The organism is Pseudonocardia hydrocarbonoxydans, from assembly GCF_006539565.1.
Lineage (GTDB): Bacteria > Actinomycetota > Actinomycetes > Mycobacteriales > Pseudonocardiaceae > Pseudonocardia > Pseudonocardia hydrocarbonoxydans.
Window position 1 is genome coordinate 54909 of sequence record NZ_BJNG01000036.1, and the last position, 55931, is coordinate 110839.

The window sequence follows — 55931 nt, forward strand, 5'->3', positions numbered from 1 at the left end:
CCGCGGTGTAGACCGAGTGGTGCTCCAGCAGCATCAGGACGTCGGGGCCGGTGCCGTCGCGCCGGGCCGCGGCGTGGGCGCGCTGGGCGTCCCACGCCACGAGGTAGTCGACGGTGCCGGTCCGGTCGACGCGGACGGGGTCGGTGCTGCGCCGGCAGCTCGCACGGGACGCCATGCCTGGCAGGTTACGCCGCAGCGGGCCCCGTCGAGCACCGGTCAGGCCCGCAGGAGCGGGGCCAGCGCGTCGATCAGGATCGGCACCGTCGGCGGCGTGACGGGGAACCCGGCGGAGTTCTGCCGGGCGTCCAGCACGACGTAGCGGCCCTGGGCGATCACCGGGATCGCGGAGAACACCGGGTCGGCCAGCAGCGCGGCCTGCAGCTCGTCACCGGCGTGGCCGATCACCACGAAGTCGACGTCGAGCCGCGCGGAGGCCAGCTCCAGCGAGACGTCCTCGTAGCCGTCCTGCGCGGTCGGCGAGTCGGCGACCACCACGTTGAGCTCGGCGAGGAAGTTGGGCAGCTCCGCGCCGGGCACCCGGAAGTTGACGGTGCCGTCCCCGGCGTAGTCCAGCAGCACCGCCGCGGTGACCGGGGTGGCGCGCCGGGCCGCGGCGATCTGCGCGTCGACCTCGGCGAGCACCCGCCGGGCGACGTCGGGGGCCCCGAAGATCTCCCCGAGCAACGTCACCGTGGCCCGCAGATCGGTCTCCGGCAGCTGCACGAGCGGGCCGACCGCGCGGGCGGGCTCCCAGTAGTCGCCCAGGTTGCCGTTGGCCAGGATGAGGTCCGGGGCCAGCGCGGCCACCGCCTCGACCGGCACCCCGTCGGCGACGGTGAACGCGGGCCCGGGGGCGAGCTGGTCGGCGATCCAGGGGTACTCCTCGGGCGTGGCCGTGCCGCCGAAGCCGACGAGCCGGTACTCCGGGGTCAGGAACGGCACCAGGAACGGCAGGACGCGGTTGCCGTTCATCGCGACGATCCGGCGCGGGGCGCGGTCCAGCCGCACCGGCCCGTCGTCGGGGGTGGTGACGGTGCGCGGGAAGCCGGGGTCGGCCGGTGCCGTCCCGGGGTCGGCGGCGCAGGCGGTGAGCAGGCCGGCCGCGGCGATCATTCCGAGGAACCGGCGGCGGGTGGCGTCGTCGACGACCGGGGGAGCGAGCAGGGTGGGCGCCACGGGGACTCCTCGGACGATCCGGACAGGTCGCCGAAGTAAAGCAAGCCTCAACTAGGCAAGACAACCCTCATATCGGGCGTCGGACCCCGAGGTGCTCCAGCACCGCCTGCGCCGCGCGCCGCCCGCTGACCAGCGCGCCCTGCGTCGACGGGGTGTCACGGTGGTCGCCCGCCACGAACAGCCCGTCGCCGAGCGCGACGTCGCGGCGCACCGGGTGGCCGGGCCGGAACGCGGGCAGTGCGGCCCGGACCGGTGCGGTGTGCAGCAGTTCCCACCCCTCGACCGGGCGGCCGTAGACCCTGGCCAGCTCGCGGCGCACCTGCGGCTCCGGCAGCGGGTCGCCCAGCACCGTGGAGGACACCAGCGCGCGGTCGTCGGGGGAGTAGCCGGGCGCCGCGCGGGTGAGGACCACGGTGTTGGCGACCGGCCCGCCGGTGCCGTCGAGGTGCAGCAGCGGCAGCTCGGCCGGCGGGGTGTCGGTCACGTGGTAGTAGGTGGTCAGCGCGTGCATCGGCGCCACGTCGAGCCCGGGGAGCAGGGTGCCCGCGGCGACCGGGTCGGTCGCCACCAGCACCGCGCGCGCGGTGTGCTCGCCGTCGGCGGTGTGCACCACGCCGGGGCGCACGGTGGTGACCCGTCGCCCCAGGCGCAGCACGCCGTCGGGCAGGCCCGCGGCGAGCCGGGCGGGCAACGCGCCCATGCCGTCGGCCGGCACCGCGACCGTCCCGAGCGCGAAGCTGCGCCACACCAGCCGCACGAACGCCGCCGACGTCGCCAGCGCCGACTCGCCGAGCACCCCGGACAGGAAGGGGCGCAGGAACCGCTCCACGACCGGCCCGTCCAGGCCCGCCGCGGCGAGGTCCTGCGCGGCCGACCGGTCGACGATCCCGGCCGTGCGCGACGGCGGCGTGGCCAGCACCCGCGCGGTCCAGGCCACCAGCCGGGCCTTGTCCGCGACGCCGAACAGCCCGTCGACGGCCGTCGCGAACGCCTGGGACGGGCGCCGCACCGGGTTCGCGAAGCGGTGCAGGGCGCCGTCGCCGCCGCGGATGGCGGCCCCGGGCTCGAACGCGCGCAGGTCGAGCGCGGCGAGATCGGTGGCGGTGCGCAGCGCGGGGTAGGAGGTGTTGAGCACCTGGAAGCCGCGGTCGCAGCGGAAGCCGTCGACGACGTCGGTGGCCATCCGGCCACCGGGGCGGTCGGCGGCGTCCAGCACCGTGACCTCGAGCCCCCGGCGGGTGAGCAGCTGCGCCGCGCGCAGCCCGGCGAGCCCGGCGCCGACGACCAGGACGTCGGTCACGACCCGACGGCCGCGGCCAGCGCCTCGCCGACCGCGTGGTGGCGGAACTGGTACCCGGTGGCCTGCAGCTGCGCGGGCAGCACGCGCTGGCCGAACAGCGCCATCTCCTCGCCCATCGTGCCCATCACCGTGCGGATGACGAACGCGGGCACCGGGATCGAGGTGGGGCGGCCGACGGCGGCGGCGAGGGCCTTCGTCAGCTCGGCGTTGGTGACGGGGGTGGGACCGACGATGTTGAGCGGCCCGGTGACCGCCGGGTTCTCCAGGGCGAACCGGATGGCGCCCACCTCGTCGTCGAGCGACACCCACGGCATGTACTGCTGGCCCGAGCCCAGCCGCCCGCCCAGGAACGCCTTGAACAGCGGGCGCAGGACCCCGAGCAGCCCACCGGCGGGGGAGAGCACCAGGCCGGTGCGCAGCAGCACCACCCGCGCCCCCGCGTCCTGCGCCTTCGCGGTGGCGGCCTCCCAGTCGACGCACAGGTCGGCGAGGAACCCGGCGCCGCGTGGCGCGGACTCGTCGACGGGCCGGCCCGCGGTGTCACCGTAGAAGCCGACGGCCGACCCGGACAGGAACGCGGGCACCCCGTGCTCGGCGACGGCGGCGGCCAGCACCTCGGTGGGCACCGTCCGGCTGTCGCGCAGCTCCTGCTTGCGCGCGCCGGTCCACGGCCGGTCGGCCAGCCCCGCGCCCCCCAGGTTGACCACGGCGTCGACGCCGTCGAACGTGCCGGGGTCGATGCGTCCGGACGGGGGGTCCCAGCCCCGCTCGTCGGGGGCGGCGGGTGCCCGGCGGACCAGCCGCAGGACGTCGTGCCCCGCCTCGCGCAGGTGGGAGACGAGGGCTGTTCCGATCAGACCGGACGACCCGGCGATGACGACGCGCACGCGGTGAATCCTCGCCGAACGGCCCGGGGCGCGCGACCCGGGGTGTCCCCCGGTCGCGCGCCCGTGCGGCTACAGGCCGAGGTCGGCCTCGAACGCGCCCTCCTCGAGCCGTGCCTTGACCGCCGAGACGAACCGCCCGGCGTCGGCGCCGTCGACCAGGCGGTGGTCGTAGGTCAGCGGCAGGTAGCACACCGAGCGGACGGCGATCACGTCGTCGCCGTCGGCGCCGGTGACGACCATCGGCTGCTTGGTGATCACGCCGGTGCCCAGGATGGCGACCTGGGGCTGGTTGATGATCGGCGTGTCGAACAGCGCACCGGCGCTGCCGATGTTGGTGATGGTGAAGGTGCCGCCGGAGAGCTCGTCGGGGCCGATCTTGTTGTCGCGGGTGCGCGCCGCGACGTCGGCGATCCGGCGGGCCAGGCCCGCGATGTTGAGGTCCTCGGCGTTCTTGATGACCGGGACGAGCAGGCCACGCGGGGTGTCGACGGCGATCGCGAGGTGCACGTTGCCGTGGTAGGTCACCTCGTTGGTCTCGTCATTGATCGACGCGTTGACCTGCGGGAACGCCTTCAGGGCCTCGACGACGGCCTTCGCGAAGAACGGCAGGTAGGTGAGCTTGACGCCCTCGCGGCGCTCGAACTCCGCCTTCGCCCGCGCCCGCAGCTTCGCGATGCGCGTGACGTCGACCTCCTGCACCGTGGTGAGCTGCGCGGAGACCCGCAGCGACTCGGTCATCCGCTGGGCGATGACCTGGCGCAGCCGGGGCAGCTTCACCGTGGTGCCCGGCTCCGGGGCGCCCTTCGCCGGCCGGGGGATCGACCGGGGTGCGGCGGCCTGCGGCGCCGCGGGGGCGGACGCGGCGGCGGGGGCCGCGGCGGGCTCCGGGGTGGGCTCCGGCGCGGCGGCCTCGGCCGCGGCCAGCACGTCCTGCTTGCGGATGCGCCCGCCGACTCCGGAGCCGGTGATCGTCGACAGGTCGACGCCGTGCTCGGCGGCCAGCTTGCGGACCAGCGGGGTGACGTACGGGGCGCCCGTCGGGGCGTCGGCGGCCCCGTCGGACTCCGGCCGGGACGGCTGCTCGGCGGCGACGTCGGCGCGCTCGGCCTTCTCCTGAGCCTTCGGGGCGGGCTCGGGCGCCTTCTCCTGCGCCTTCGGGGCCGGCTCCGGCTCCGGCTCCTTCTCCTTCTCCGGCTCCGGCTCCTTCTCCGGGGCCGGCTCCTCCTCGGCCTGCGCCGCCGACCCGTCACCGATGACGGCGAGCTGCCCGCCGACCTCGACGGTCTCGTCCTCGCCCGCGGTGATCTCCAGCAGCGTGCCGGCGACGGGGGAGGGGATCTCGGTGTCGACCTTGTCGGTGGAGACCTCGAGCAACGGCTCGTCGACCTCGACGGAGTCGCCGACCTCCTTGAGCCAGCGCGTGACGGTGCCCTCGGTGACGCTCTCGCCCAGCTCGGGCATGGTGATCGCGGTGCCGGAACCGGTGCTCTTCGTGGCGGCCTGCGGCGCCGGCTCCTCCTGCGCGGGGGCGGGCTCCTCGGCGGGGGCCTCCTCCCGCGGTGCCTCCTCCTGCGCGGGCTCCTCCTCGGCGGCGGGCTCCGCGGGCTCGTCGCCCCCGGAGGCGCCGGAGTCGCCGGACTCCTCGCCGTCGCCGATCACGGCCAGCTCGCCGCCGACCTCGACCGTCTCGTCCTCCCCCGCGACGATGCGCTGCAGCACCCCGGCGGCGGGCGAGGGGATCTCGGTGTCGACCTTGTCGGTGGAGACCTCGAGCAACGGCTCGTCGACCTCGACCCGGTCACCCTCCTGCTTGAGCCAACGGGTGACGGTGCCCTCGGTGACGCTCTCACCGAGCGCGGGCATCTGGACGGAGAACGCCATGGCTCTCGGGGCTCCTTACTTCTACGCGGATCGGGGGAGCGGTCAGGAGTGGCTGTGCAGCGGCTTGCCGGCCAGCGCCAGGAACGCTTCGCCGAACGCCTCGTTCTGGGTGGGGTGGGCGTGGATCAGCGCGGCGACGTCCTCGGCCTGGGCGTCCCAGTTGTAGACCAGCTGGGCCTCGCCGATCAGCTCGCCGACCCGCGCGCCGACCATGTGGATGCCGACGACCGGGCCCTCGGTGCCCTTCGCGCCGGTCTTGACCAGCTTGATCGCGCCCTGGGTCTGCAGGATCTGGGACTTGCCGTTGCCGGCGAGGTCGTAGGTGAGCGTCTCGATCTCGCCGTAGCGCTCCTTGGCCTCGGCCTCGGTGAGACCGACCGACGCCACCTCGGGCTCGCAGTAGGTGACGCGCGGGATGCCCTTCTCGTCGATGACCGGCGGGTTGAGCCCGGCCAGGTCCTCGGCGAGGAAGACGCCCTGGGCGAAGCCGCGGTGCGCGAGCTGCAGGCCCGGGACGATGTCGCCGAGCGCGTAGACGTTCTCCAGGTTGGTGCGCAGCCGCTCGTCGACGAGGACGAACCCGCGCTCCATGTTGACGCCCGCCTCCTCGTAACCGGCGTTGGCGGTGTTGGGGCCGCGGCCGATGGCGACCAGCAGCAGGTCGGCCTCGATCTCCTCGCCCGACTCGAGCGACACGGTGACGGCGTCGTCGGTCTGCGTGGCGCCGGTGAACTTGACCCCGGTCTTGAAGGTGATCTTGCGCTTGCGGAACGCGCGCTCCAGGCCCTTGGACGCGAACTCGTCCTCGTTGGGCACCAGGTGCGGCAGCGCCTCGACGATCGTGACGTCGGCACCGAAGCTCTTGAACACGCTGGCGAACTCGACGCCGATCACGCCGCCGCCCAGGACGACGACCCGCTTCGGGGCCTCGTCGAGGTGGATCGCCTCGTAGGAGGTGACGATGCGGCCGCCGATGTCGAGCCCGGGCAGCGAGCGCGCGTAGCTGCCGGTGGCGAGCACCACCTTCTCGCCGACGTACCGGTCGTCGCCGACGACGACGGCGTTCGGTCCCTCGAAGCGGCCGGTGCCGTCGACCAGGGTGATCTTGCGGGACTTCACGAGCCCCTGCAGCCCCTTGTACAGCTTGGCGATCACGCCGTCCTTGTAGGAGTTCACGCCGGCCATGTCGATGCCGTCGAACGTGCTCCGCACACCGATCTTCTCGCCCTCGCGGGCGGCGTCGGCGACCTCGGCCGCGTGCAGCAGGGCCTTGGTCGGGATGCAGCCGTAGTGCAGGCAGGTGCCGCCGAGCTTGTCCTTCTCGATCAGCACGACCGACATCCCCAGCTCCGCAGCGCGCAGCGCGCAGGCGTATCCACCCGATCCGCCGCCGAGGATCACCAGGTCCGCGTTGTGCTCGGGCACGTGAGAACTCCCTATCGAGGTCGATCCGCAGGATCGTGAACAGTGGCATGTGCCGCCTGCGGCCATCCTGTCATCCGGCGGGCCATCGTGTGAGGCCTGGTCCGTTCGGGAGAAAATCACCACCCCGGCGCGTTGGCACGGGGACAGGGGGTGGGCCGGATGGGTCTGTTGGACAGGTGGCGGGGCCGGCGTCGGGGCACGACGCGCACGGGTGGTCGCGAGGACGAGGCGCACCTGCGGGAGTGGTTCGCCGCGCACGACGGGGTCGAGGCGTTCGTGGAGCCGCGCACCGCCGTCACCGAGACCACGATGCTCATGGTCGACAAGGACGGGCGCTGGACGCGCCGCCGCGTCACCGGCCCGGACGCGGCGCGCAAGCTCGCCCGCTCGCTGAAGATGCCGGTGTACGACGTGCAGCTCGTCGGCTACCCGCAGCGCATGCGCGACCACGACGCCCGCCAGAAGATCCTGCGCGAACGCGCCCGCCGCGACGGGCTCTGAGCGCCCGGAGCGGTCAGCCGTTCTCGGCGATGTCGGTGAGCAGCGCCCACAGGGTGCGGACGGGGACGCCGGTGCCGCCCTTGGCGGTGTAGCCGTAGGGACCGCCGGTGTGGAAGCTCGGGCCGGCGATGTCGATGTGCGCCCAGGGCAGGCCCTCGGGCACGAACTCCGCGAGGAACACCCCGGCGGCGAGCATGCCGCCCCAGCGGGCGGCGGTGACGTTCGCGATGTCGGCGACGCGGGAGTCGAGATCGGCGCGCAGGTGCGCGGGCAGCGGCATGGCCCAGCCGCCCTCGCCGGTGGCCTGCGCGTGCCCGGCGATGCGGTCGCGCAGCTCCTCGGTGCCCATGACGCCCGCGGTGCGGGTGCCCAGCGCCACCATCTGCGCGCCGGTCAGCGTCGAGGTCTCCACCAGGTAGTCCGGCTCGTCCTGCGCCGCGCGGACGATCGCGTCGGCCAGGATCAGCCGGCCCTCGGCGTCGGTGTTGAGCACCTCGACGGTCTTGCCGCCGTACATCCGCAGCACGTCGCCGGGGCGGTAGGCGGTGTCGCTGGGCATGTTCTCCGCCATCGGGACGGTCGCGGTGACCGCGACGGGCAGCTCCAGCTGCGCGGCCAGCACCGTGGTGGCGACGACGGCGGCCGCACCGCCCATGTCGGAGGTCATCTGGTCCATGTTCGCGGCCGGCTTGATCGAGATGCCGCCGGTGTCGAACGTGATGCCCTTGCCGACCAGCGCGACCCGCTTGCGCGGGGCGGAGCCGCCCGACCAGCTCAGCCGCACCAGCCGCGGCTTGCGCGACGAACCCTGGCCCACCCCGGTGACGCCGCCGTACCCGCCCTCCGCGAGCGCGACGTCGTCGAGCACCTCGACCTCGACGCCCGCGGCGCTCGCCAGGTCGGCGGCGCGCTGTGCGAACGACTCGGGGTAGAGGTCGTTGGGCGGGGTGTTCACCAGGTCGCGGGCCACGGTGACGGCGGTGGCGACGGCGGTGGCGACGCGCAGCGCCTCGGCCGCGCCGGTATCGGTGTCGGCGGGAAGCACGTCGACCCGGCCGACCGGGGCCGACGCGCCGTCACCGGAGCGGTAGGCGGTGAAGGCGTAGGCACCCAGCAGGGTGCCCTCGGCGGCCGCGGCGAGGTCGATGCGGCCCAGCGTCGACAGGGCGTGCCCGGTGCCGGACAGGGCGCGGGCCGCCGCACCCGAGGCGTTGCGCACGGCGGCCGCGTCGGCCTCGCCCGACCCGAGCCCGACGGCCAGCAGCAGCGGCGCCGTGATCGCGCCGCGGGTCGGGATCCGGACGACCTCCTCGGCCTTCCCGGTGGCGCCCGCGACGGCGAGCAGCCCGGCCAGGTCCCCGTCGAAGGCGGTGTCGATCTCGGCGGCGCCCGGGGCGAGGACGGGTGCCCCGTCGAGAGCCGACACGCCGATCACGACGGCGTCGACGGTGGCGGCGGCGGGGTCGCCGCTGCCGAGCTGCAGTTCGGTGGGCACGGTGTTCCTCTCGACGGACGGCCGGGGTGAGACCGCTTCGAGATGCTAATGACACCGCCGCGCCCGACCGATGGGCAGGGGCGGATGACAGGGTGTCGCGGTGTCAGAGAGCGTGCAGAGACGACTGGGGACCGCCGACGCGGTGGTCCTCGGGCTCGCGGCGATGCTGGGCACGGGCGTCTTCGCGGTGTGGGGCCCGGCCGCGGCCGCGGCGGGCCCGTGGCTGCTGGTCGCCGTCGTCCTCGCCGGGACGGTGGCGGCCTGCAACGCGGCGTCCACCGCCGACCTCGCCGTCGCGCACCCCGAGAGCGGCGGCGGGTACGTCTACGGGCGCGAGCGCATCGCACCCGGCGCCGGGCGGCTCGCCGGGGTCGCGTTCCTGGCCGGGAAGACGTCCTCGGCGGCCGCGGCGGCCGGGGTGTTCGGCAGCTACGTGCTGCCCTCGCAGCCGGTGGCGGCGGCGGTCGTCGTCATCGTGGCGGTCACCGCGCTGAACCTCGCCGGCGTGCGCTGGACGGCGCGCGGGGCGTACGCGCTGGTCGGGGGCACCCTCGCGGTGCTGCTGCTGGTGGTCGTGAGCGGGCTGCTCGGGGCGGGGGAGAGCGTCACGCCCGCGGCGGTGCCGACCACGGAGGCGCCCGGGCCGGTGGCGGGCGGACCGCTCGGGGTCTTCACCGCGGCCGGGCTGCTGTTCTTCGCCTTCGCCGGCTACGCCCGGATCGCCACGCTGGGCGAGGAGGTCCGCGACCCCTCCCGCACGCTGCGCCGGGCGATCGAGGTGGCGCTGGCCATCGCCATGGCCACCTACCTGCTGGTCGGCGTCGCGCTGATCGTCGGGCTGGGGATCGACCGGCTGGCCACCGAGACCGCCCCGCTGGTCACCCTCGTCGACACCGGGCCCTCCCCGTCGCTGGGGGTGCTCGTGCGCGTCGGGGCCGCCGTCGCGGCCGGGTCGGCGCTGCTGTCGGTGCTGGTCGGGGTGAGCCGCACGGGCCTGGCGATGGCCCGGCGCGGCGAGCTGCCGGGCGCGCTCGCCGTCGTCGGCCGGCGCGGCACGCCGTGGCGCGCCGACCTCGCGGGCGGGGCGGTCGCGGTCGTCATCGCCCTGCTCGCCGGGCCGGCCGCGGCCATCGCGCTGTCGGCGTGCTCGGTGCTCGTCTACTACGCGGTGATCAACCTCGCGGCCCTGCGGCTGCCGCCGGAGCAGCGGCGCTGGCCGATGTGGACCTCGTGGGCCGGGTTCGTGCTCTGCCTGGCCCTCGCGGTGCTGCTCCCGGTGGTGCAGGTGGCGATCACGGCGCTCGTGCTGGTGGCCGGGTGGACGCTGGTCACCCTGCTCCGGGACCCCGGTCCACCGGGGTAGCGTCCCGGCCGTGGACGATCTCCTCACCAGCCCGCTGCACGACCGCCACCTCGCACTCGGGGCCACCCTCGGGGCGTTCGGCGGGTGGTCGATGCCGCTGTCCTACCCCGGCGGCACGGTCGCCGAGCACACCGCGGTGCGCGAGGCGGTCGGCGTGTTCGACGTCAGCCACCTCGGCAAGCTGGCGATCACCGGCCCGGGCGCGGCCGACCTCGTCAACCGGGTCTTCACCGCCGACCTCGGGCGGATCGCGCCGGGGCAGGCGCAGTACACGCTGTGCTGCACCCCCGGCGGCGGGGTCGTCGACGACGTGATCGTCTACCTGGTCGGGCCGGACGAGGTGCTCGCCGTGCCGAACGCCGCCAACGCCGCGGCGGTGGCGGAGATCCTGCGGGCGGAGGCCCCGGACGGCGTCACCGTCACCGACCGCCACCGCGACCTGGCCGTGCTCGCCGTCCAGGGCCCGCGCGTCGCCGACGTCCTGCCCGACGTGCCGGAGCTGGACTACATGGCCTTCGCCGACGTCGACGGCATCCGGGTGTGCCGCACCGGCTACACCGGGGAGCGGGGCTACGAGCTGCTGGTCCCGGCCGGCGACGCCGGTCCGGTGTGGGACCGCCTCGTCGCCGCGGGCGCCCACCCGGCCGGCCTCGCCGCCCGGGACACCCTGCGCACCGAGATGGGCTACCCGCTGCACGGCCAGGACCTCTCGGTGGACATCACCCCCGTGCAGGCGGGCAGCGGCTGGGCCGTCGGCTGGGACAAGGCGGCCTTCCGGGGCAAGGACGCGCTGGTCGCGGAGAAGGCGGCCGGCCCGGTCCGCAGGCTGCGCGGGCTGCGCGCCACCGGGCGGGGCGTGCCGCGGGCCGGGATGGACGTGCTGGTCGACGGCACGCGCGTCGGCGTCACCACCTCCGGCACGTTCTCGCCCACGCTGAGGTGCGGGATCGCGCTCGCGCTGATCGACACCGCGGCCGGTGTGGGGCTCGAGGACACCGTCGCCGTCGACGTCCGCGGGCGGGCCCTGGAATGCACCGTCGTGAAGCCCCCGTTCGTCGCGTCACACGTGCGCTGACTCTTGCTACCGTCTCGGCCATGACCGAGTTCTCCCGCACCCCCCACCCCTCCCCGGTGCCGGAGGACCGGCGCGCCGCGATCGTCGCCGACCCCGGTTTCGGGCGGTACTTCACCGACCACATGGTGACGATCCCGTGGAACGCGGAGCAGGGCTGGCACACCCCGTCGGTCGTGCCCTACGGCCCGCTGCTGCTCGACCCGGCGTCGATGGTGCTGCACTACGGGCAGGAGATCTTCGAGGGGCTCAAGGCCTACCAGCAGCCCGACGGCTCGGTCGCCTCCTTCCGCCCCGACGCCAACGCCGCGCGCTTCCGCTCGTCGGCGGCGCGGCTGGCGATGGCGGAGCTGCCCGACGAGCTGTTCCTCGCCTCGCTCACCGAGCTGCTCACCGTCGACCGGGCCTGGGTGCCGCCCGCGGGCGGCGAGGAGTCGGTGTACCTGCGGCCGTTCATGCTGGCCACCGAGGTCGGGCTGGGTGTCCGCCCGTCCGCGGAGTACCTCTACGTCCTCATCGCCTCGCCCGCGGGCGCCTACTTCCCCGGCGGCGTCCAGCCCGTCGACGTGTGGCTGTGCACCGACTACACCCGTGCCGCGCTCGGCGGCACCGGCACCGCGAAGTGCGGCGGCAACTACGCCGCCTCGCTGCTCCCGCAGGCCCAGGCCTCCGCGCACGGGTGCGCGCAGGTCGCCTACCTCGACGCCGCCGAGCACCGGTGGGTCGAGGAGATGGGCGGCATGAACCTGTTCTACGTCTTCGGGTCGGGGGAGTCGGTCGAGGTCGTCACCCCGGAGCTGAGCGGCTCGATCCTGCCCGGCATCACCCGCGACTCGCTGCTGGTGCTGGCCAAGGAGCTGGGCTGCCAGGTCACCGAGCGCCGGATCTCCGCCGACGAGTGGCTCGCCGGCTGTGCCTCCGGGGCGATCAGCGAGGTGTTCGCGTGCGGCACGGCGGCGGTGATCACGCCGGTCGGGACGGTCAAGCACAACGACGGCGAGGTCGTCGTCGGCGGCGGGGAGCCCGGCCCGATCACGATGCGCCTGCGCGACCTGCTCACCCGGATCCAGCGCGGCACCGCCCCCGACACCCACAGCTGGATGCACACGCTGGTCCGGTAGCCCGCTCAGGGCACCGTCGAGAGCACCACCAGGGCCGCGGTCGCGGCCAGCTCGCCCGCCGCGCCCAGGACGTCGCCGGTCATGCCGCCGAAGCGGCGGGCGGTGTGCCACGACAGCAGGGCCACCAGCGCCGCGCCCAGCGCGACGGCCACCACCCCGCGGGCGCCGGCCACCGCGAAGCCGGCCCCGGCCAGGGCCGTCCACCACAGCCCCGGCACCCACGGGGGCTGCGAGCCGGCGACCGTCGCGCCCAGGCCGCCGGGGCGCGCGGCCGGCACGCCACGGCGGCACACCCAGCCGAACCCGGCCCGGCCCGCCGCGCAGGCCAGCGCCACCGACCCGATCACGGCGGGCGCGCTCCACGGGCCCGCCGCGAGCGCGGCCAGCGCCGCCGCCTGCACCCCGACCACGACGAGCAGCGCCACCACCCCGAACGGGCCCGCCCCGCCGTCGCGCATCACGGCCAGCGCCCGCTCCGGCGGGCCGTAGCAGCCCAGGCCGTCGGCGGTGTCGGCCAGGCCGTCGAGGTGCATGCCGCGGGTCGCCAGCGCGAGGAGGCCGACGGCCAGCAGCCCCGCCACCGCCGGGGGGACACCGAGCGCCGCCAGCCCGACCAGCGCGCCACCCGCCGCGGCCCCGAGCAGGCCGCCGACCACCGGCGCCCAGCGGATCGCGCCCGCCGCGGTGCGGGCGTCGGGCGCCCCGGTGCGGACCGGCAGGACCGTCAGCCAGCTCAGGGCGAGGGCGAGCGAGCTCACCCGGTGGCGGCGAGCTCGGTCTCGGCCAGGACCCGCGCCGACATCTGCAGCAGCGGCAGGACGGCGACCGCGCCGGTGCCGTCGCCGGTGCGCAGGCCGAGGTCGACCAGCGGCGGCAGGCTCAGGTGCGTGGACACCAGCTCCATCCCGGGCTCGGTCGACCGCTGCGCGATCCGCCACCAGGCCCGGGCGCCGCGGGACAGGTCGTCGGCGATCATCGCGGCGGTGCCGGCCACCAGGCCGTCGACGAGCACCGGGGTGCGGCGCACGGCACCCTGCACGAGCATCCCGGCGAGCGCGGCCAGGTCGGCGCCCCCGGCGACGCGCAGCAGCGCCATGGGGTCGCGGACGTGCGGGCGGGCGCGGCGCAGGGCGTCGCGGACGGCGGCGGTCTTGCGCATCCAGCCCTGGTCGTCGATGCCGCTGCCCCGGCCGACGACGGCCACCGGCTCGGCCCCGGACAGCGCGCTGACCAGCGTGGACGCCGCCGTGGTCGCCCCCACGCCCAGCGACGCCGGGATCAGCAGGTCGGCCCCGCCGTCCACCTCCTCGTCGACGACGGCCCGCCCGGCCGCGAACGCGCGCTCGGTCTCCTCGGCGGTGAGCGCGTCCTCCCGGTCGATGCGACCGGATCCGCGGCGGACGTGGTGCGGGTCGGTGGACTCGTGGTCGAGCCCGACGTCGACGATCCGGATCGACGCCCCGCTCACCGGCGCCAGCACCGACACCGGGGCGGTGTGCTCGCGCACCGCGCGGACCTGCTCGAGCGTGGCGGAGCCGGGGTGGCGGGAGACCCCGCCCGCGGCGATCCCGTGGTCGGCGGCGACGACGACGACCCGGGCCCGCCCGGGCGGCAGCGGCGGGCAGGTGCCCTGCACCGCGGCCAGCCAGCAGCCCAGCTCGGCGAGGCGGCCCAGGCCGTCGAGCGGCACGGCGAGCTCGGCGATCCGGGCCGCCGCCGCGCGCTGGGCCTGGGCGTCGGGCGGGGTGATCGCGGGGATGTCCACGGGAACTTCCTATCGGTCGGGGTCGGCGGGGCGCGGGGCGGGGTGGCTACTTCAGCCGCAGCGTCAACCCCGCCACGAGCAGCACGACCTCGTCGGCGACCGCGGCCAGCGCGGCGTTCAGGGCGCCCAGCTCGTCGCGGAACACCCGGCCCGAGCGGGTGGCCGGCACGACCCCCAGCCCGACCTCCGCCGACACCAGCACCACCCGCCCCGGGGCCGCGGCGACGGCGTCGACCAGCTCGGCCACCCGGGCGCCGACCCCCGCCGGGACCGTGGGGGCGTCCCAGGCCCCGGTGTCGTCGAGCACGCCGGTGACCCAGGTGCCCAGGTCGTCGACGAGCAGCGGCCCGCCCCCGGCCCGGACGAGCGCGGCGACGTCGGGGGACTCGACGGTCTCCCAGGCGGCCGGGCGGCGGGCGCGGTGGGCGTCGAGCCGGGCGTCCCACTCGGCGTCGCCGGGGCGGCGCGCGGCGGTGGCCAGGTAGCGGACCGCGGCGTCGGCAGGCAGCAGCGACTCCGCGTACCCGGACTTGCCCGACCGCGTGCCACCGAGCACCAGCGTGATCACCGGTGCACGATAGGCCCGTGGCATTCCGGTGGAGGTACCTGGACGCGCAGGCGTCGCCCGTCGACGGTCCCGACGAGGTGTTCGACGACCAGGCGGAGGCCGAGTCGTGGTTCTCCGACGTCTGGCCCGAGCTGCGCTCCGCGGGCGTCGACGCCGTGGTGCTGCTCGACGGCGACGACGAGGTCTACGGCCCGATGAGCCTGCAGGACGGCACCTGAGGTCAGGGGTTCGCGCCCCGCTGCACCCGCGGCTTCGGGATGCGCAGGCGGCGCAGCTGGGAGGCGCGGGTGAAGGCGTACCAGCCGGTGCCCAGCCCGCCGATCTTCGCGTCCGGGAACTTCTTGCGCGCCTTCGCGGTGATCGACGCCCCGAGGAAGATGCCCTCGATGATCATCGTGGTGAGCGCGATGAGGCTGAACAGGCTCAGGTAGGACTGCACCTGCGGCATCGGGATCAGCAGCGAGAGCACCACCACGATCGCCAGCGGCATGAACAGGCCCATGAGGTGCGGCCGCGAGTCGACGACGTCGCGGACGTAGGCCTTGACCGGCCCGCGGTCGCGCGGCATCAGGAACTTCTCGTCGCCCGCGGCCATCCGCTCGCGGCGCTCCATCGCCTCGGCGCGGCGGACTGACCGGTCCGGCCGGTTGGCCCTGGCGAGCTTGGAGGCCTCGCGCTGGGTGCGCGGCGGGGGCGGCGCGGGGCCGCGGCGCTTCGTCTCGGCCTCGCGCCGCTTGGGCGTGGGCCGGCCCTTGCCCCCGACCCGCACCGTCTCCGGGCCGTCGGCGGACGCGTCGGTGGCGGCCTCGGTGGGGGGCTCGGTGGCGGGCTTGGAGCGCAGGAACCTCACGGGAAACAGAGTACGGCCCGCTAGGGTTCCCGTCGTGCGGGTGGTCGTGGCTCCGGATTCCTTCGGCGGGACGTTGAGTGCCACGGCGGCCGCGGAGGCGGTCGCGGAGGGCTGGCGCCGCTCCGCCCCCGGTGACGTGCTCACGCTCCTCCCGCTCGCCGACGGCGGCACCGGCTTCGTCGACGTCCTGCACACCGCCCGCGGCGGCACCTGGCACGAGCGCACCGTCACCGGCCCCCTCGGCGCGCCCGTCGCGGCCCGCTGGCTCGAGCTCGGCGGGGTGGCGTACGTGGAGTCGGCCGCGGCCTGCGGGCTGCACCTGGTGGCCGGGCGCACCCCCCACACCGCCCGGCGCGCGAGCACGCGCGGGGTCGGCGAGCTGATCGCCGACGCCCGCGACGCCGGCGTCACCGAGGTCGTCGTGGGGCTGGGCGGGTCGGCCACCACCGACGGGGGAGCGGGGATGCTGGCCGCGCTGGGCGCCGTCGCCGTGGACGCGGCGGGGCGGCCGCTGCCCGACGGCGCCCCGTCCGGCGCCGCAGGGCTCGCCGCGGCGCCCGACCTGGGCGGGGTCCGGCTGGTCGCGGCGGCCGACGTCGACAACCCGCTGCTCGGGCCGCACGGGGCCGCCGCGGTGTTCGGGCCGCAGAAGGGCGCGGACGAGGCCGCGGTCGCCGAGCTCGACGCGGCGCTGGCCGCGTTCGCCGACCTGCTGCCCCGCGAGGTGCGCGACGACCCGGGCGCGGGCGCCGCGGGCGGGCTCGGGGCCGCGTTGCTGGCGCTGGGCGCGCGACGGGTCTCGGGCGCGGGCCTGGTGCGCGAGCTGGTCGGCCTCGACGCCGCCCTCGACGCCGCCGACCTGGCGGTCACCGGGGAGGGCAGCTTCGACTGGCAGTCGCTGCGCGGCAAGCTCGTCACCACCGTGGCGCGCGGTGCGGCGGACCGGGGGATCCCGTGCCTGGTGCTGGCCGGTCAGGTGTCGGTGGGCCGCCGCGAGGCGGGCGCGGCCGGCGTCGACTCCGCGTACTCGGTGGCCGACGACGCGGGCGGCGTCGCGGCGTCGCTCGCCGATCCGGCCGGCACGCTGGCCGCCCTGGCCGCGCGCGTGGCGGCGCGCTGGAGCCGGTGATCGCCGTCACCGGGCCCGATCCGTCACCCGGTGGGCCTACACTGGAATGCGCACCGCATCGTTCGTTGTTGGGAGAGCCATGACCGTCGAGAACACCGTCACGACCGACACGGCCGCCGAGAGCGAGACGCACGGCGTCGAGCTCAGCGACGCCGCCGCGTTGAAGGCCCGTCTCCTGCTCGAGCAGGAGGGTCGCGACGACATGCACCTGCGCATCGCCGTCCAGCCCGGGGGCTGCGCAGGCCTGCGCTACCAGCTCTTCTTCGACGACCGCTCGCTCGACGGCGACCTGTTCCGGGACTACGACGGCCTCAAGGTCGGCGTCGACCGGATGAGCGCGCCGTACCTGCAGGGCGCCGTCATCGACTTCGTCGACACCATCGAGAAGCAGGGGTTCACGATCGACAACCCCAACGCGGGCGGCTCGTGCGCCTGCGGCGACTCGTTCAACTGAGTCCTGCGCCACCCGGACCCCGGTCGCCGTGCGCGACCGGGGTTCGCGCGTTCCGGGGAGGGTAGGGTCCCCTCCCGTGCCCATCGCCGTGACCGGATCCATCGCCACCGACCACCTCATGCACTTCCCGGGGCGGTTCGCCGACCAGATGGTCGTCGACCAGCTCGACCGGATGTCGCTGAGCTTCCTGGTCGACGAGCTCGTCATCAAGAAGGGCGGCTCGGCGGGCAACATCGCGTTCGGGCTGGGCGTGCTGGGCCAGTCCCCGCTGCTCGTCGGGGCCGTCGGGGGCGACTTCGCCGAGTACCGCGAGTGGCTGGAGCGCCACGGCGTCGACTGCTCGGCGATCCGGGTCTTCGACGACGTGCACACCGCGCGGTTCGTCTGCACCACCGATGACGACATGCGCCAGATCGGCTCGTTCTACACCGGCGCGATGGCCCGGTCCGGGGAGATCCACCTCACCGAGTTCGCCGACCGCGCCGAACTGGTGCTGATCGGCGCCAGCGACCCCGGCGCGATGGTGCAGCTCACCGGCGAGTGCCGCGAGGCGGGCATGCCGTTCGCCGCCGACGTCTCCCAGCAGGTCGCCCGGATGGACGGCGACGGCATCCGCCGGCTCGTCGAGGGCGCCCGCTACCTGATGACCAACGACTACGAGTGGGAGCTGCTCCAGCAGAAGACCGGCTGGACCGAGGAGCAGGTCGCCGAGCGCGTCGACATCCGGATCACCACCCTGGGCGAGCACGGCGTGCAGATCTCGGGCCGCGAGGTCGGCGAGCTCAAGGTCGGCGTCGTGCCCGAGACCGGCAAGGTCGACCCCACCGGCGTCGGCGACGCCTTCCGCGCCGGCTTCCTCGCGGCCACCGCGGGCGGGCTGTCGCTGGAGCGCGCGGCGCAGCTCGGCTCGCTGATCGCGGTGCTGGTGCTCGAGCACGACGGCGGCCAGGAGTGGCCGTGGGACCGCGCGCAGGGCCTGGAGCGCCTGCGCGACGCCTACGGCCCCGACGCCGCGGCCGACATCGAAACGGTCCTTCCGGCGTAACCGAGCGGGTGGTCCCGGCTGGCAGGATGCCCCGCATGCCGGATCACCGTCCCCAGACGATCGCCTATCCCGCCACCGGCGCCCGGCCCTACGGGCCCGGGTCCGAGCTCATCGCCCCCCACGTCGTCGTGCTCTTCGGGGCGACGGGCGACCTCGCCCGCCGCAAGCTGCTGCCGGGCCTCACCCACCTCGCTGCCTCCGCGCTGGCCCCGTCGATCCGGGTGGTCGGGTCGTCGCTGGAGGATCTGGACGACGAGGCGTTCCGTGCGTTCGCCCGCGAGGCCGTATTCGGGTTCGGCATCCACAAACCCACGGCCGAGCAGTGGGACGCCTTCGCGGCGAACCTGCGCTACGTGCCGGTGACGGCGGGCCCCGAGGCGCTGGCCGAGGCCGTCGCCGCCGCCGAGTCCGAGCTGGACGAGGGGTCGCTGCGGCTGCACTACCTCAGCGTGCCCCCGAAGGCGGCGCTCGACGTCATCACGATGCTCGACCAGGCCAAGCTGGTGGAGCGCTCGCGGGTGGTGATGGAGAAGCCGTTCGGCACCGACCTGGCCAGCGCCGTCGCGCTCAACGACGAGGTGCACGAGACCTTCGCCGAGTCCCAGATCTTCCGGATCGACCACTTCCTGGGCAAGGAGGCGGCGCAGAACATCCTCGCGCTGCGCTTCGCCAACGGGCTCTTCGAGCCGATCTGGAACCGCAACTTCATCGACCACGTCCAGATCGACGTCCCCGAGACCCTCGGCCTCGACGAGCGCGCGAACTTCTACGAGTCGACCGGCGCGTACAAGGACATGGTGGTCACGCACCTGTTCCAGGTGATGGCGTTCGTCGCGATGGAGCCGCCCACCGCGTTGGAGCCGCGGCCGATCAGCGAGGAGAAGAACAAGGTCTTCCGCTCGCTGCTGCCGGTCCTGCCCGCGCACGTGGTGCGGGGGCAGTTCACCGGCTACCGGGAGCTGCCCGGCGTCGCCCGCGACTCCGACACCGAGACCTTCATCGCCCTGCGCGCCCAGCTGGACAACTGGCGTTGGGCGGGCGTGCCGTTCTACCTGCGCACCGGCAAGAAGATGGCGCAGGGCCAGCGGATCATCTCGATCGCGTTCAAGGAGGCGCCGCGCACGATGTTCCCGGCCAACTCCGGCGTGGGCGCCTCCGGGCCCGACCACCTGACGTTCGACCTGGCCGACGAGTCGAAGGTCTCGCTGTCCTACTACGGCAAGCGGCCCGGCCCGGGGATGAAGCTCGACAAGCTCTCCATGCAGTTCTCCTCGCAGGAGGGCGAGCACTCCGGCGACACGCTGGAGGCTTACGAACGGCTCATCCTCGATGCCATGCGCGGGGACCACACCCTGTTCACCACCGCCGACGGCATCGAGAGCCTTTGGGAGCGCTCCCAGCCGATGCTCGACGACCCGCCCCCGGTGCGGCCCTACGGCGAGGGGAGCTGGGGGCCGAACGCGATCCACCAGCTCATCACCCCGCACGCCTGGCGGCTGCCGTTCGAGCGGGTGTGGCGGGAGAAGCTCAAGGCCTAGCCACCTAGATCCGGACGGGGTGCACCGGCTCGACGATGTCGGGCCGGATCCGGCCCTCCACGAAGATCCCGTGCCAGATCAGGAACACGAGCAGCGTCCACACCCGGCGGCTGTGGTCGACCGGGCCGTCGCGGTGGGCGTCGACGAGGCGCTGGACGGCGCGCAGGTCGAGGAGGTGGTCGGCCTGCGAGTCGCGGACGACCTCGCACGCCCACGGGTACATCTCGTCGCGCAGCCAATGCCGGATGGGCACCGGGAAGCCCAGCTTCCTACGGTGGAGCACGTGCGGGGGCACGATCCCCGACAGCGCGCGGCGCAGCGCGTACTTCGTGGTGCCGCCCGCGAGCTTGGCCGAGCGCGGCAGCTCGCGGGCCACCTCGAACACCTCGGGGTCCAGGAACGGCACCCGCAGCTCCAGCGAGTTGGCCATCGTCATCTTGTCGGCCTTGACCAGGATGTCGCCGCGCAGCCAGGTGAACAGGTCGACGTGCTGCATCCGCGAGACGGGGTCCCAGTGCCGGGACGCCAGGTAGTGCGCCTCGGTGATGTCGGTGTGCGAGCGTCGGGGGTCGTAGCGGCGCAGCACCCCGGCGAGCTGGTCGTCGCGGAAGATGCGGGCGTTGCCGTAGTAGCGCTGCTCCAGCGGGATCGCGCCGCGCCGCATGAGGTCCTTGCCGCGCAGGCCCTCCGGCAACCGCACCGAGGTGCGCCCCAGCAGCCGGCGCACCGAGCCGGGCACGCGCTCGAAGGCGGCCAGCGAGGCGGGCTCGCGGTAGATCGTGTAGCCGCCGAACAGCTCGTCGGCGCCCTCCCCGGACAGCACGACCTTCACGTGCTCGCGCGCTTCCCGCGCGACGAACCACAGCGGCACCAGCGCGGGGTCGGCCACGGGGTCGTCGAGGTACCAGACGATCGAGGGCAGCGCGGCCGCCATCTCGTCCGGCTTGACGGTGCGCACGACGTGCCGCACGCCGATCGTCTCCGCCGTCTCGGCCGCGACGTCGACCTCGGAGTAGCCCGACCGCTCGAACCCCGCCGTGAACGTGATCAGGTCCGGGTTGTGCTCCTTGGCGAGCACCGCGATCGCGGTGGAGTCGATGCCCCCGGACAGGAACGCGCCCACCGTCACGTCGGCGCGCATGTGCGTGGCCACCGACCCGCGCAGGACCTCGACGATGCGGGCGTGCAGGGCGGGCCCGGTGGGGCCGCGGCCGGTGAACACGGGGGTGAAGTAGCGCTCGTGCTCCACCTCGCCGCCCGGGCGGACCGTGACGTGGGTCCCCGACTCCACCCGCCGCACCCCGCGGTGCATCGTGGCGGGCTCGGGCACGTACTGCATCGTCAGGTAGTGCTGCAGCGCGACCGTGTCGACGTCGGCGGCGATCCCGTCCGTCTGCGGCAGCCCGAGCGCCGGGGCCAGCTCCAGCAGGCTCTTCTTCTCGCTGGAGAACGCGATGCCGGCCGGACCGGAGGCGAGGTAGAGCGGCTTGATGCCGAACGGGTCGCGCGCCCCGAACAGCACGCGCTCGCGGGCGTCCCAGATGAGGAAGGCGAACATGCCGCGCAGGCGGCGCACGACGTCGGGGCCCCAGTGGTGGTAGGCCGCGACCACCGCCTCGGTGTCACCCTCGGTGGCGAACACCGCGCCGTGCTCGGCGGCGAGCTCCGCGCGCAGCTCCGGGTAGTTGTAGACCTCGCCGTTGAAGACGATCGTGTACCGGCCGTCGGCGAAGTGCAGGGGCTGGCGGGAGTGCTCGATGTCGATGATGGACAGACGGTTGAAGCCGAACGCGACGTCGGCGTCGTGCCAGGTGCCGCTCTCGTCGGGCCCGCGGTGCCGGGCGCAGGCCATCGCGGCGCCCACCGCGCCGACCCGGTCCGGGGCCGCGGAGTCGGCGGTCAGGAGCCCCAGCAGTCCGCACACAGCGAGTCAGTATGCCGACGCCGACGCCGCGCACCCGGGCGACGCACCCGACAGGCGCGCGGGGACTTCGCTCGGCTAGTCTCTACGCGCGGTCGAAGGACGTCCTGCACTGAGCAAAAAGGGGAGGCGGCGCGCAGTGGGCCGAGCACACCACGGAGCGCACCCGGGCCGGGCGCGGGCGGTCAAGCTCGCCCTACTGGCTGCGCTGATCGTGCCGCTGACCGCCGGATGTTCGGTACAGGACGTCATCCGTTTCGGATGGCCCGCCGGTGTCACGCCACAGGCCGACGCGATGCGCGAGCTGTGGACCTGGTCGGCGATCGCCGCACTGGTCGTCGGCGCCGTCACATGGGGCGCGATGTTCTGGGCGGTGGCGTTCCACCGCAAGAAGAAGGGCGACGACGACACGCCGCCGCGGCAGACGCAGTACAACCTGCCCGTCGAGATCGCGTTCACCGTGATCCCGACGATCATCGTGGCCGTGCTGTTCGGGTTCACCGTCAGCGTGCAGAACTACGTCGACGTCGACAACCCGGACCCCGACCTCGCCATCGACATCCGCGGGTTCCAGTGGAACTGGGAGTTCACCTACCCCGACTCGCAGGGCCCCGACGGCGAGCCGGTGAGCACGCTGGGCGACAGCGCGACGATCCCGCTGCTGGTGCTGCCGACCGAGGCGAGCATCGAGTTCACGCAGGCGTCGAGCGACGTCATCCACAGCTTCTACGTGCCGGAATTCCTGTTCAAGCGCGACGTGTTCCCGATGCCGGAGAAGAACAACCAGGACAACGTCTGGCAGATCGACCGCATCGACCAGCAGGGCACGTTCGTCGGCCGCTGCGCCGAGCTGTGCGGCGCGTACCACTCGCAGATGAACTTCGAGGTCCGTGCCCTGCCCCAAGAGCTGTTCGACCGGTGGTTGACGCTGCGGGGCCAGGTCAACCCGGCCACCGGCGAGGGCTACACCGCGGGCGAGGCGCTGGGCGAGCTCGGCTGCGGCGTCGACTGCGAACCGGCTGCCACCACCACCTTCCCCTTCAACACCGATCGGGCCGCGCGCGAGGCGTCCGGCGCGGTCGCGGCCGGGAACTGAGACAGGGAAGAGGGGGAACCGGACATGAAGGTCGAGTCGCGACTCTTCGAGATCGTCACCGTCACCGTCTTCATCCTCGGCATCATCTACGCGGTGCTGGCGCAGGAGCCGGTCGGCGTCGCCGGGCTGTTCCTCACCGGCGGTCTGACGCTGATCATCGGCACCTACTTCCGGTTCGTCTCGCGCCGGCTGGAGGAGCGCCCCGAGGACAACCCGTTCGCCGAGGTCTCCGACGGAGCCGGTGACGTCGGATTCTTCTCACCCGGCAGCTACTGGCCGATCACGGTGGCCGCGTGCGCCGCGCTCGTCGGCATCTCGCTGGCGTTCTTCTACGTCTGGGCGCTGGTCATCGCCGGGATCATGCTGCTGATGGCCGTCGGCGGCCTGGTGTTCGAGTACCACATCCGCCCGGCCGACCACTAGGTCCCGTCCGCCAGGCGGTCGTACCAGGCTCCGTCGGTGTACGTGCCGTCGCCGAGCAGCGCGTTCGCTCGGTGCCGGCCGACCAGGGTGAACCCGGCCCGCTCGGCGACCTGCCGGCTGGCGTCGTTGCTCCACGCCGCCCCGAGTCGCAGCCTCCGCCGGCCCAGCCCGCCGTCGGCCACCGGGCGGAAGGCGTGGTCGACGGCCAGCCGCACCGCTTCGGTGACCACGCCGCGGCCCCGGGCGTCGGGGTGGGCCCAGTAGCCGACCTCCCCGCCCGCCGGGTCGGTCCCACCGGTCATGGCGAAGACCGCCACGTTGGCCAGCAGCCGGTCGTCGGTACGGTCGGCGACGGCCCAGGTGACGGCCCGCCCGAGCGACTCGGCGAGCCGCCGCCCGCGGACGAACTCCCGCACCGAGGCCGCCGTGTACGGGTGGGGCAGGCCGGTGAGGTACCTCCGGGTGCGCGGGTCGGAGCAGGCCTCGACGATGCGGGCCACGTCGGCGTCGGTGTGGGCCCGCAGCCGGACGCCGTCCCCGTCGAGAACCGGGACCGGCCACCACGTCGTGCGCGGGCGCGGGTCGTCGCCGGGGCGCAGGGAGGCGAACCATCCGTCGCGCAGGCCGTCGCGGTAGGGGATCGACAGCGGCCGCTCCCCGTGGAAGGTGAAGCCGCACGCGTGGGCGACCCGCCACGAGGCGAGGTGGCCCGCGTGGGCCCACCAGTGGACGACGGGCAGGCCCCGGTCGAACGCCCAGCGCGTCGCCAGCCGGACCGCACGGGTCATCGTGCCCTGGCCGCGGGCCCAGGGGGCCAGGACGTAGCCGATCTCGGGCACCGGCCCGAGGTGGACGTCCAGGCTGCCGGCGAAGCGGCCGCCGCACTCGACCGCCCACCGGTAGGCGGTGCCGTCGCGCCACGACGCGGCGACGGAGACGACCCGCTCCTCGGCGTCGGCGCGGCCGTAGGACGGCGGGATGGTCGTCCAGCGCGTCGACTCCGGGTCGGCCGCTGCCGCGACCATGTCGTCGACGTCGGCGGCCCGGGGTGCCCGCAGCGTGACGACGCCGTCGGAGAGCTCGTGCGCGGTCATCGGCCCAGGGTGCCGGGCCGCCCGCCGGGTCCGCGAGCGGGTTGCGCGGGTGCCGGCACCGGTCTCGCGCACCCTCCGGCCGTCCGCGCACGCCCGGCCGTGCGCGAACGGCCACGGGGTGCGCGAACGGCTTCCGGATGTGCGAACGGCGGCGGGCGGGTCAGGTGCGGGCGGCCCGGCCCAGCGCCTGCCGCGCGATGATCACCTGCTGGATCTGGCTGGTGCCCTCGTAGATCCGGAACAGCCGGGCGTCGCGGTAGAAGCGCTCGGCCGCGACGCCGCGGATGTACCCGGCGCCACCGTGCACCTGCACCGCACGGTCGGCCACCCGGCCCACCATCTCCGAGCAGAAGTACTTCGCGGCCGACGGGCCCTGCACGGTGTCGGTGCCCGCGTCGTAGGCGCGCGCGACGTCGAGGATCAGGGCGCGGCCGGCGTAGTGGTCGGTCACCGAGTCGGCGATCAGCCCCTGGACCAGCTGGAACGACGCGATCGGCTTCCCGCCCTGCTCGCGCGTCCGGGCGAACTCGACGGACTCGTGCACCAGCCGCGCCGCCATGCCGACGCACAGCGCCGCGATGTGCGCCCGCCCGTGCGCGAGGCACCGGGCCGCGGTCCGGAAGCCGACGTCGAGCCCGTCCTCGCCGCCGACGAGCGCCTCGGCCGGGACGCGGACGTCGTCGAGGAACACATCCGAGGTCCAGGTGCCCATCTGGCCCATCTTGTGGTCGCGCGGGCCGCAGGACAGGCCCGGGGTGCCGGCCGGCACGAGGAACGTGGAGATCCCGCGGTTGCCGGCCGCGTCGGGGTTGGTCCGCGCGAACACCATGACGACGTCGGCGACGATCGCGTTGGTGATGTAGCGCTTGGAGCCGTTCAGCACCCAGCCCGTGCCGTCGCGGCGGGCGGTGGTGGTCAGCGTCGAGGGGTCGGATCCGGCGTCGGCCTCGGTGAGCCCGAACGCCGCCGTCACCTCGCCCGAGGCCAGCCGGGGCAGCCACGACCGCTTCTGCTCCTCGGTGCCGCCCTGGATCAGCACCTGGCCGGCGATGCCGTTGTTGGTGCCGAACAGCGAGCGCAGCGCCGGGGTCGTCCAGCCCAGCTCGAACGCCAGCTGCGCCTCCTCGTGCATGGTCAGGCCCAGGCCGCCGTAGGCCTCCGGGATGGCGAAGCCGTAGAGCCCCATGTCCTTGCAGGCGGCGATCACGGACGCGGGGATCTCGTCGTCGCGGTCGATCTGCTCCTCGATCGGCACCACCTCGTTGCGCACGAAGGTGCGCACGGCGGCGAGCACGTCGGCCAGGTCAGCAGCGTCCATCCGCGCAACCTACCGGCCGGTACCGCCCGCCGTCAGATGACGCCGTCGGGGCGCAGGGCGGCCAGCTCGGCGTCGGGGACCCCGAGCTCCCGCAGCACCGCGTCGGTGTGCTCGCCCAGTGCGGGGACCGGGTCGAGGCGCTCGCCCAGGGGCGGGAGCAGGGCCGGGACCGGCCCGCCCGGGGTGTCGACCTCGCCCCAGCGCCCTCGGGCGGCCAGGTGCGGGTGCGCCAGCACGTCGGTGGTGGTGTTGTGGCGGGAGTTGCCGATGCCGGCGGCGTCGGCAGCGGCCTGGATCGTGGCCAGGTCGGTGCGGGCGCACCAGTCGGCCACCAGCGCGTCGAGCTCCGCGCGGTGCGCGACGCGGCCCGCGCCGGTGGCGTAGCGGGGGTCGTCGGCGAGGTCGGGGCGGTCGAGCAGGTCGCGGGCCAGGCGTCGCCACTCGGCGTCGTTGGTGGTGCCGAGCACGACGGTGTGCCCGTCGGCGGTGGGAAACGCGCCGTACGGGACGACGGCGGGCGAGCCCATCCCGCGCGGCTGCTGCTCCACGCCGGTGTGCCGGGTGTAGGTGAGCGGGTAGGTCATCAGCTCGGTCATCACGTCGAACATGGCGACGTGCGTGGACCCGCCCGCCCCGCCGCCCGCCCGGCGTCCGAACAGCCCGGCCAGCACGGCGATCGCGGCGTAGAGGCCGCTGGAGGTGTCGGCGACGGGTGGCCCGGCCTTCGCGGGCGCGCCCGGCGTGCCGGTGACCGAGCACGCCCCCGCCTCGGCCTGCACCAGCAGGTCGTAGGCGCGCTTGCCCGACAGCGGCCCGCCCGGCCCGTACCCGGAGATCTCCACGCCGACGACGTACGGGTGCCGCCGCGCCAGCTCGTCGGGCCCGATGCCCAGCCGCCCGGTCGCCCCGGGCGCGAGGTTGGTGACCAGGGCGTCGGCGCGGTCGAGCAGGCGGTGCAGCAGGTCGACCCCGCGCGGGTCCTTGAGGTCGAGGGTGACCGACTCCTTGCCCCGGTTGACCCACACGAAGTGCGCGGCCGAGCCGCGCACCACGTCGTCGTAGTGCCGGGCGAAGTCGCCCCCGCGCGGGTTCTCGACCTTGATCACGCGCGCGCCGAGGTCGCCGAGGGTGCGGCTGGCCAGCGGGGCGGACACGGCCTGCTCCAGCGCGACGACGGTGATCCCGGCCAGCGGTCCAGTCACCCGACCGACGGTAGCGGCTACGCCGGTGCGGCCTTCCCGCCGGTCGGCGTGACCGCGAACCAGGTGCCCTCCGCGCCGTGCTGCCCGGTGTCGGAGAGGCCGCCGGTGTCGTCGCGGTGGCGGTAGAGCGGCCATCCGGCGAGGGTGAGCTGGTCGCCCTCCGCGCGGGGCAGCCGCCCGACCAGCGCCTCGTCGACGCCCAGCAGCTCCGGCTCCGCGTCGCCGGTCACGACCAGCGGGATCCAGGTGTCGGTGCACCCGCCGGTGCAGGCCGAGGCGGGCGGGTCGGCGCTGTCGGCGTCGGAGCGGTAGAGCAGGTGGCCCTGCGCGTCGGTGGCGACGACGCCCAGCGGGCCGCTCTGCACGGCGTAGAGCCCGACGCCCTCGGCGTGCCCGGAGTGGGCCGCGGGCGGCGGGGGAGCGGGGGCGGGGGCGGCACCGCACGCCGTCAGCGCGAGCAGCCCGGCGACCGCCAGGGAACGGGACAGGTGTGTGGGGAGCACGCTTCGCATCCTCCCCGCGGCCCGGCCCCGTCGGCCCCGGGGTGCCGCGGTTGCTCCGACCGGCCTATTCCCGTGATCGGTACCGTGGCGGGGTGGCCGCACCGCAGGAGCCGGACGACATCCGGGCGTCGGACCAGGACCGTCACCGCGTCGCCGAGCAGCTGCACGCGGCGGCGGCCGACGGCCGGATCACCCTCGACGAGCTGGGCGAGCGGCTGGGCACCCTGTACTCCGCCCGCACCTACGGCGAGCTCGCCCCGCTCACCCGCGACCTGCCGGTGGAGGTCGTCGGACGGCCGGTGCCGGAGGTCGCGCCCGGCGACGCCGAGGGTCCGTCGGTGTCGGTCGCGGTCCTGAGCGGGTGCGACCGCACCGGGCAGTGGGTCGTCCCCCCGCGGCACACCGCGGTGGCGGTCCTGGGCGGCGTGCGGCTCGACCTGCGGCACGCCCGGTTCTCCGGCCGGGACACCACGATCACCGCCGTCGCGATCCTCGGCGGCATCGAGATCACGGTGCCCGACCACCTCGACGTCGTCGTCGACGGGTTCGGCCTGCTGGGCGGGTTCGCCGGGCACAGCACCGGCTCCGGGTCCGGCGGGCCACGGGTGCGGATCACCGGCCTCGCGCTGCTGGGGGGCGTCGACGTCAAGCGGGCGACGCCGGAGATCGGGCCGGGGGGCAAGGAGCTCCCATCATGATCACCACGTGCGGTGCAGGACGGTCACGGACGGTCGGTGTGCACCGCACGTGGTGATCATGATGGTGGGGGGCTGCCCGAACTCACCTGTTCGGGTGTCCGGGTCGTCACCGTCCGTGTGATGTGGCGGGCCGGGGTGCCGGGGGAGGCTCTGCGGTGTGCCGCACCCGCCCGCCCCGCCCCGCCGGCGCGGGGGACGCCACCGCCGCCGGTCCGCACCGCTGCCGCTCGTGCGGGCGGCGTTCGGGGCGCTCGTGCTGGCCGTGGTCGTCGGCGGGGTGCCGGCGGCCGGACCGGCCGGGATCGTCCCGGGTTCGGTCCCGGTGGTCGCGCAGCCGCCCGACCGTCCCGACCGGGTGGCGGAGGTCGCCGGCGTCGCGGTGCAGGCGGCACTGGCGCAGCTCGGCCTGCCCTACGAGTGGGGCGGTGACGGGCCGGCCGCGGGCGACGCCGGTTTCGACTGCTCCGGGCTCACCCGCCATGCCTACGCCGTGGCCGGTGTCGCGCTGCCGCGCACGGCCCACACCCAGTTCTACGCCGGGCCCGGGGTGCCCGACGGGATGCCGCTGCAGCCCGGTGACCTGGTGTTCTACGGGACCCCCGCCCGCGTGTACCACGTCGGGCTCTACCTGGGCGACGGCGCGATGGTCAACGCGCCGTCGCGGGGGCGACCGGTGCAGGTGGCCCGCCACCGCTATCCCGGCGACGCGTACCTGGGCGCCACCCGGCCCGCCGCGCTCGGTGACCCCGCGCTCGTCCCGCCGCGCCCGGCGCCCGCCCCCGCACCCGTCCCGCTGCCCGAGGTGTTCGACGCCCCGCCCGCCCCGCTGCCGGACGGGCTGCGCGACGGGCCGGGCGACGGGCCGGGCGACGGGCCGGGCGACGAGGTGCGCGCCGCCGGTCCGCCGTCGCCCGACGCCCTCGCCGCCGGGCCCGCGGACGTGGGGGACATCGTCGCGGCCCGGCGCAGCGTCCTCCCCGGCCCGTCGCCGTCGGGAGACCGCCGGCCCGCCGGGGTGCAGGCACCGCCCGTCGCGGAGGTCCCCGCGGCCGCCCCGCCCGCTGTCGACCCGCCCGCTGTCGCCCCGCCCGCAGCCGCCCCGCCCGCGGCCGCCCCGCCCGCCGTCGCCCCGCCCGGTGGGGGCCCCGTCGGTGTCCGGCTCGCGCCACCGTCCGTTCCCCGCCCACCGTCCGTCCCCGGCCCGTCGTCCGATCCCGGGGACGGGGACGGGGCCGGGTCGCCGCTCCCGGCCGGCCCGGCCACCCTCGTCGCCACGCGCGACCGGCACGTCGTCGTCCCCGCCGCCGACCCCGGACCGGGGGGCCCGTCCCCGGTGACCGGCCGGGTGCTGCAGGTGCCGCCCGACCTGCTCGACGGGCTGCGCCCCGGCGACCCGGTCGAGCTGACCACCGCCGACGTCACCGACGACCTGACCGTGGTCTCCCGGACCGAGGTCCCGGCCGGGGAGGTGGCGGCCGTGACGGCGACCGCCCTCGCCGCGCCGGGCCCGGACGGCCGGTGGACTCTGGTGGTCCTGGGTTAGGCGCTGCGCAGCGGCAGGGCCAGCTCGGCCGGGGCGCCCGGCGTCAGGCGCACCGGGATGCCCCAGTCCTGCTGGTAGCGGTGGCAGGCGGCGAAGACGCCGTCGCCGTCGTCGCAGGCCGCCGCGGCCACGCTGACCTGCAGCACGCCCTCGCCGCCGTCGGCCAGCACCAGCTCGCGCGCGAGCCCGGGGGAGGTGCCCGCCCCGGACACCAGCAGCTCGGGGGGCGACGCGGCGACCGTCAGCGAGGTGGGGTCGCCGAAGCGGGTGTCGAGGTGCTGCCCGGTGGGCGGGACGAACTCGATCCGCAGCGCCAGCGGGCCGGGGGAGAGGTCGGTGCGGGTCCGCCGGACGCGGTGCGCCGCCCCGTCGACCCGGGTCGAGGCCGGGATCGGCACCCGCACCAGCCGGTGCGCCGCGGACTCCACGACCACGAGCGTCTCCCCGTCGACGAGGACGTCCGAGGGCTCCCGCAGGCCGGTGGCCAGCGTGGACACCGTGCGGGTGGCGGGGTCGTAGCGGCGCAGCGCCCCGTTGTAGGTGTCGGCGACGACGACCGACCCGTCGGGCAGCACGGCCACCCCGAGCGGGTGCTGGAGCAGGGCCTGCGCGGCGTCCCCGTCGCGGTGGCCGAAGTCGAACAGCCCCAGGCCGACGGCCGTGCTCACCTGCGCCCCGACGCCGGGGGCCGGGGTCATCGACCGCAGCGCGGAGGTCTCGGAGTCGGCGATCCACAGCGTGCCGTCGGGGGCGACGGCCAGGCCGGAGGGCTGGGCGAAGAACGCCTCGGACGGCGGCCCGTCGCGTAGGCCCTCGTTGGTGGTGCCGGCCAGCACGGTCGCCTCCCCGGTCGCCGGGTCGACCGACCACAGCTGGTGCGTGCCCGCCATCGCGACGACGACGCGCCCGTCCCACAGGGCGAGGTCCCACGGCGTCGACAGCTCGGTCGCCGCCTGCCCGACCTCCACCCTCGTGCGCAGCTGCGCACCCGTGCCGGCCAGGGTCGAGACGGCCCCGTCGGACAGGCGCACGCGGCGGATCACGTGGTTCACCGAGTCGGCGACCAGCACGTCGTCACCGAGCAGGAGCAGGCCCTGCGGCTCGGAGAACGGGCCGCCGCGCTCCCCGGACCCGATCCGCCGCCGCTCGGTGACGAGGTCGGGTTCGAGCTCCACGAGCTGGTGGTGCGTGGTGTCGGACACCAGGAAGGTGCCGTCGTGCCCGTCCCCGGGTGGCAGGGCGATCACCTTGCCCGGGAAGCGCAGCGCCGTCTCCGGCTCCGGCGGCGCGACGTAGGGCCCCTCGCCCCGGCGCAGGGCACCGGCGTGGGTCCGCACCAGCTCCTCGAGGAGGACCCCGAGCCCGTGCGCGTGCCCCTCCCCGGCCATCTGCGCGACGACGTACCCGGCCGGGTCGACGACGACGAGCGTCGGCCACGCGCGGGCGGCGTAGGCGTCCCACGTGCGCAGCTCGGGGTCGTCGAGCACCGGGTGGGTCACGCCGTAGCGCTCCACCGCGTCCTCGACGGCGACCGGGTCGGCCTCGTGCACGAACTTCGGCGAGTGCACCCCGACGACCACGAGCTCGTCGGCGAACCGTTCCTCCAGCGCACGCAGCTCGTCGAGGACGTGCAGGCAGTTGACGCAGCAGAACGTCCAGAAGTCCAGCAGGACGATCCTGCCGCGCAGGTCGGCGAGGCGGAGGTCCTTCCCGCCGGTGTTGAGCCAGCGTCGCCCGAGCAGTTCCGGGGCCCGTACCCGCATGCGATCCACACGCCGCCCAACCCCGCCCGCCGCGCGCGTGTTCCGCCGCCCGGCGAGGATGGGGTCATGCCGGAACTGCCCGAGGTGGAGCTCGCCCGCACCGTGCTGTGCGACGCGCTGCACCGGGAGATCGCCTCGGTCGACGACAACGACGACTGGGTGTGCCGCCCGCACCCGCCCGGCCAGATCGCCGCGGCGCTGGTCGGCGGTGAGCTGACCGCGGCGCACCGGCGGGGGAAGACGATGTGGTGCGAGACGTCCACCGGCCCGCACCTGGGCATCCACCTCGGGATGGGCGGGCAGATCATCGTGGACGGGCGGGTCGGCCCGACCGGCCCCGAGCACCGCGCCCCCGGCCCCCGCAAGCCCGAGTGGGACCGCTTCACCGTCCGCTTCGCCGACGGCGGCCGGCTGACGCTGTTCGACAAGCGGCGCCTGGGCCGCGTCCGCCTGGACCCCGACATCGACGCGCTCGGCCCGGACGCCGCGACGATCACCCGCGAGGAATTCCGCACCCGCGTCCGGCGCGGGCACGCCGCGGTGAAGGCGCGGCTGCTGGACCAGACCGTGCTCGCCGGCGTCGGCAACCTGCTCGCCGACGAGACGCTGTGGCAGGCCTCGATCAGCCCGTCGCGCCCCGCCGACGAGCTGCGGCCGGCCGAGGTCGACCGCCTGCACGACTGCCTGGAGGCGTCGCTGAAGGCGGCCGTCGCGCACGGGGGCGTGCACACCGGCGAGGTGATCCCGTACCGGCACGCCGACGCCGCGTGCCCCCGCTGCGGGTCGCCGATGCGTCACGGGACGGTCGGTGGCCGCTCGACCTGGTGGTGCTCGACCGAGCAGCGCTGACCCGGTCAGAACGTGACGCCGTGGCGGGCCATGACCGGGCCGGTGGCCTCGAAGTCGAGGTCGCAGCCGTAGCGGGCGGCCATCGCGGCGAGCTCCTCGGGCGTCGGCCCGGCGGTGAGGTCGGCGAAGGACCGGAACAGGTCCTCCAGGCCGGACGGGGAGATCAGCTCCAGGCAGGAGGCCGGCTCGTCGCCGGCGTTCCAGAACGTGTGCCACTGGTCGCGCGGCTTGAACAGCAGGTCGCCGGGCCCGGCGACGAGCTCCTCGTCACCGAGCACCGCGCCGATCCGGCCGGTGAGCACGTAGGTGTACTCGTCCTCGTCGCGGTGGCGGTGCATCGGCGCGGCCAGCGCGCGCGGCTCGAACAGGTGCTGGACCAGCGCGAACCTCCCGCCGGTCTCCTTGCCGTCGATCATGAAACGGTCCCGCACGCCGCCCAGTGCGGAGAAGTCGCCGTCGTGCGGTCCGAGGACTCGGGCTGTGGTCATGGCGGGAACGCTAGGTCGGCGCGGCGGCCCGGCCCATTCCAGGAAAGTGGTATCCCGCCCGGTCCGCGGCGGGCGTAGCGTCGGCCGCCGTGACCGACCTGCAGCGCGCCGCCGACCGGATCGCCCGCGTCGCGGCCGCGCCGCTCGACCTGGTGACGCTGTGGCAGGAGGCCACCGACGTCCTCTCCGGCGCCGTCCCCTTCTACTGGACGCCCTGCTGGTACACCCTGGACCCGGCGTCGCTGTTGATGACCAGCCACTTCCACGACGGCATGCCGGAGTTCCCGCAGGAGTGGCTCCAGGCCGAGTACCTCTCCGACGACGTGCACAAGCTGGTCGACGTCACCCGCTCCGGCGCCGGCATCTCGACCCTGCACGAGGTGACCGGCGGCGACCCGAGCGGAAGCCCGCGCTGGCGGGCGAACATGGAGATGGGCGGCGACCAGGAGCTGATCCTGGGCCTGCGCACGCGCACCGGCGAGGTCTGGGGCGCGCTGGGCCTCTACCGCGAGCCCGGCGAGCCGATGTTCGACCGGGCCGAGAAGGAGTTCCTCACGGCGGTGGCGCCGCGCCTCGCGGAGGGGGCCAGGCGCGCGCTGCTCGTCGGGGAGGCCACCGATCCGGAGGGGCCGGGATCGCCCGGCCTGGTGATCCTCGACGGGCGGTTCGAGACGCACTCCACGACCCCGGGCGTCGACGACCTGCTCGCCGACCTGCCCGACGGCGACGTCGGCGCCGGCCGGTTGCCCACCGCGGTGCTGGCGGTCGCGGCGCGGGCGCTGCGCGGCGACGGCACGACGGCGATGGCGCGGGTGCTCTCCCGCAGCGGCCGCTGGCTCGTGCTGCACGGCGCGCCGATGGACGCCGCGGGGGAGCGGCGCGTCGCGGTGATCATCGAGCCGGCGCACCCCGCCCGGATCCTACCGCTGCTCATGGCGGCCTACGGCCTCACCGAGCGGGAGCGCGACGTCACCGCGCTGGTGCTCCAGGGCAGCTCCACCGCGCAGATCGCGCGGGAGCTGGTGGTGTCACCGCACACCGTGCAGCAGCACCTGAAGTCGATCTTCGACAAGGCCGGGGTGCGGAGCAGGCGCGACCTCGTCGCCGCCGTGTTCTTCACCCACTACGAGCCGCGGTTCCGCGACAACGAGGGGCGCGTGGCCCGGAGCAGGCCGGTGCGCGGCGGACCGGCCGGCTGAGCCGGGCGCCGGAGATCACCGGAAGTGGTGCCCGGGTGTCGCCGGTGGCACCTGCCGGCCACTTCCGGCGATCATGCCCGCCGGTCGTGCCGGCGGGACGCGCCGGCCCCTCATGTCGCGGCGGCCGGCCGCAGCGCCCGCCGCCGCCACCAGGTCCACGTCGCGGCGCAGGCCGCGAGCCACGCAGCACCCAGCAGCCAGCCGATGAGCACGTCGCTGAACCAGTGCACGCCCAGGTAGACCCGCGTCGACCCGACGGCCCCGACCCAGAGCGCGCCGGCGAGCACCATCGCGACCCGGCCCGCCGTGCCGCGCCCGGCCCAGGCCAGCACCACCAGCGACCCGATCACGACCATCGACATCGTGGCGTGCCCCGAGGGCAGCGACTCGTTGGTCTCGCGCACCACCTGGGTCAGCGCCGGGGGCCGCGGCCGGTCGACCAGGATCTTGATGCCGCGGAACAGCAGCACCGCCCCCGCCATCGTCCCCACGACGAACACCGCGTCGGCGCGGCGGCCCCGCGCCCAGCACCACAGGCCCGTCAGCGTGGCGAGCAGGGCCATCGCGAAGGTGTTGCCGACCTCGGTGATCGTGACGGCGACGGTGCTGAGCCCGGCGGAGCGGGACTCGACGGCCTCACCGAGGAACCGGGCGTCGAGCCGGCCGGGGCCGACGGTGTCGAGCGCCGCCCACATCGCCGCCCCGGCGCCGAGCAGCAGCAACACCGCCAGCAGCACGGTCCGTCCGGGCCGGGGAGCCGTGGGGGCCAGGGGGCCGTCGAGGCCTGCGGGCGGCGCGGGGTCGCCGGTCGGGGCGGGCTCCGGCGCCCCCGGGGTGTGCGTCATCGCCGTCCTCGTCCGTCGTCCTCGTCGCCGGCGTTCCCGGTCAGCGCCCGCGCCACTCGCGGTAGCGGGCCACGAGCGCGGCCGTGGAGGAGTCCAGCGCCGACAGATCGGGCGACGGGTCGGTGAGCGTCGGGCCCAGCTGCCGGGCCAGGACCTTCCCGAGCTCCACGCCCCACTGGTCGAACGAGTCGATGCCCCAGATCGTGCCCTGCACGAACGTGACGTGCTCGTAGAAGGCGATCAGCTGCCCCAGCACCGACGGCGTGAGCCGGCGCGCCAGGATCGTCGAACTCGGCCGGTTGCCCGGCATCACCTTGTGCGGCACCAGCTCGGGCGGGGTGCCCTCGGCGGCGATCTCCTCGGCGGTCTTCCCGAACGCCAGCGCGGAGGTCTGGGCGAACAGGTTGGCCATGAACAGGTCGTGCATGTCGGTGGTGCCCTCGACCGACCGCACGTGGTTGGGCTCGGCGAACCCGATGAAGTCGCACGGGATCAGCCGGGTGCCCTGGTGGATGAGCTGGTAGAACGCGTGCTGGCCGTTGGTGCCCGGCTCGCCCCAGAAGATCTCGCCGGTCATCGTCGTGACCGGTGTGCCGTCCTCGTGGACGGACTTGCCGTTGCTCTCCATCGTCAGCTGCTGGAGGTAGGCGGGCAGCCGGTGCAGGTACTGGCTGTAGGGGAGCACAGCGTGGGTCTCGGCGCCGAAGAAGTCGACGTACCAGATGTTGAGCAGCCCGGCGATGACCGGAAGGTTCTGCTCCAGCGGGGCGTCACGGAAGTGCCGATCCATCGCGTGCATGCCGGCGAGGAACTCGGCGAACCGCTCCCGGCCGATCGCGAGCATCAGCGACAGCCCGATGGCCGAGTCGACGGAGTAGCGGCCGCCGACCCAGTCCCAGAAGCCGAACATGTTCGCGGCGTCGATGCCGAAGGCCTCGACCTCGGTCGCGTTCGTCGAGACGGCCACGAAGTGCCGCGCGACGGCCGCCTCGTCGTGGAGCGCTCCGACCAGCCAGGCGCGCGCGGCGCGCGCGTTGGTCAGCGTCTCCTGCGTGGTGAAGGTCTTGGAGGAGACGACGAACAGGGTGGTGGCGGGGTCGAGGTCGAGCAGTGCCTCGGTGAGGTCGGTGGGGTCGACGTTGGACACGAACCGCATCTGGAGATCGCGCCGGGCGAAGTCGCGCAGCGCCTCGTAGGCCATCACCGGGCCCAGGTCCGAGCCGCCGATCCCGATGTTGACCACGGCCCGGATCCGCTGCCCGGTGTGCCCGAGCCACTCCCCGGACCGGACGGCGTCAGTGAAGGCGCCCATCCGGTCGAGCACCTCGTGGACGTCGTCGATCACGTCCTGGGCGTCGACGGCCAGCGCGGTGGCGCGCGGTGCGCGCAGTGCGGTGTGCAGGACGGCGCGGTCCTCGCTGGTGTTGATGTGCTCGCCCGCGAACATCGCGTCGGTGCGCTCGGGCAGGCCCGCGGCCCGGGCCAGCGCCGTCAGCAGGCCCATGGTCTCGCCGGTGATGCGGTGCTTGGAGTAGTCGAGCACGAGGTCGGCACCGGTGGCCGTGAACGCCGCAGCCCGCCCGGGGTCGTCGTCGAACAGGTCGCGCAGGTGGGTCCGGGCGACGGCGGCGTGGTGCTGGGTCAGGGCGGCCCACTCGGGGGTTGCGGCGATGTCCACCCCGACATCCTGCCGTCCGTCAGGGGCGCGCGGGAGCCGGGGCGTCGCCGACGTCGGCGGTGCGCTCCCACAACGCGATGCCGCCCAGCAGCCCGGAGATGTTGGGGACGATCGTGCGGTTCGGCCCGAGGGTGGCGGGGTCGAGCTTCTTGGCGTTGCCGCCGCCGATGAAGACGTGGTCGGGCAGGACCATCGCCTCGAGCGCCTGCAGCGCGTCGAGGACGCGCTCGCGCCAGACGTGCTTGCCGACCTGCTCGCGCTGGTTGTCCCCGCACGCCACCTCGATCGAGAGGCCCTCGCCGAACCGGCCGTGCGAGAGCTCCATGTGCGGGAGCAGCACGCCGTCGAAGAAGATCGCGCAGCCGACCCCGGTGCCGAGCGTGATCACCAGCTCCAGCCCCTGCCCGGACACGACGGCCGAGCCCTGCACGTCGGCGTCGTTGGCCACCCGCACCGGGCGCCCGAACCGCTCGCGCAGCGCGGTCTCCAGCTCGTAGCCGTGCCACTGCGCCACCAGCTCGGGATCCGGCGGCAGCCCGGGCCCGCGCCGGGAGAACGCGGGCACCTCGCGCACCCGGCCGCGCCGGATCGCGCCGGGGAAGCCGACGGACACGCGGTCGTAGGAGGGCTGGGTGGCGGCCAGTGCGTCGAGCTCCTCGAGCAGCACCGGCGGCGTGCACGGGTAGGGGGTCTCGCGGCGGACGCGCTCGGAGGTCATCTCGCCCGCGGGGTCGAGCACCGTGGCCTTCAGGCCCGAACCGCCGATGTCGATGGCAAGGGTGAGCATGGGTGCGAACGCTACAGGGACCACCACGGGGACCGGTGGTACCAGCACCCTCCCCGCGTCGCCCGCCGCGCGCTGGGATGGACCCCATGACCTCACTCGTCACGCCCGCCTGGTGGATGGCCGGCGGCCTGCGCAACGTCCCGGGAGTCCTCGCCGCGGGGGAGGGTCGTCTCGCCTTCGTCACCGACGACGGTCCGGTGTTCTCCGTGCCGCTGGCGGAGGTGTCCGACGTCCGCTGGCCGTGGCACTGGTTCGGCGGCGGCTGCCGCCTCGTCGCGGGCGGGCAGCGCTACGCGATCACCTTCGTCCGGCCCAACGGGGCGCCGCCGGTGACACCGTCGCTGCTGGAGGCCACCCAGTCGCTCGCCGTGGTCCTGTCGCTGGGCGCGGTGCCGGCGCACTCCGTCACCGGCCTGTTCGACGTCCGCAGCGGCCGGAAGGCGGGCGCGGCGTGGAAGGAGGTGCTGCCGCGCTAGAGGCGGGCGCCCCGCGGGAGCGTCGGGACGTCGACCGGCACGGTGTCGGGGTAGATCAGGCCGCTGCCGGTGTTGAGCACCACCACGTCCTCGGTGCCGTCGAGCCAGCCGCTCTCGCGCAGCCGCCCGACCGCGGCCATGCACGCCGCGCCCTCCGGGCAGATCCAGGTGCCCTCGTCGCGGGCCAGCGCGCCCTGCGCGGCGAGCAGCTCGTCGTCGGTGACGGCCAGCGCGGTGCCGCCGGTGGCCCGCACGGCGTCGAGGACGAGGAAGTCGCCCAGCGCCTTCGGCACCGTGATCCCGAAGGCGACGGTGCGCGGGTCCGCCGGGGTGACACCCGCGTCGAGCCCGGCGTCGAAGGCGTCGACGATCGGGGCGCAGCCCGCGGCCTGCACCGCCACCAGCCGGGGGAGCGGGCCGCGCATCCAGCCCAGCTCGGCCATCTCCTGCAGCGCCTTGTGGATGGCGATGATGCCGACGCCGCCGCCGGTCGGGTAGAGGATGACGTCGGGCGCGCGCCAGCCCAGCTGCTCGACGATCTCGTAGCCCATCGTCTTCTTGCCCTCCAGCCGGTAGGGCTCGCGCAGCGTCGAGGTGTCCTGGACGCCCGGGCGCCGGGTCACGGCGTCGGCGACGATCGCGCCGGCGTCGCCGATGAGGCCGTCGACCAGGTACAGCTCGGCCCCGGCGACGACGCACTCGCGCCGGGTGATGACCGGCGCGTCGACCGGCATCGCGATCAGGGCGCTCATCCCGGCGCGCGCGGCGTAGCAGGCCCAGGCCGCCCCGGCGTTGCCGTTGGTCGGCATGGCGATGCCGGTGACGCCCAGCTCGGCCGCCCGCGAGACGCCGACCGCGGCGCCGCGGGCCTTGAACGCCCCGGTCGGGACCAGCCCCTCGTCCTTCATCCGCAGCCGCGGGACGCCCAGCCGGGCGCCGTGGCGGGGGAGGTCGAGCAGGGGGGTCATGCCCTCGCCGAGGGTGACGACGTGCCGCTCGTCGCGCACCGGGAGCAGCTCGTGGTAGCGCCACAGGTCGGGGGCGCGCGTGGCGATCTGCGCCGGGCCGACGAGCCGCGCGGCGCGGTCGAGGTCGTATCGGGCCAGCAGCGGGGCGCCGAGCGGGGAGGTGCCCTGGACGGCGTCGGCGTCGTGGCGGGAGCCGTCGCGGGAGCAGTCGAGGTGGCTGAGCGTGGAGTACGAAGGCACCGGGTCAGCGTGCCCGCACTCACCGTCGGCGACGGGACCGGGCCGCGACGGGGTCCCGTCCGGCCGATCGGGCTGGGCCGTCCGGGTGGCGCGGGGGCGGCGTCGGGCTCACGGTGTGTGGTGCGTCACGCCGAGCGGCTCGTGACGCACGGCAACCGGTCGTGTCACGTACGGTCACCCGCTCGTGGCGCTGGGCCGACTGCTCGTCGCGCCGGGGCGAATGGTCGCCGCCCGATGCTCTGACCGGGCGTGTTCGGGCGCCTCCATCGAGTTAGCGTCCCTCACCGAAAGAGATAAGTTGATCACCGAGGGTTCCGGAGGCTCCCCCATGAACCGTCCCCTGCCCGCGCCGCTGCGCGACGTGGCCCTGCTCATCGCCCGGGTGCTGCTCGGGGTCGTGATGTTCGCCCACGGCTACCAGAAGATGGTCATCAACGGCATCGGCCGCACCACCGAGGGCTTCGAGTCGCTGAGCATCCCGCTGGCGATCGTGTCGGCGTCGTTCGTCACCGTCGTCGAGTTCGCCGGCAGCGCGCTGCTCATCGCCGGGGCCCTCACGCCGTTCGTCAGCGCCTGCAACCTGGTGATCATGGCCGGTGCCGCGGTGTTCGTGCACGCCCAGAACGGCATCTTCGTCGCCGACGGCGGGTGGGAGCTGGTCGGCGTCATCGGGGCCGGGTTCCTGCTGCTCGCCGCGTCCGGCCCGGGCCGCTACAGCGTCGACCACCTGATCAACAACCGGCAGCGGGAGGACCGCGAGGCGCTGGCCCGCGCGCAGTCCGCGTGGCCGCGCGGCACCGACGCCCCGCCCGCGCGCACCCCGGTCTCCCACCGGGCCTCCGCGGCCGACCTGTGGACCCCGCCCGGCGGCCTCACCGCCGGTGCCCCGCTGCCGCGGCGCAGCGCCCGGGTGCACGCCCCCGCGGACGTCCGCACCCCCCGCTGACCGACGCGCCGCGGGTCCACCGGCCGGTGGACCCGCGGCGGCGGGGTTCGGTGGTGACGGGGGCTCAGCGGGCGGCCTCGCCCAGCCTCTCGATGCTGGCCGCCATCTGCTCCTCGGACACCCGGGGGTACAGGGCGAGCGCGCCCTCGTCGGTGACCCCGCTCCAGTCGTAGGTGTGGGTGACGCGGGTGCCGCCCTCGGGGGTGGGCTCGAGCTCCCAGCCGTAGGTGTGGCCGCTCGGGTCGAGCTCGCCGATGATGTGGGCCAGCGAGCCGGGCGGGTGGATCGAGGGGGCCCAGGCGATGCGGCGGCCGGGCTCGAAGTCGGTGACCTCGCTGCGCATCGCGTAGTCGCCGATGCCGTCCTGGTTCATCCGCATGACGAACTCGTCGCCGACGGCGGTGACCGGGCCGCCGGAGTCGAGGCCGCGCAGCATTCCTGCGCCGTCGAGCTCGGTGTGCCGGCCCGGGTCGGCGAGCAGGGCGAACGCCTTCTCCGGCGGCGCGTCGATCGTGCCGCTGACCTGCAGGCTGCGGTCCTCGCTCATGTGGATCCTCCATCGACGGTGATGTGGTCGTGCGGGGTGCATCCACCCACGCCGCGCGATGGGCGTCAACCGCGCCCGTGCACTTGGATGGGGAGATGACGACCGACGCCGTACCGGCCGCGCCGCTCGCCGAGTGGTTCCGGACCGCGGTGCCGGGAGTGGCCGACGGACCGCTGACCGTCGCGCGGATCTCCGGCGGCCACTCCAACCTGACCTACCGCGTCACCGACGCCGCCGGTGCGACGTGGGCGCTGCGCCGTCCGCCCACCGGCATGGTCCTGGCCACCGCGCACGACATGGAGCGCGAGTGGCGGTTCCTGGTCGCGCTCGACGGAACGCCGGTGCCGGTCGCGGAGCCGGTCGCGCTGTGCACCGACCCGGGCGTCATCGGGGCCGGGTTCTACGTGATGGGCTTCGTGGAGGGCGACGTGCTGGGCGACGCGGCGTCCGGGCACCGCCTGAAGCCCGCGGCCCGCCACGCCGCCGGTCTGGACACGGTCGACGTGCTCGCCGCGCTGCACGCCGTCGATCCCGACGAGGTGGGGCTGGGCGACCTGCGCCGTCCCGGCGGCTATCTGGAGCGGCAGCTGCGCCGCTGGCACCGGCAGGTGCACGCCTCGGACGTGCCCGACCTGGGCGTCATCGACGCCGCGCACGACCGGCTCGCCGCGCGCGCCGCCGCGCTGCCGCCGTCGGAGGTGCGGATCGCCCACGGCGACTTCCGGCTGGGCAACCTCGCCGTCGGCCCGGACGGGACGGTCCGCGCCGTCTTCGACTGGGAGCTCGCCACGCTCGGCGACCCGCTCGCCGACCTCGGCTGGCTCGTCGCCTCCTGGGGCCGGCCCGGCGACAGCGTCCCCGCGACGCTGGCCGGCCCGAGCATGGTCGAGGGCTGGCCCGGGCGCGAGGAGCTGGTGGCCCGCTACGCCGAGCGCTCCGGCCGAGACGTCGCCGACCTGGACTTCTACGTCGCCTTCGCCCGCTGGCGCTCGTCGTGCATCGGGGCCGGGGTGTACAGCCGCTACGCCGGGGGCGTCATGGGCTCCGCCGAGGACGCGGGCGCGCTGGCCGCCCGGCTCGAGGCGTTCCACACGCAGGCGCAGGCGGCGTACGACGCGCTCGCCTGACCCCCACCCCACCCCGCGAGTCCCCCGGATTCCGTCCGCGAGTCCCCCGATCCACGTCCCCGAGTCCCCCGATCCACGGCCCGAGTGCGGGGGACTCGCGCGCGGGAAACGGGGGACTCGCGTGCGGGAAACCGGGGACTCGCCGACGCAAGAAGGGGGACTCGCGGGGAGGGGGGTCAGGTGAGGGTGAGGGCCAGGGCGGCGGGGCCGGCGCCACGCCGCTGGGTGACCGCGGTGAGGATCCGGCCGAGCAGGCCGTACTTGCGCCGCACGGCGTCGCGGACGGCGCGCAGGCCCGCGTCGTCGAGCACGCGTGCGGTGGCGGGGACGGTCGGACCGGTGACGGTGCCGCGCCGGTCGCACACCGCGAGCGTCGCCTCGCCGGAGCGGCGGGCGCGCGCGACCTTGCCGGTGCCGGCCATCGTCCAGACGCCGAGCTCGCCGCCGTCGAGCGGGACGATCCAGACCGGGGTCGGCACCCCGGTGCCGTCGCGCCGGAACGTCGTGAGCTGCACGAACCGGGCGTCGGCCAGCGGGGTCATGCGTCGACGGTAGCCGGGGTGAGCCGGGCAGGCATCGCGTCGTAGCCGCGCAGCACGCGGGTGGGCCGCCGGTGCGGCGGGCCGGACGGCGCGAGCTCGGGGAAGCGGTCGAACAGCGCGCGCAGCCCCACCTCGCCCTCCATCCGCGCGAGCCCGGCGCCCAGGCAGTAGTGGATGCCGCTGGAGAAGGCGATGTGGTCGCCCGCGTTGGCGCGGCCGACGTCGAAGGCCCCGGGGTCGGTGAACACCGCCGGGTCGCGGTTGGCGCCGCCGAGCATGATCACGACGACCTGCCCGGCGCGCAGCGGCTCGCCCGCGACGGTGGTGTGACGCAGCGCGATGCGGCCGGTGCGCTGGACCGGTGAGTCCAGCCGCAGCACCTCGTCGACGGCGCGGGGCCACAGCGCCGGGTCGGCCTGCAGCCGGGCGAGCTGGTCGGGGTGGGAGGTGAGCAGCGCGGCGCCGTTGCCGATGAGGTTGACGGTGGTCTCGAACCCCGCCGCGAGCAGCAGCATCGCGATCGAGGTCAGCTCGTCGTCGGAGAGCTTGCCCTCCTCGCCGTGGGCGTGCACGAGCGCGGAGAGGATGTTGTCGCCGGGGTGGCGCCGCAGGTGGGCGAAGTGGCCCTGCATCCAGTCGGCCAGCGCGGTGAGGTCGGACTCCGAGCGGCGGAACTCCGACCAGGACAGCCCGGCGTCGAGCGAGAGCGCCCCGCCCGCGCCCCACTCCAGGAACTGCCGGCGCATCTCCACCGGCGCGCCGAGCATCTCCGCGATGACGGTGGCGGGCAGCAGGGCGGCGTAGTCGTCGATGAGGTCGGCGTGCGGGCCGCGCATGTCGTCGAGCAGGCCGGCGGCGATCTGCTCGGTGCGGGTGCGCAGCGCGGCCACGGCCCGGGCGCTGAACGCCCTGGTCACGAGCTTGCGGTAGCGGGTGTGGTCGGGCGCGTCGACCGAGAGCATCGACGGCGGTGTGACCGGCCCGAGCGGCCCGCGGCCCCCGGCCCGCACGAGCGCCCGCAGCGCGGCGGGCGCCTGCCCGCTCGGCCCGCCGACGACCCCGCAGTCGGGGCTGCGCAGGATCGCGGTGGCGACGTCGTGGTGGGCGGTGTTGAGCACGATCCCGTTGTCGACGAGCCGGCCCCGCTCGCGCAGGTCGTCGTAGTGGCGGAACGGGTCGGCGATCATCACCGGGTCGACCATCAGCCGGGCGGTCGGGTCGCCGGCCCGGACGCGGCGCTCGACGGCGCGGCGGATCATGCCGTGGCGCAGCCCCCAGCGGATCGCCTGACGGACCACCATGTCGACCTCCCGATAACCTACCGACGGTAACCTCCGCCGAACCTACCGCCGGTAACCCCGGTCGTGCCAGCGCCGGGTGAGAGGATCGGGCCGGTGAAGCTGTGGGCGGTCAGTGACCTGCACGTGCGCCATCCCGACAACCGCGCGGTCGCCGAGGACCTCCGCCCGGAGTCCGGCGACGACTGGCTGGTCGTCGCGGGCGACGTCGCCGAGCAGGTCGAGGACGTCGTCCGCACCCTGGCGCTGCTGCGCAGCCGGTGGGCCCGGGTGATCTGGGTGCCCGGCAACCACGAGCTGTGGACGCGCGCGAAGGAGGCGGAGCCGCTGCGCGGGGTCGCCCGCTACGAGCGGCTGGTCCGGGAGTGCCGCGCGCTGGGCGTCGACACCCCGCAGGACCCGTTCCCGGTGTGGACGGGGCCGGGCGGGCCGGTCGTCGTCGCGCCGCTGTTCCTGCTGTTCGACTACTCGTTCCTGCCCGACGGCGCGACGACCCCGCAGGAGGGCCTGGCCATCGCGCGCTCGGCGGGGGTGGTCTGCACCGACGAGTTCCTGCTGCACCCCGACCCGTACCCGGACCGCGCGGCCTGGTGTGCCGCGCGGGTGCAGGAGTCGCGCGCCCGCCTGGACGCCGTCGACCCGGCGCTGCCCACGGTGCTGGTGAACCACTGGCCGCTGACCCGGCTGCCCACGCGGGTGCTGCGCCACCCGGAGTTCGCCCTGTGGTGCGGCACGACCGCCACCGCCGACTGGCACGTGCGCTACCGCGCGCGGGCGGTGGTCTACGGGCACCTGCACATCCCGCGCGTCACGGTGGAGGACGGCGTCCGCTTCGTAGAGGCGTCGCTGGGCTACCCGCGGGAGTGGAAGGCCCGGGCGGAGCGTCGAGGGCGCGCCGACCCGGTGCCGCGCCAGGTCCTGCCGGCACCCGCGACCCTCCCGGATCCCGGAACCACCACCACGTCAGCAGCCACGCCCCCGGCCCGGTGACGACCAGGATCGCGATCGCCAGCCAGCCCGTCTCGTACACGAACCCGGTGGCGACCCAGCCCGCGATCCACACGGCCATCAGCGCCGTGCGCCGGCGGATCAGCCTGCGGTGGACGACCGTGAGCGGCTCCCGCATGTCGGTGACGACCACCGCCCGGCTCCGGCGCACGGCACCCAGTCTCTACCCCCGCCTGCCGTAGCGCCGGTGGAACTTCTCGACCTGGCCCGCGGCGTCGAGCACGCGCGCCCCGCCCGTCCAGAAGGGGTGGGAGTAGGCGGTGACGTCGATCGTCACCAGCGGGTAGGTGTTGCCGTCGGTCCAGACGACGGTCTCCCGGGAGGTGGCGGTGGAGCGGGTGAGGAACCGGTCGCCGGTGGACTGGTCCTGGTAGACGACCGGGCCGTAGGCGGGGTGGATGTGCGGTCGCACGACGACTCCTTTGTTGACAACGATTGTCGTGTGCATCAACGTACAGGTATGGAGTCCTGTTCCGGGTTCACGGCCCTGTCCTGCGTCTCGGCCGGCTGCGGGGTGGGCGACCCGGCGACGGTCGGGGCCGAGCTCGTCGACGAGCTGCGCGCGATCGTGCGGGCGAGCTCGCACGGCGTGCTGGTCAGCGCGGGGTGCCTGCTGGGCACCGCGTGCGCGGCCCGCCCCGTCGCGCCGGTGGTCGTCGTCCAGCCCTGCGACGAGGAACGCCGGCCCGTCTCCGGCGCGGTCGCCGTCGGCCCGCTGCGCACCACGGCTGACGTCGCCGCGTTCGCGCAGTGGCTGCGCGCCGGGGACCTCGACGCGCGCCTGCTCCCGCCGCACCTGCTCGACGCCGCCCGCCGCGCCGCCGCGCGCCGGGGCTGACCCCGGCCCCCGCGTTGCAGTGGGGTGGCTCCACTGCAACCCGGTTGCAGTGAAGCCACCCCACTGCAACGAAGGCGGGCGGGGCGCCGCGCGGGGCGGGGCGGGTGGGGTGGGGCCGCGCGGGGCGGGGCGGGCCGGCGGGGCGGGCGGCGGGCCGGCGCCGGACGCGAGCGGGCCGCGACACCCGGGGGCCGGCGTGGTGGGATGGCACCCATGACCGGAGCGGCCGCACTCGACCGTGCCCGCGCCGAGCCGTTGTGGGCCCAGCTCCTCGCCGACCTGCGGCGACGGCTCGACACGGGCGAGTTCGCCGACGCCTTCCCCGGCGAGCTGGCGCTGGTGGGGGAGTACGGCGTCAGCCGGCACACGGTGCGCGAGGCGCTGCGGCGGCTGCGCGACGAGGGCACGGTGGTGGCCGGGCGGGGGCGGTCGCCGCGGCTGGCCGAGCCCACGGAGATCCGCCAGCCCCTCGGCGCCCTCTACAGCCTGTTCTCCTCGGTGGAGGCGGCCGGGCTGAGCCAGCGCAGCGTCGTGCGCACCCTGGAGGTGCGCGCCGACGGGGTGATCGCGGCGCGGCTGCAGCTGGAGGAGTCGACGCCGCTGGTGTACCTGGAGCGGCTGCGCATGGCCGGGACCTCGCCGCTGGCCGTCGACCGGGTCTGGCTGCCCGAGCGCATCGCCGCCCCGCTGCTCGACGTCGACCTCACCCACACCGCGCTCTACACCGAGCTCGCGCGGTCCTGCGGCGTCACCCTGACCGGGGGTCGCGAGGACATCCGGGCCGTCGTCCCCAGCGCGGCCGAGCGCGACCTGCTCGCCGTCGGCCCGGACGTCGCGGCGTTCGCGATCGAGCGCCTCGGCCTGCTGGGGACCGAGCCGGTGGAGTGGCGGCACACGCTGGTGCGCGGCGACCGGTTCAGCGTCACCTCCGACTTCTCCTCCCGCGGCGGCTACCGGCTCGGGCTCGCCCGCTGAGCGTGCTCTCCCCGGCGGGTCTGCGCCGCGTCCTGGTCGTCCTGTGCGCCACCGAGGTGATCAGCTGGGGGATCCTCTACTACGCCTTCCCCGTGCTGGCCTCGTCGATCACGGCCGAGACCGGCTGGTCGCTGGCCACCGTCACCGCGGCGTTCTCGACGGGGCTCGTCGTGTCGGCGCTGGCCGGCATCCCGGTCGGGCGGTGGATCGACCGGCACGGCCCGCGCGCCGTGATGACGGCGGGGTCGCTGCTCGGCGTGCCGGCGCTCGTCGGCATCGCCACCGCCCCGACGCTGCCGTGGTTCTTCGCGGCCTGGGTGCTCGCCGGGCTCGCGATGGCCGGCACGCTCTACCCGCCCGCGTTCGCCGCGCTCGCGCGCTGGTGGGGGCCGCGCCGGGTCACCGCGCTGACGGCCGTCACGCTGCTCGCCGGCTTCGCGAGCGCCATCTTCGCCCCGCTCACCGCGGCGCTGGTGGAGTCCTCGGACTGGCGCCGCACCTACCTGGTGCTCGCCGTCGTGCTGGGGGTGACGACGGTGCCGGCGCACCTGTTCGGGCTGCGCGGGCCCTGGCCCGGGCCCGACCCGGCCGCGCACCCCGCCCACGACGACCCGGGGGCCATCGCGCGCAGCCGACCGTTCGTGCTGGTCGTGCTGGCCGTCGGGCTGGGGTCGTTCACGGCGTTCGCGGTGATCGTCAACCAGGTGCCGCTGCTCGTCGAGCGCGGGCTGACGACGGGCGAGGCGGCCTGGGCGCTGGGCCTGGGCGGGCTGGGGCAGACGGCGGGGCGGCTCGGGTACGGGTGGCTCCAGCGGTCGACGTCGGTGCGGGGCCGCGGGGTCGTCATCCTGCTGGCGACGGCGGCGACGACAGCGCTCATGGCCGCCGTGCCCGGCCCGACGCCGCTGCTCGTCGCCGTCGCGGTGCTGGCCGGGACCGCCCGCGGCGTGCTCACGCTGTTCCAGGCCACCGCCGTCAGCGACCGGTGGGGCGCCACGCACTACGGGCGCCTCGGCGGCATCCTGTCCGCGCCGGTGGTGCTGGCGACGGCACTGGCCCCGTGGGCGGGCGCCGCGCTGGCCGACGTGCTCGGCGGCTACCCGGCGGTGTTCGTCGTGCTCGCCGCGGTGGCCCTGGTCGCGGCGGGGTGCGCGGTGGGCAGCGTGCCGCGCACCGCCCGGTAGCGTCGCGGTCCGTGTCCCGCGACCTGTACGACGTGATCGCCCGGCGCCGCGACGTCCGCACCGAGTTCGTCGACGAGCCGCTCGACGACGACGTGCTGTGGCGGGTGCTCGACGCCGCCCACCGGGCCCCGAGCGTCGGCCTGACCCAGCCGTGGGACTTCGTGGTGGTGCGCGACCGCGCCGTCCGCTCGCGGTTCGCCGAGCACGTCGCCCAGCAGCGCCGGGCGTTCGCCGAGGGTCTCGACGGGGAGCGGGCCGAGCGGTTCGGCCCGATCACGGTGCAGGGCGTCCTCGGGGCGGCGGCCGGGATCGTCGTCACCAACGACCCGGGCCGCGGCGGACCGCACGTCCTGGGCGCGGACACCATCCCCGACACGCTGCTGTACTCCACCTGCCTGGCCGTGCAGAACCTGTGGCTGGCCGCGACGGCGGAGGGCCTGGGGGTCGGCTGGGTGTCGTTCTTCCGCGAGCCGTTCCTGCGCGAGCTGCTCGGCATCCCCGAGCGGCTGCGGCCGGTCGCGTGGCTGTGCGTCGGGCCGGTCAGCCACCTGGAGGAGGTCCCGGACCTGGAGCGGCACCGCTGGCGGGCGCGGCGCCCGCTGGCCGAGGCGGTGCACCGGGAGCGGTTCGGGTCCTGAGCCGGTCGTCACCCGCCGGCCGGGGTGTCCCGGGGCCGGGACACCGGCGTGCCCGGCGGGCCGGGGTGCGCGGGCGATGGTCCGATTTCGCGACAGTGTGACGTGACCGGGGCCACCTACGGTCGACCGTACCGGTCGACCAACGGAGGTTACTGATGAAGGCTCTCGTCTACCACGGCCCGGGGAACAAGGCCTGGGAGGACGTCCCGGACGCGGTGGTCCAGGACCCCACCGACGTGGTGGTGCGGGTCGACACCACGACGATCTGCGGCACCGACCTGCACATCCTGCAGGGCGACGTCGCCGCCGTGACCGACGGGCGCATCCTCGGGCACGAGGCCGTCGGCACCGTCACGGCGATCGGTGACGCCGTGAAGGGCTTCGCGGTGGGTGACCGCGTGCTCGTCCCGGCCATCACCAAGTGCGGGCGCTGCGAGTACTGCCAGCGCGGCATCCCGTCGCACTGCCAGACCGTCGGCGGCATCGGGTGGATCTTCGGCCACCTCATCGACGGCACCCAGGCCGAGCTGGTCCGGGTGCCCTACGCCGACACCTCGCTGTACCTCGTGCCCGACTCGGTCACCAACGAGCAGGCCATCTTCCTGGCCGACTCGCTGCCCACCGGCTACGAGGTCGGCGTGCTCGCGGGCAACGTGCGCCCCGGCGACACGGTCGCCGTCGTCGGCGCGGGGGCGGTCGGGCTGTCGGCGATCCTCACGACCGGGCTGTGGGGCGCGTCCAAGGTCATCGCCGTCGACTCCAACAAGTTCCGGCTGGAGAAGGCGCTGGAGTTCGGGGCGACCGACGCCGTCGAGGTCGGGCCGGGCACCGTCGCCGACGTCATCGCGCTCACCGACGGGCTCGGCGTCGACGTCTCGATCGAGGCCGTCGGCTACCCGGAGACGCTGCTCACCGCGGCGTCGCTGGTGCGCCCGGGCGGCACGATCGCCAACATCGGCGTGCACGGCACCCCGGTGGAGCTGCCGATGCAGGACATGTGGATCCAGAACGTCACGATGACGATGGGCCTGGTGGACACCGTCTCCATCCCGACGCTGCTGAAGATGGTGGGCAGCGGGCGGATCCCGGCGGAGAAGATGGGCACCCACACGTTCACCTTCGACCAGATGGACGAGGCCTACGACGTGTTCAAGAACGCCGCGGCCAACTCCGCCCTCAAGGTGATCATCACCCCGTAGTCGGGTGGGGCGCGTTCGGCGTCAGGCGATGTAGCTGATGCCGAACGCGTCGATCTTGCGGTAGAGCGAGGACCGGGCGATGCCCAGCATCGCCGCGGCCTTGTAGCGGTTGCCGTTGCACTCGTAGAGCGCCTGGATCACCGCGTCGCACTGCGCGGCCTCCAGCATCGACATCCTGCGGCTGCGGCCCTGGAAGCACAGCTGCGGCAGGTCACGCGCCTGGATCTCCCCGACGGGCTTGCGCGCCACGACGTAGCGCAGGACGTCCTCCAGCTCGCTGACGTTGCCCGGCCAGGCGTAGCCCTCCAGCACCCGGACGACCTGCAGGCTCAGCCGCAGCGACCGCCGCCCGGACAGCCGCCGCAGCACCGCCAGCGCGATCTCGCCGATCTCGTCGGCCCGGTAGCGCAGCGCGGGCACGCGGGTGACCTCGTGGAAGTGGCGCAGCAGCAGGCCGTACGGGCGGGTGGCGTCGACGGCCGGGGTGTCGACGCAGCCGACGACCAGCGGCGCCTCCGCCAGCGCGACGAGCGGGCGCAGGGCCTCGTCGAGCCGGCGGGCCCCGACCGGGGTCAGCAGGTTCATCGCGGCCAGCAGCACCAGGGTCGGGCGGCCGTCGGGGGCCAGGTCCGGCCCGGCGTCGCCCGCGTAGGTCTCCCCGTCGACGGTGACCACCCGCCCCGCCGGGTACGCCGCGCGGAACTGCTCGACGAGCAGCGTGCGCTTGCCGACCCCGGGCTCGCCGATGAGCAGGTGGTTGCGGCCCTGCCGGATGCTGGCGACGACCTCCTGGCGCGCCCGCAGGTACGGCGAGAGCAGCTCGCGGTTGGCCCGGATGCGGGCCTGCGCGTGCTCGTGCCGCGTGACGCGCAGGTCCTGCGCGTAGTCGCGCCGCGTGGTGGGCGCGACGTGCGATCCCTGCCGGCGCACGCTCTCCGGCGGCCGGGCGACCGCGGGCTCGCCGGCCGGCGCGCCGGTCAGCACGCAGCCCACCGACGCCCCGCCCAGGTGCACCGGCCGCACCCCGACCTCCGCGCACCGCCCCGAGGGCAGGTCGACGTGCCGGGTCGTGAAGTCGGCGAGCACCAGGCTGGCCAGCAGCAGGTCGCTGAGCACCCGCTGGTCGGCGGCCGGGAGCTGCCGGGCGGGGCCGTTGGTGACGACGTAGTCGCCGTCGGTGGCCAGCACCCAGGCCCCGCCGCCCGCGTGCTCGGCGGCGAAGCGGTCGAGGATCGCCCGCGTCACCCGGTGCGGCTCACCCGCCACCGCCTCGGTGACGCGGTCGGCCAGCGTCCGGGCCAGCGGCAGCGCCAGCGGGGTCCGGTCGGTCTGGTGGCACAGCACCGAGAGGACACCGGCGGTGCCGCCGGTGTGCGGGTCGGTGACGACGGCCGCGGCGCCGGCCAGGCAGGTGAGCCGGGAGTGGAAGTGCTCGGCCCCGTCGACGGCGGTGTCGGCCCGGTCGTGCAGCGCGACCGCCGCCGCGGTGGTGCCGACGGCCCGCTCGCCGTAGCCGTACCCGGGCACCAGCAGCACCTCGTCGAGCAGCCGGGCCAGCGCGCGGTCGCAGTCGCGGCGGGCGCGCACCACACCGGCCGGGTCGAGCAGCACGACCGAGCAGCCCGCCCCGGGATGCTCCGCGGTGAACGCGTCGAGCACGTCGCCCGCGCAGGTGACCAGCCGCGGGACGTCGCGCTGGTGGCCGAGGAAGTGCGCCGTGACCCGCTCCGGGTCGACGTCGTGGGAGCGCGAACGCTCCCACGACGCGGCCACCGACGGGGCGAGCAGCTCGGGGCCGGGGGCACGCGCGGTCCCGGCGAGGAACGACCGCCGCGCCGCCTCCAGCTCGACCGCCCGCGTCGCCACCGGCCGAGCATAGGGTCGGATCCGGGGGTCGCGTGTCCGGCAATGAGACGCGGCCCCGGCACCACCCGGACGCCGTCAGAGCTTCTCGAGCACCGACTCCACCGAGCTGACGGTGACCCCGGTGGGCACGGGCTCCACCCACAGGTCGCTCACGACGCCGTCGCGCAGGACGGCGGCGAAACGCTGCGAGCGCGTGCCCAGGCCGAAGCCGGTGCCGTCGAGGACCAGGCCGGCCGCGGTGGCGAACTCGGCGTTGCCGTCACCGAGCATGACGACCTTGCCGTCGTTGCCCACCGACTCGCCCCAGGCGCGCAGCACGAAGGCGTCGTTGACCGCGACGCAGGCGATCGTGTCGACGCCCTTGGCGCGCAGCTCGTCGGCCCGCAGGACGTAGCCGGGCAGGTGGAAGTCCGAGCAGGCGGGGGTGAACGCGCCGGGGACGCCGAACAGGACGACGGTGCCCGTGCCGAGCGCGTCGGTGCTGCTCACCGGGGCGGGCCCGTCCGGGGTCATCGCCATCAGGGTCGTCTCGGGAATGCGGTCGCCGCTGGACAGCGTCACGGGTCCTCCTGGGTTGTGGGGTACGGCGATCATCATGTCCGGATGCGGCGCGCGGCGCCCGTCCGGGTGAGGATGGTCGCGTGGACGGCGACCGGAACGTGCTGGTCCTGGGCGGCACCGCCGAGGCGCGCCGGCTCGCGGCCGCGCTCGTCGACGAGCCCGGGGTGCACGTCGTGTCGTCGCTGGCCGGGCGGGTGCGCGCGCCCGCCCGGCCGCCGGGGGAGGTCCGGATCGGCGGTTTCGGCGGCCCCGACGCGCTCGCGGGCTGGCTGGCCGGGCGCGGCACCGTCGCCGTCGTCGACGCCACGCACCCCTTCGCCGCACGGATGAGCGCCCACGCCGCCGCGGCCACGGCCGCCGCGGGGGTGCCGCTGCTGGTGCTGCGCCGCCCCGGCTGGACCCCCGGGCCCGGCGACGACTGGACGCCCGCCGCCTCGCTCGACGCCGCCGCCGACCTGCTCCCGGGCCTGGGCGAGCGCGCCTTCCTCACCACCGGCCGCGGCGGGCTCGCCGCGTTCGCCGCCTCGGACCGGTGGTTCCTGGTCCGCTCGGTCGACCCGCCGGAGCCGCCCGCGCCGCGGCGGATGCACGTGGTGCTGGGGCGCGGCCCGTTCACCGTCGAGGGCGAGCGGGCGCTGCTGCGCGCGCACGCGATCGACGTACTGGTCACCAAGGACAGCGGCGGGCCCGCGGCCAAGCTGACGGCGGCGCGCGAGCTCGGGGTCCCGGTGCTGATGGTGACCCGCCCTCCCGTCCCGCCCGGGGTGGAGGTCGTCGAGACCGTGGCGGCGGCGCTGGAGCGGGTCCGGGATACGGTCGCGCGGTGCGCACCGTCTACGTCATCGGCATCGGTGCGGGCGACCCGGAACACCTGACGCTGGCGGCGATCGCCGCGATGAACCGGGTCGAGGTGTTCTTCACCATCGACAAGGGCGAGGCGAAGTCCGACCTCGCGGGCCTGCGGGCCGAGCTGCTGCGCCGCCACGTCACCCGCCCGCACCGCGTCGTCGTCGCGCCCGACCCGCCGCGCGACCGGCGCGCGACCGCCTACGCCGACGCCGTCGTCGACTGGCAGGGCCGCCGCGAGGCGCTGTACGCGGAGATGATCGAGACCGAGCTCCCCGACGGCGGCGTAGGCGGGCTGCTCGTGTGGGGCGACCCGGCGCTCTACGACGGCACGCTGCGCATCCTGGACAGCATCGCGCGGCACACGCCGATCGAGGTCGTGTCGGTCCCGGGGATCAGCAGCGTGCAGGTGCTCGCCGCGCGCCACCGGCTGATCCTCAACCGGGTCGGCTCGCCGTTCCTGGTCACCACCGGACGCCGCCTCGCCGCCGGGGGCATGCCGGCCGACGTCGACGACGTGGTGGTGATGCTCGACGCGGGCAACGCCTTCGCCGACCTGCCCGACCGCGACCTCGACATCTACTGGGGCGCCTACCTCGGCACGCCCGACGAGCTGCTCGTCCACGGCGACCTGCACGCGGTGCGCGACGAGATCGTCGCGCTGTTCGCCGAACACCGCGGGCGCAAGGGCTGGATCATGGACACCTACCTGTTGCGCCGCAGGCGGGACGTCACCGGTCCCGGGTGACCCGCACCGTCGTCCGCCCGTCGAAGACCGCGGAGACCGTGCCGCCCACGGGCAACGGCACGGCGGCCGTGAGGCCACCGGTGATGACCAGGTCCCCGGCGGCCAGGCCCCGGCCGCTGCGCGCGAGCCGGTCGCAGAGCCAGACGACGCCGGCGAGCGGGTGCCCACCGGCGGCCGCGCCGGTGGCGGCGGCGACCTCGACACCGTCGCGGGACAACCGGACCGGGGTGTGCAGGCAGTCGATCGGGGCCACGTCCAGCGGGGGCCCGACCACGACCCCGGCGGCCGACGACCCGTCGGCGGTGTTCTGCGTGATGTCGAACCGGTAGTCCCGCCACACCGAGTCGACGACCTCCAGGCAGGGGCGCACCTCGGCGACCGCGGCGGCCACCCGTTCCAGATCCCCGTCCGGATCGTCCCCGTCCCCGTCACCGCGCAGGTCGGCGGCGCACAGGTCGCGGCCCAGCACCACGCCGATCTCCGGTTCGACGCGGGGCTGCACGAAACCCGACGCGGTCCCGTCGAGGAGCATGTCGTCGAACAGGGGGCCCGAGTTCGGCTCGGCGACGCCCATCTGCGCCCGCATGGCCGCGGAGGTGTAGCCCAGCTTGTGCCCGATCACGCGGCGGCCCTGCGCCAGCCGCAGGGCCGTCAGCTGCTCCTGCACGGCGTAGGCCTGGTCCATGGTGGCCGCGACGGCGTGTTCGGCGGCGTCCAGGAGCTCACCGGCCAGATGGGCCCGGTGCAGCAGGGCGGCCTGCCCGCGGGCGGGGTCGTGGTCGCCTCCGGGGCCCGTCACGACCGCAGTCTCACACGGGCCGCGGCCGCCCGCCGGGCTCACGTCGGTCCCGGCTCGCCGGGCGGTCGCAGCGACACCATCCGGGTCATGCCGGTGATCTCCAGGGCCCGGCGGACCGGTGACCCGGCGGTGACGACCAGCTCCAGGCCGATCTGCGAGATCTCCAGGCGCGCGGCCAGGGTGAACAGCAGCCGCAGGCCGGTGCTGTCGAGGTAGTCCAGGCCGTCGAGGTCGAGCACCACACCGACGAGGTCGTTCGCGGTGTGGTCGAGGATCCGGTCCTCGACCTCGGCGGCGTTGGCCAGGTCGACCTCCCCGGCGACGGCCAGCGTGCACACCCCGTCCGCCGTGCCCAGCGGTGTCACCGTGGCCGTCGTCACCGGCCGCTCCGGTCCGGGACGTTCCAGCGCAGCACGACGGTGGTGCCGTCGTCGGTCCGGTCGATGCGGACCTCGTCGGACAGGGCGTCGAGGAGCGTGAGCCCGCGACCGCGCCGCTGCCCGCGGGGGGCGCGCCAGCGACCCGTGTCGCGCACCTCGGCGACGATCCCGGACTCCTCGGCCCGCATCCGCAGCGCCACGCCGCCCCGACGCGGCCCGTAGGCGTGCTCCACGGCGTTGGCCAGCGCCTCGCCGACGGCGAGCAGCACGTCGGCGGCCCGTCGGCGGTCGACGCGGGCGTCGGCCAGCCACATCCGGGTCGCCTGCCGCAGCGGCTGCAGCGACGGCGGCGTCGCCGGGGCGTCGAGCACGAGGTCCTCGGGCCGTGCGCCGCCCGGGGTGCGCCGGGCGACCAGGACGGCGATGTCGTCGTCGGCCGCCACGTCGCCCACCAGCGCGGCCATCACCGCGGCGCACACCTCCTCGGCGGGCCCGGAGCGCAACGTCCGGCGCAGGATCCCCAGGCCGTCGTCGAGCGACCGTCCGCGGCGTTCGACGAGGCCGTCGGTGTAGAGGCAGACGGTGGCGCCGCGGGTCAGCAGCAGCGAGGCGGTCCGGCGGGGCCGTTCCCCGCCGACACCCAGTGGCAGGTCGGCCGGCACCTCGACGGTGGCGGCCGGACCCGACCCCACGGTGACCACGGGCGGCGGGTGCCCGGCGCTGGACAGGCTCATCCGCCCGCAGGAGGGGTCGACCACGGCGCAGAGCACGGTGGCCATCACCCCCGGGTCGAAGTGGCGGACCTGGCGGTCGAGGCGGCGCAACAGCTCCGCCGGGTCGTCGGTCTCCAGGGCGTAGGCGCGCAGCGCACTGCGCAGCCGGCCCATGGCGACGGCGGCGGGCAGCCCGTGCCCCGCGACGTCGCCCATCACCAGCCAGACGGCACCGGTGGGCACGGTGAGCACGTCGTACCAGTCGCCGCTGGCGCCCCCGGCGCCGGCCGGCACGTACCGCGCGGCGAGGTCGAGACCGGGCACGGCCGGCAGGGCCGCGGGCCAGAGGCTGCGGTGCAGGGCCTGCGCGGCGACGCGGTCGGCCTGCCGGGCGCGGATGCGCAGTGCGGGCGCCACCCGGTCGGCGGCGGCCTGCAGCAGGGCGGCGTCGGCGTCGTCGAAGCGCCGCTCCCCGCGGGCGCCGACGTGCAGCACGCCGAGCAGCTCGGGTCCGGCCAGCAGGGGGACGCCGACGAGCGCCCGGACCCCGGCCGCGATCAGGACGGGGTTGACCACCGTCGACGGCGACACCTCGTCGACGACGATCGACCGCCGCTGCGCGGCCACCCGGCCCGCGAAGCCCGTGCCGAGCGCCACCCGGGCGCCCTGCCGGACCTCGGCCTCCAGCCCGCGCGCCGCCGCGGCCACGAGGAACCGGCCCGACGGGTCCAGCAGCAGCACCGCCGCGGTGTCGGCGGCCATCAGGCCGAGGACCGTGTCGAGCACGTCGGAGAGCAGGTCCTCGACGGTGTTCCCGGTTCCGGAAGAGGGTGCGCCGAGGACGTCGAGCCGCCCGTCGAGGAGGGCGACCGGATCGTCCGCGAGCACCCGCGGAGCCTACGGACTATCCGGGCCCGGCTGCTCCGCCGAACGGCCGCCGTCGTCACGGTCCGCGTACGTCCGATCGCGGAAGGTCGGTGCGGTGCCCACCCGCGGCCGGGGCGTGCTGCCGGGCGCCCGCGCGCACCCGTCGGTGACCGGCGGGCCGGCTCCGG

56 protein-coding genes and 1 pseudogene (1 of these 57 only partly in view) are annotated in these 55931 nt (G+C 75.3%); 26 read left to right on the forward strand and 31 right to left on the reverse strand.

What is annotated here, in order from left to right; genetic code table 11:
* From lipB to lpdA, 6 genes are all read right to left on the reverse strand, one after another.
* On the reverse strand, positions 1-175 hold the 5' end (the start) of the coding sequence (lipB, locus tag PHY01_RS19545) for a lipoyl(octanoyl) transferase LipB (protein WP_141280475.1). 569 nt of this gene lie to the left of the window's left edge; the window shows 175 of its 744 coding nt (coding positions 1-175); it begins with the start codon at positions 173-175; its stop codon lies beyond the left edge, outside the window.
* A 41-nt stretch (positions 176-216) separates the two neighbouring features.
* On the reverse strand, positions 217-1176 hold the full coding sequence (locus tag PHY01_RS19550) for an ABC transporter substrate-binding protein (protein WP_141280476.1): 960 nt from the start codon (positions 1174-1176) through the stop codon (positions 217-219).
* 67 nt (positions 1177-1243) lie between these two features.
* Entirely contained in the window at positions 1244-2476 is a 1233-nt protein-coding gene (locus tag PHY01_RS19555; RefSeq protein ID WP_141280477.1) for an NAD(P)/FAD-dependent oxidoreductase, read from the reverse strand.
* Positions 2473-3363, reverse strand: coding sequence for a TIGR01777 family oxidoreductase (locus PHY01_RS19560; RefSeq protein ID WP_141280478.1), 891 nt, complete (start codon positions 3361-3363; stop codon positions 2473-2475). Before PHY01_RS19560 ends, PHY01_RS19555 begins: the two co-directional genes overlap by 4 nt.
* Positions 3364-3432: 69 nt before the next feature.
* Positions 3433-5244 (reverse strand): 2-oxoglutarate dehydrogenase, E2 component, dihydrolipoamide succinyltransferase, encoded by a 1812-nt coding sequence (sucB, locus tag PHY01_RS19565; protein ID WP_141280479.1) that lies wholly within the window; start codon positions 5242-5244, stop codon positions 3433-3435.
* Between the two features lie 42 nt (positions 5245-5286).
* A complete protein-coding gene (gene lpdA / locus PHY01_RS19570) occupies positions 5287-6669 on the reverse strand; it encodes a dihydrolipoyl dehydrogenase (protein ID WP_141280480.1) in 1383 nt (460 codons plus the stop codon).
* 159 nt (positions 6670-6828) lie between these two features.
* Here lpdA and PHY01_RS19575 point away from each other — a divergent pair, with 159 nt between their 5' ends.
* Complete coding sequence (locus PHY01_RS19575) at positions 6829-7170, forward strand: oxidoreductase (protein WP_141280481.1); 342 nt, start codon at positions 6829-6831, stop codon at positions 7168-7170.
* A 13-nt stretch (positions 7171-7183) separates the two neighbouring features.
* On the opposite strand, the gene PHY01_RS19580 is transcribed toward PHY01_RS19575, so the two are convergent.
* On the reverse strand, positions 7184-8665 hold the full coding sequence (locus PHY01_RS19580) for a leucyl aminopeptidase (protein ID WP_141280482.1): 1482 nt from the start codon (positions 8663-8665) through the stop codon (positions 7184-7186).
* Between the two features lie 100 nt (positions 8666-8765).
* On the opposite strand from PHY01_RS19580, the gene PHY01_RS19585 reads away from it, so the two are divergent.
* Genes PHY01_RS19585 through PHY01_RS19595 form a run of 3 tightly spaced genes read left to right on the forward strand, consistent with a single transcriptional unit; the run spans position 8766 to position 12221 of the window.
* Complete coding sequence (locus tag PHY01_RS19585; protein ID WP_141280483.1) at positions 8766-10028, forward strand: APC family permease; 1263 nt, start codon at positions 8766-8768, stop codon at positions 10026-10028.
* 10 nt (positions 10029-10038) lie between these two features.
* Positions 10039-11103 carry a glycine cleavage system aminomethyltransferase GcvT gene (gene gcvT, locus PHY01_RS19590; RefSeq protein WP_141280484.1) on the forward strand — a complete coding sequence of 355 codons (1065 nt, stop codon included), beginning with the start codon at positions 10039-10041 and terminating at the stop codon, positions 11101-11103.
* 20 nt (positions 11104-11123) lie between these two features.
* Positions 11124-12221 carry a branched-chain amino acid aminotransferase gene (locus tag PHY01_RS19595; RefSeq protein ID WP_141280485.1) on the forward strand — a complete coding sequence of 366 codons (1098 nt, stop codon included), beginning with the start codon at positions 11124-11126 and terminating at the stop codon, positions 12219-12221.
* Positions 12222-12226: 5 nt separating this feature from the next.
* Here PHY01_RS19595 and PHY01_RS19600 read toward each other — a convergent pair whose 3' ends face one another.
* The 3 genes from PHY01_RS19600 to PHY01_RS19610 are packed head-to-tail and all read right to left on the reverse strand — an operon-like array spanning position 12227 to position 14554.
* Positions 12227-12979 carry an adenosylcobinamide-GDP ribazoletransferase gene (locus PHY01_RS19600; RefSeq protein WP_141280486.1) on the reverse strand — a complete coding sequence of 251 codons (753 nt, stop codon included), beginning with the start codon at positions 12977-12979 and terminating at the stop codon, positions 12227-12229.
* Entirely contained in the window at positions 12976-13986 is a 1011-nt protein-coding gene (locus PHY01_RS19605) for a nicotinate-nucleotide--dimethylbenzimidazole phosphoribosyltransferase (RefSeq protein WP_141280487.1), read from the reverse strand. The genes PHY01_RS19600 and PHY01_RS19605 overlap by 4 nt, the downstream gene beginning before the upstream one ends.
* A 46-nt stretch (positions 13987-14032) precedes the next feature.
* The gene (locus PHY01_RS19610; RefSeq protein ID WP_246086016.1) at positions 14033-14554 is read right to left on the reverse strand and encodes a bifunctional adenosylcobinamide kinase/adenosylcobinamide-phosphate guanylyltransferase; all 522 of its coding nucleotides are present in this window, start codon (positions 14552-14554) and stop codon (positions 14033-14035) included.
* Between the two features lie 17 nt (positions 14555-14571).
* Here PHY01_RS19610 and PHY01_RS19615 point away from each other — a divergent pair, with 17 nt between their 5' ends.
* Positions 14572-14772 carry a hypothetical protein gene (locus PHY01_RS19615; RefSeq protein ID WP_141280489.1) on the forward strand — a complete coding sequence of 67 codons (201 nt, stop codon included), beginning with the start codon at positions 14572-14574 and terminating at the stop codon, positions 14770-14772.
* A 2-nt stretch (positions 14773-14774) separates the two neighbouring features.
* On the opposite strand, the gene PHY01_RS19620 is transcribed toward PHY01_RS19615, so the two are convergent.
* Positions 14775-15404, reverse strand: a complete 630-nt coding sequence (locus PHY01_RS19620) for a DUF3043 domain-containing protein (RefSeq protein WP_141280491.1) — start codon at positions 15402-15404, stop codon at positions 14775-14777.
* A gap of 34 nt (positions 15405-15438) precedes the next feature.
* On the opposite strand from PHY01_RS19620, the gene PHY01_RS19625 reads away from it, so the two are divergent.
* The 4 genes from PHY01_RS19625 (at position 15439) to zwf (ending at position 19570) form a co-directional block, all read left to right on the forward strand.
* Entirely contained in the window at positions 15439-16533 is a 1095-nt protein-coding gene (locus PHY01_RS19625) for a glycerate kinase family protein (protein WP_141280494.1), read from the forward strand.
* 79 nt (positions 16534-16612) lie between these two features.
* On the forward strand, positions 16613-16987 hold the full coding sequence (locus PHY01_RS19630; protein WP_141280496.1) for a HesB/IscA family protein: 375 nt from the start codon (positions 16613-16615) through the stop codon (positions 16985-16987).
* 118 nt (positions 16988-17105) lie between these two features.
* Positions 17106-18032 (forward strand): carbohydrate kinase family protein, encoded by a 927-nt coding sequence (locus tag PHY01_RS19635; protein ID WP_218030250.1) that lies wholly within the window; start codon positions 17106-17108, stop codon positions 18030-18032.
* Positions 18033-18067: 35 nt separating this feature from the next.
* Positions 18068-19570: a glucose-6-phosphate dehydrogenase gene (gene zwf, locus PHY01_RS19640; protein ID WP_174824139.1), complete on the forward strand. Its 1503-nt coding sequence runs from the start codon at positions 18068-18070 to the stop codon at positions 19568-19570.
* Between the two features lie 4 nt (positions 19571-19574).
* On the opposite strand, the gene asnB is transcribed toward zwf, so the two are convergent.
* The gene (gene asnB, locus PHY01_RS19645) at positions 19575-21494 is read right to left on the reverse strand and encodes an asparagine synthase (glutamine-hydrolyzing) (protein ID WP_141280500.1); all 1920 of its coding nucleotides are present in this window, start codon (positions 21492-21494) and stop codon (positions 19575-19577) included.
* Between the two features lie 136 nt (positions 21495-21630).
* Here asnB and ctaC point away from each other — a divergent pair, with 136 nt between their 5' ends.
* Positions 21631-22587, forward strand: a complete 957-nt coding sequence (ctaC, locus tag PHY01_RS19650) for an aa3-type cytochrome oxidase subunit II (protein WP_141280502.1) — start codon at positions 21631-21633, stop codon at positions 22585-22587.
* Positions 22588-22611: 24 nt separating this feature from the next.
* Positions 22612-23010 (forward strand): cytochrome c oxidase subunit 4, encoded by a 399-nt coding sequence (locus tag PHY01_RS19655; RefSeq protein WP_141280504.1) that lies wholly within the window; start codon positions 22612-22614, stop codon positions 23008-23010.
* Here PHY01_RS19655 and PHY01_RS19660 read toward each other — a convergent pair.
* The 4 genes from PHY01_RS19660 to PHY01_RS19675 all read right to left on the reverse strand — a co-directional run bounded on the left by PHY01_RS19660 (position 23007) and on the right by PHY01_RS19675 (position 27127).
* On the reverse strand, positions 23007-24104 hold the full coding sequence (locus tag PHY01_RS19660; RefSeq protein ID WP_141280506.1) for a GNAT family N-acetyltransferase: 1098 nt from the start codon (positions 24102-24104) through the stop codon (positions 23007-23009). The two genes, PHY01_RS19655 and PHY01_RS19660, sit on opposite strands and share 4 nt — an antisense overlap.
* 160 nt (positions 24105-24264) lie before the next feature.
* Positions 24265-25422: an acyl-CoA dehydrogenase family protein gene (locus tag PHY01_RS19665; RefSeq protein ID WP_141280508.1), complete on the reverse strand. Its 1158-nt coding sequence runs from the start codon at positions 25420-25422 to the stop codon at positions 24265-24267.
* Positions 25423-25454: 32 nt separating this feature from the next.
* Positions 25455-26624, reverse strand: a complete 1170-nt coding sequence (locus PHY01_RS19670) for a CaiB/BaiF CoA transferase family protein (RefSeq protein WP_218030234.1) — start codon at positions 26622-26624, stop codon at positions 25455-25457.
* A 17-nt stretch (positions 26625-26641) separates the two neighbouring features.
* Positions 26642-27127 carry a hypothetical protein gene (locus PHY01_RS19675; protein WP_246086017.1) on the reverse strand — a complete coding sequence of 162 codons (486 nt, stop codon included), beginning with the start codon at positions 27125-27127 and terminating at the stop codon, positions 26642-26644.
* Positions 27128-27219: 92 nt separating this feature from the next.
* Between PHY01_RS19675 and PHY01_RS19680 the strand changes: the two genes are divergently transcribed.
* Both PHY01_RS19680 and PHY01_RS28385 read left to right on the forward strand, forming a co-directional pair.
* Complete coding sequence (locus PHY01_RS19680; RefSeq protein ID WP_141280515.1) at positions 27220-27825, forward strand: DUF1707 SHOCT-like domain-containing protein; 606 nt, start codon at positions 27220-27222, stop codon at positions 27823-27825.
* A gap of 394 nt (positions 27826-28219) precedes the next feature.
* A pseudogene (locus tag PHY01_RS28385) lies at positions 28220-28558 on the forward strand (C40 family peptidase); the annotation flags it as partial.
* A gap of 806 nt (positions 28559-29364) precedes the next feature.
* On the opposite strand, the gene PHY01_RS19690 reads toward PHY01_RS28385, so the two are convergent.
* Complete coding sequence (locus PHY01_RS19690) at positions 29365-31131, reverse strand: NHL domain-containing thioredoxin family protein (RefSeq protein ID WP_141280519.1); 1767 nt, start codon at positions 31129-31131, stop codon at positions 29365-29367.
* 66 nt (positions 31132-31197) lie between these two features.
* Between PHY01_RS19690 and PHY01_RS19695 the strand changes: the two genes are divergently transcribed.
* On the forward strand, positions 31198-31980 hold the full coding sequence (locus PHY01_RS19695; protein WP_141280521.1) for an Fpg/Nei family DNA glycosylase: 783 nt from the start codon (positions 31198-31200) through the stop codon (positions 31978-31980).
* Between the two features lie 5 nt (positions 31981-31985).
* Here PHY01_RS19695 and PHY01_RS19700 read toward each other — a convergent pair whose 3' ends face one another.
* Positions 31986-32468: a cupin domain-containing protein gene (locus PHY01_RS19700; RefSeq protein WP_141280526.1), complete on the reverse strand. Its 483-nt coding sequence runs from the start codon at positions 32466-32468 to the stop codon at positions 31986-31988.
* Between the two features lie 89 nt (positions 32469-32557).
* Here PHY01_RS19700 and PHY01_RS19705 point away from each other — a divergent pair, with 89 nt between their 5' ends.
* Positions 32558-33667 carry a response regulator transcription factor gene (locus tag PHY01_RS19705; protein WP_218030236.1) on the forward strand — a complete coding sequence of 370 codons (1110 nt, stop codon included), beginning with the start codon at positions 32558-32560 and terminating at the stop codon, positions 33665-33667.
* A gap of 110 nt (positions 33668-33777) precedes the next feature.
* Here the strand turns inward: PHY01_RS19705 and PHY01_RS19710 are convergent, their stop codons facing one another.
* The 3 genes from PHY01_RS19710 to PHY01_RS19720 are packed head-to-tail and all read right to left on the reverse strand — an operon-like array spanning position 33778 to position 36977.
* Positions 33778-34512 (reverse strand): phosphatase PAP2 family protein, encoded by a 735-nt coding sequence (locus tag PHY01_RS19710; protein WP_218030237.1) that lies wholly within the window; start codon positions 34510-34512, stop codon positions 33778-33780.
* Between the two features lie 40 nt (positions 34513-34552).
* Positions 34553-36190 (reverse strand): glucose-6-phosphate isomerase, encoded by a 1638-nt coding sequence (gene pgi / locus PHY01_RS19715; protein WP_141280528.1) that lies wholly within the window; start codon positions 36188-36190, stop codon positions 34553-34555.
* Between the two features lie 19 nt (positions 36191-36209).
* The gene (locus tag PHY01_RS19720; protein ID WP_141280530.1) at positions 36210-36977 is read right to left on the reverse strand and encodes an ROK family protein; all 768 of its coding nucleotides are present in this window, start codon (positions 36975-36977) and stop codon (positions 36210-36212) included.
* 86 nt (positions 36978-37063) lie between these two features.
* Here PHY01_RS19720 and PHY01_RS19725 point away from each other — a divergent pair, with 86 nt between their 5' ends.
* Positions 37064-37453, forward strand: a complete 390-nt coding sequence (locus PHY01_RS19725; RefSeq protein ID WP_141280532.1) for a hypothetical protein — start codon at positions 37064-37066, stop codon at positions 37451-37453.
* On the opposite strand, the gene PHY01_RS19730 is transcribed toward PHY01_RS19725, so the two are convergent.
* Positions 37450-38661: a threonine synthase gene (locus PHY01_RS19730; protein ID WP_141280534.1), complete on the reverse strand. Its 1212-nt coding sequence runs from the start codon at positions 38659-38661 to the stop codon at positions 37450-37452. The two genes, PHY01_RS19725 and PHY01_RS19730, sit on opposite strands and share 4 nt — an antisense overlap.
* A gap of 328 nt (positions 38662-38989) precedes the next feature.
* Here PHY01_RS19730 and PHY01_RS19735 point away from each other — a divergent pair, with 328 nt between their 5' ends.
* Positions 38990-39607, forward strand: coding sequence for a DoxX family protein (locus PHY01_RS19735; protein ID WP_218030239.1), 618 nt, complete (start codon positions 38990-38992; stop codon positions 39605-39607).
* A 64-nt stretch (positions 39608-39671) separates the two neighbouring features.
* Here PHY01_RS19735 and PHY01_RS19740 read toward each other — a convergent pair whose 3' ends face one another.
* The gene (locus PHY01_RS19740) at positions 39672-40154 is read right to left on the reverse strand and encodes an SRPBCC family protein (protein ID WP_170183893.1); all 483 of its coding nucleotides are present in this window, start codon (positions 40152-40154) and stop codon (positions 39672-39674) included.
* A 95-nt stretch (positions 40155-40249) separates the two neighbouring features.
* On the opposite strand from PHY01_RS19740, the gene PHY01_RS19745 reads away from it, so the two are divergent.
* On the forward strand, positions 40250-41281 hold the full coding sequence (locus PHY01_RS19745; protein ID WP_141280538.1) for a phosphotransferase family protein: 1032 nt from the start codon (positions 40250-40252) through the stop codon (positions 41279-41281).
* A 176-nt stretch (positions 41282-41457) separates the two neighbouring features.
* Here the strand turns inward: PHY01_RS19745 and PHY01_RS19750 are convergent, their stop codons facing one another.
* Together PHY01_RS19750 and PHY01_RS19755 are read right to left on the reverse strand one after the other, a co-directional pair.
* Positions 41458-41823: a PPOX class F420-dependent oxidoreductase gene (locus PHY01_RS19750; RefSeq protein WP_141280540.1), complete on the reverse strand. Its 366-nt coding sequence runs from the start codon at positions 41821-41823 to the stop codon at positions 41458-41460.
* The gene (locus PHY01_RS19755; RefSeq protein WP_141280542.1) at positions 41820-43124 is read right to left on the reverse strand and encodes a cytochrome P450; all 1305 of its coding nucleotides are present in this window, start codon (positions 43122-43124) and stop codon (positions 41820-41822) included. Before PHY01_RS19755 ends, PHY01_RS19750 begins: the two co-directional genes overlap by 4 nt.
* Positions 43125-43208: 84 nt before the next feature.
* On the opposite strand from PHY01_RS19755, the gene PHY01_RS19760 reads away from it, so the two are divergent.
* Positions 43209-44111 (forward strand): metallophosphoesterase family protein, encoded by a 903-nt coding sequence (locus PHY01_RS19760; RefSeq protein WP_218030251.1) that lies wholly within the window; start codon positions 43209-43211, stop codon positions 44109-44111.
* A gap of 181 nt (positions 44112-44292) precedes the next feature.
* Here PHY01_RS19760 and PHY01_RS19765 read toward each other — a convergent pair whose 3' ends face one another.
* Positions 44293-44541, reverse strand: coding sequence for a type B 50S ribosomal protein L31 (locus tag PHY01_RS19765; RefSeq protein ID WP_141280547.1), 249 nt, complete (start codon positions 44539-44541; stop codon positions 44293-44295).
* 48 nt (positions 44542-44589) lie between these two features.
* Between PHY01_RS19765 and PHY01_RS19770 the strand changes: the two genes are divergently transcribed.
* The 5 genes from PHY01_RS19770 to PHY01_RS19790 all read left to right on the forward strand — a co-directional run bounded on the left by PHY01_RS19770 (position 44590) and on the right by PHY01_RS19790 (position 48963).
* The gene (locus tag PHY01_RS19770) at positions 44590-44967 is read left to right on the forward strand and encodes a hypothetical protein (protein ID WP_141280549.1); all 378 of its coding nucleotides are present in this window, start codon (positions 44590-44592) and stop codon (positions 44965-44967) included.
* 204 nt (positions 44968-45171) lie between these two features.
* The gene (locus tag PHY01_RS19775; protein ID WP_141280551.1) at positions 45172-45942 is read left to right on the forward strand and encodes a GntR family transcriptional regulator; all 771 of its coding nucleotides are present in this window, start codon (positions 45172-45174) and stop codon (positions 45940-45942) included.
* A gap of 2 nt (positions 45943-45944) precedes the next feature.
* On the forward strand, positions 45945-47126 hold the full coding sequence (locus PHY01_RS19780) for an MFS transporter (RefSeq protein WP_141280553.1): 1182 nt from the start codon (positions 45945-45947) through the stop codon (positions 47124-47126).
* An 11-nt stretch (positions 47127-47137) separates the two neighbouring features.
* Positions 47138-47764, forward strand: a complete 627-nt coding sequence (gene bluB, locus PHY01_RS19785; protein WP_141280555.1) for a 5,6-dimethylbenzimidazole synthase — start codon at positions 47138-47140, stop codon at positions 47762-47764.
* A 155-nt stretch (positions 47765-47919) separates the two neighbouring features.
* A complete protein-coding gene (locus PHY01_RS19790; RefSeq protein ID WP_141280557.1) occupies positions 47920-48963 on the forward strand; it encodes an alcohol dehydrogenase catalytic domain-containing protein in 1044 nt (347 codons plus the stop codon).
* 21 nt (positions 48964-48984) lie between these two features.
* Here PHY01_RS19790 and PHY01_RS19795 read toward each other — a convergent pair whose 3' ends face one another.
* Both PHY01_RS19795 and PHY01_RS19800 read right to left on the reverse strand, forming a co-directional pair.
* On the reverse strand, positions 48985-50829 hold the full coding sequence (locus PHY01_RS19795; protein WP_141280559.1) for an AAA-type ATPase lid domain-containing protein: 1845 nt from the start codon (positions 50827-50829) through the stop codon (positions 48985-48987).
* 75 nt (positions 50830-50904) lie between these two features.
* The gene (locus PHY01_RS19800; protein ID WP_141280561.1) at positions 50905-51390 is read right to left on the reverse strand and encodes a peroxiredoxin; all 486 of its coding nucleotides are present in this window, start codon (positions 51388-51390) and stop codon (positions 50905-50907) included.
* 80 nt (positions 51391-51470) lie between these two features.
* On the opposite strand from PHY01_RS19800, the gene PHY01_RS19805 reads away from it, so the two are divergent.
* Together PHY01_RS19805 and cobF are read left to right on the forward strand one after the other, a co-directional pair.
* The gene (locus tag PHY01_RS19805) at positions 51471-52265 is read left to right on the forward strand and encodes a cobalt-precorrin-6A reductase (RefSeq protein ID WP_141280563.1); all 795 of its coding nucleotides are present in this window, start codon (positions 51471-51473) and stop codon (positions 52263-52265) included.
* The gene (gene cobF / locus PHY01_RS19810; RefSeq protein ID WP_141280565.1) at positions 52214-52984 is read left to right on the forward strand and encodes a precorrin-6A synthase (deacetylating); all 771 of its coding nucleotides are present in this window, start codon (positions 52214-52216) and stop codon (positions 52982-52984) included. The genes PHY01_RS19805 and cobF overlap by 52 nt, the downstream gene beginning before the upstream one ends.
* Here the strand turns inward: cobF and PHY01_RS19815 are convergent.
* Genes PHY01_RS19815 through PHY01_RS19825 form a run of 3 tightly spaced genes read right to left on the reverse strand, consistent with a single transcriptional unit; the run spans position 52968 to position 55764 of the window.
* Positions 52968-53783 carry a 2-keto-4-pentenoate hydratase gene (locus PHY01_RS19815; RefSeq protein ID WP_141280567.1) on the reverse strand — a complete coding sequence of 272 codons (816 nt, stop codon included), beginning with the start codon at positions 53781-53783 and terminating at the stop codon, positions 52968-52970. The two genes, cobF and PHY01_RS19815, sit on opposite strands and share 17 nt — an antisense overlap.
* Before the next feature lie 38 nt (positions 53784-53821).
* Positions 53822-54163, reverse strand: coding sequence for an STAS domain-containing protein (locus PHY01_RS19820; RefSeq protein ID WP_246086018.1), 342 nt, complete (start codon positions 54161-54163; stop codon positions 53822-53824).
* The gene (locus PHY01_RS19825; RefSeq protein ID WP_141280569.1) at positions 54160-55764 is read right to left on the reverse strand and encodes an ATP-binding SpoIIE family protein phosphatase; all 1605 of its coding nucleotides are present in this window, start codon (positions 55762-55764) and stop codon (positions 54160-54162) included. The genes PHY01_RS19820 and PHY01_RS19825 overlap by 4 nt, the downstream gene beginning before the upstream one ends.
* Positions 55765-55931: the final 167 nt, after the last annotated feature.

Coding starts and splice junctions, on each gene's coding strand:
- PHY01_RS19655 (WP_141280504.1), top strand. CDS start 22,612: ATGAAGGTCGAGTCGCGACTCTTCGAGATCGTCACCGTCACCGTCTTC.
- PHY01_RS19700 (WP_141280526.1), bottom strand. CDS start 32,468: ATGACCACAGCCCGAGTCCTCGGACCGCACGACGGCGACTTCTCCGCA.
- PHY01_RS19635 (WP_218030250.1), top strand. CDS start 17,106: ATGCACTTCCCGGGGCGGTTCGCCGACCAGATGGTCGTCGACCAGCTC.
- PHY01_RS19710 (WP_218030237.1), bottom strand. CDS start 34,512: ATGACGCACACCCCGGGGGCGCCGGAGCCCGCCCCGACCGGCGACCCC.
- zwf (WP_174824139.1), top strand. CDS start 18,068: ATGCCGGATCACCGTCCCCAGACGATCGCCTATCCCGCCACCGGCGCC.
- PHY01_RS19740 (WP_170183893.1), bottom strand. CDS start 40,154: ATGAGCGAGGACCGCAGCCTGCAGGTCAGCGGCACGATCGACGCGCCG.
- PHY01_RS19775 (WP_141280551.1), top strand. CDS start 45,172: ATGGCACCCATGACCGGAGCGGCCGCACTCGACCGTGCCCGCGCCGAG.
- sucB (WP_141280479.1), bottom strand. CDS start 5,244: ATGGCGTTCTCCGTCCAGATGCCCGCGCTCGGTGAGAGCGTCACCGAG.
- PHY01_RS19575 (WP_141280481.1), top strand. CDS start 6,829: ATGGGTCTGTTGGACAGGTGGCGGGGCCGGCGTCGGGGCACGACGCGC.
- PHY01_RS19695 (WP_141280521.1), top strand. CDS start 31,198: ATGCCGGAACTGCCCGAGGTGGAGCTCGCCCGCACCGTGCTGTGCGAC.
- PHY01_RS19660 (WP_141280506.1), bottom strand. CDS start 24,104: ATGACCGCGCACGAGCTCTCCGACGGCGTCGTCACGCTGCGGGCACCC.
- PHY01_RS19750 (WP_141280540.1), bottom strand. CDS start 41,823: ATGACCCCGCTGGCCGACGCCCGGTTCGTGCAGCTCACGACGTTCCGG.
- PHY01_RS19720 (WP_141280530.1), bottom strand. CDS start 36,977: ATGCTCACCCTTGCCATCGACATCGGCGGTTCGGGCCTGAAGGCCACG.
- PHY01_RS19745 (WP_141280538.1), top strand. CDS start 40,250: ATGACGACCGACGCCGTACCGGCCGCGCCGCTCGCCGAGTGGTTCCGG.
- PHY01_RS19725 (WP_141280532.1), top strand. CDS start 37,064: ATGACCTCACTCGTCACGCCCGCCTGGTGGATGGCCGGCGGCCTGCGC.
- PHY01_RS19790 (WP_141280557.1), top strand. CDS start 47,920: ATGAAGGCTCTCGTCTACCACGGCCCGGGGAACAAGGCCTGGGAGGAC.
- PHY01_RS19665 (WP_141280508.1), bottom strand. CDS start 25,422: ATGGACGCTGCTGACCTGGCCGACGTGCTCGCCGCCGTGCGCACCTTC.
- PHY01_RS19630 (WP_141280496.1), top strand. CDS start 16,613: ATGACCGTCGAGAACACCGTCACGACCGACACGGCCGCCGAGAGCGAG.
- PHY01_RS19770 (WP_141280549.1), top strand. CDS start 44,590: ATGGAGTCCTGTTCCGGGTTCACGGCCCTGTCCTGCGTCTCGGCCGGC.
- PHY01_RS19690 (WP_141280519.1), bottom strand. CDS start 31,131: ATGCGGGTACGGGCCCCGGAACTGCTCGGGCGACGCTGGCTCAACACC.
- PHY01_RS19755 (WP_141280542.1), bottom strand. CDS start 43,124: ATGGTGGTCCGTCAGGCGATCCGCTGGGGGCTGCGCCACGGCATGATC.
- PHY01_RS19735 (WP_218030239.1), top strand. CDS start 38,990: ATGAACCGTCCCCTGCCCGCGCCGCTGCGCGACGTGGCCCTGCTCATC.
- PHY01_RS19595 (WP_141280485.1), top strand. CDS start 11,124: ATGACCGAGTTCTCCCGCACCCCCCACCCCTCCCCGGTGCCGGAGGAC.